The organism is Flavobacterium adhaerens, assembly GCF_040045115.1.
Taxonomy (GTDB): domain Bacteria; phylum Bacteroidota; class Bacteroidia; order Flavobacteriales; family Flavobacteriaceae; genus Flavobacterium; species Flavobacterium adhaerens.
The window spans coordinates 477179-534849 of the sequence record NZ_JBDLZX010000001.1 but is presented as its reverse complement, the minus strand read 5'-3'; the positions used below and the strand labels follow the sequence as shown (position 1 = coordinate 534849).

55 protein-coding genes, 1 other RNA gene and 1 pseudogene (2 of these 57 running past the window's edge) are annotated in these 57671 nt (G+C 32.1%); 27 read left to right on the top strand and 30 right to left on the bottom strand.

What is annotated here, in order from left to right; translation table 11 throughout:
* Together pulA and holA are read right to left on the bottom strand one after the other, a co-directional pair.
* On the bottom strand, positions 1-1186 hold the 5' portion of the coding sequence (gene pulA / locus ABEB18_RS02285; RefSeq protein ID WP_348797395.1) for a type I pullulanase. It extends 836 nt beyond the left edge of the window; only the first 1186 of its 2022 coding nucleotides appear in the window; the start codon lies at positions 1184-1186; its stop codon lies off the left edge, out of view.
* Positions 1187-1198: 12 nt separating this feature from the next.
* Positions 1199-2203 carry a DNA polymerase III subunit delta gene (gene holA / locus ABEB18_RS02280; RefSeq protein ID WP_348797394.1) on the bottom strand — a complete coding sequence of 335 codons (1005 nt, stop codon included), beginning with the start codon at positions 2201-2203 and terminating at the stop codon, positions 1199-1201.
* An 87-nt stretch (positions 2204-2290) separates the two neighbouring features.
* Here holA and ABEB18_RS02275 point away from each other — a divergent pair, with 87 nt between their 5' ends.
* The 3 genes from ABEB18_RS02275 to ABEB18_RS02265 all read left to right on the top strand — a co-directional run bounded on the left by ABEB18_RS02275 (position 2291) and on the right by ABEB18_RS02265 (position 4707).
* Positions 2291-2740 carry a type I restriction enzyme HsdR N-terminal domain-containing protein gene (locus ABEB18_RS02275; RefSeq protein WP_348797393.1) on the top strand — a complete coding sequence of 150 codons (450 nt, stop codon included), beginning with the start codon at positions 2291-2293 and terminating at the stop codon, positions 2738-2740.
* A 43-nt stretch (positions 2741-2783) separates the two neighbouring features.
* Positions 2784-3779, top strand: coding sequence for a glycosyltransferase family 2 protein (locus ABEB18_RS02270; protein ID WP_348797392.1), 996 nt, complete (start codon positions 2784-2786; stop codon positions 3777-3779).
* Between the two features lie 70 nt (positions 3780-3849).
* On the top strand, positions 3850-4707 hold the full coding sequence (locus ABEB18_RS02265; RefSeq protein WP_348797391.1) for an OmpA/MotB family protein: 858 nt from the start codon (positions 3850-3852) through the stop codon (positions 4705-4707).
* Between the two features lie 162 nt (positions 4708-4869).
* Here the strand turns inward: ABEB18_RS02265 and ABEB18_RS02260 are convergent, their stop codons facing one another.
* The 4 genes from ABEB18_RS02260 to clpB form a co-directional block, all read right to left on the bottom strand.
* Entirely contained in the window at positions 4870-5106 is a 237-nt protein-coding gene (locus ABEB18_RS02260; RefSeq protein WP_348797390.1) for a hypothetical protein, read from the bottom strand.
* A 199-nt stretch (positions 5107-5305) separates the two neighbouring features.
* Positions 5306-6184, bottom strand: a complete 879-nt coding sequence (locus ABEB18_RS02255) for a DUF808 domain-containing protein (protein WP_348797388.1) — start codon at positions 6182-6184, stop codon at positions 5306-5308.
* A gap of 182 nt (positions 6185-6366) precedes the next feature.
* Entirely contained in the window at positions 6367-6966 is a 600-nt protein-coding gene (locus ABEB18_RS02250; protein ID WP_348797386.1) for a nitroreductase family protein, read from the bottom strand.
* A gap of 107 nt (positions 6967-7073) precedes the next feature.
* Positions 7074-9677, bottom strand: coding sequence for an ATP-dependent chaperone ClpB (clpB, locus tag ABEB18_RS02245; protein ID WP_348797385.1), 2604 nt, complete (start codon positions 9675-9677; stop codon positions 7074-7076).
* 151 nt (positions 9678-9828) lie between these two features.
* On the opposite strand from clpB, the gene ytxJ reads away from it, so the two are divergent.
* Positions 9829-10209 carry a bacillithiol system redox-active protein YtxJ gene (gene ytxJ, locus ABEB18_RS02240; RefSeq protein WP_348797384.1) on the top strand — a complete coding sequence of 127 codons (381 nt, stop codon included), beginning with the start codon at positions 9829-9831 and terminating at the stop codon, positions 10207-10209.
* Positions 10210-10294: 85 nt separating this feature from the next.
* On the opposite strand, the gene ABEB18_RS02235 is transcribed toward ytxJ, so the two are convergent.
* Complete coding sequence (locus tag ABEB18_RS02235; RefSeq protein ID WP_348797382.1) at positions 10295-11488, bottom strand: hypothetical protein; 1194 nt, start codon at positions 11486-11488, stop codon at positions 10295-10297.
* Positions 11472-12470 carry a DUF2157 domain-containing protein gene (locus tag ABEB18_RS02230; RefSeq protein ID WP_348797380.1) on the bottom strand — a complete coding sequence of 333 codons (999 nt, stop codon included), beginning with the start codon at positions 12468-12470 and terminating at the stop codon, positions 11472-11474. The genes ABEB18_RS02235 and ABEB18_RS02230 overlap by 17 nt, the downstream gene beginning before the upstream one ends.
* Before the next feature lie 161 nt (positions 12471-12631).
* Here ABEB18_RS02230 and ABEB18_RS02225 point away from each other — a divergent pair, with 161 nt between their 5' ends.
* Positions 12632-13261 carry a hypothetical protein gene (locus tag ABEB18_RS02225; protein WP_348797379.1) on the top strand — a complete coding sequence of 210 codons (630 nt, stop codon included), beginning with the start codon at positions 12632-12634 and terminating at the stop codon, positions 13259-13261.
* Positions 13262-13278: 17 nt separating this feature from the next.
* Here ABEB18_RS02225 and ABEB18_RS02220 read toward each other — a convergent pair whose 3' ends face one another.
* Positions 13279-13575, bottom strand: a complete 297-nt coding sequence (locus ABEB18_RS02220; RefSeq protein WP_348797378.1) for a hypothetical protein — start codon at positions 13573-13575, stop codon at positions 13279-13281.
* Between the two features lie 119 nt (positions 13576-13694).
* Between ABEB18_RS02220 and rnpB the strand changes: the two genes are divergently transcribed.
* An RNA gene (rnpB, locus tag ABEB18_RS02215) (RNase P RNA component class A) lies at positions 13695-14025 on the top strand.
* A 25-nt stretch (positions 14026-14050) separates the two neighbouring features.
* The gene (locus ABEB18_RS02210) at positions 14051-14923 is read left to right on the top strand and encodes a cupin-like domain-containing protein (protein WP_348797376.1); all 873 of its coding nucleotides are present in this window, start codon (positions 14051-14053) and stop codon (positions 14921-14923) included.
* A gap of 99 nt (positions 14924-15022) precedes the next feature.
* On the opposite strand, the gene ABEB18_RS02205 is transcribed toward ABEB18_RS02210, so the two are convergent.
* The gene (locus tag ABEB18_RS02205) at positions 15023-15625 is read right to left on the bottom strand and encodes an RsmD family RNA methyltransferase (RefSeq protein WP_348797375.1); all 603 of its coding nucleotides are present in this window, start codon (positions 15623-15625) and stop codon (positions 15023-15025) included.
* A complete protein-coding gene (locus ABEB18_RS02200; RefSeq protein ID WP_348797373.1) occupies positions 15622-16434 on the bottom strand; it encodes a DUF3822 family protein in 813 nt (270 codons plus the stop codon). Before ABEB18_RS02200 ends, ABEB18_RS02205 begins: the two co-directional genes overlap by 4 nt.
* Positions 16435-16668: 234 nt before the next feature.
* On the opposite strand from ABEB18_RS02200, the gene ABEB18_RS02195 reads away from it, so the two are divergent.
* Positions 16669-18093: an ATP-dependent DNA helicase gene (locus ABEB18_RS02195; RefSeq protein WP_348797371.1), complete on the top strand. Its 1425-nt coding sequence runs from the start codon at positions 16669-16671 to the stop codon at positions 18091-18093.
* On the opposite strand, the gene ABEB18_RS02190 is transcribed toward ABEB18_RS02195, so the two are convergent.
* A complete protein-coding gene (locus tag ABEB18_RS02190) occupies positions 18090-18455 on the bottom strand; it encodes a winged helix-turn-helix transcriptional regulator (protein ID WP_348797369.1) in 366 nt (121 codons plus the stop codon). The genes ABEB18_RS02195 and ABEB18_RS02190 overlap by 4 nt on opposite strands.
* Positions 18456-18575: 120 nt before the next feature.
* On the opposite strand from ABEB18_RS02190, the gene ABEB18_RS02185 reads away from it, so the two are divergent.
* The 3 genes from ABEB18_RS02185 to kdsB all read left to right on the top strand — a co-directional run bounded on the left by ABEB18_RS02185 (position 18576) and on the right by kdsB (position 21214).
* On the top strand, positions 18576-19454 hold the full coding sequence (locus ABEB18_RS02185; protein ID WP_348797368.1) for an SDR family oxidoreductase: 879 nt from the start codon (positions 18576-18578) through the stop codon (positions 19452-19454).
* A gap of 92 nt (positions 19455-19546) precedes the next feature.
* Complete coding sequence (ygiD, locus tag ABEB18_RS02180) at positions 19547-20377, top strand: 4,5-DOPA-extradiol-dioxygenase (RefSeq protein WP_348797367.1); 831 nt, start codon at positions 19547-19549, stop codon at positions 20375-20377.
* Positions 20378-20485: 108 nt separating this feature from the next.
* On the top strand, positions 20486-21214 hold the full coding sequence (gene kdsB / locus ABEB18_RS02175; RefSeq protein WP_348797365.1) for a 3-deoxy-manno-octulosonate cytidylyltransferase: 729 nt from the start codon (positions 20486-20488) through the stop codon (positions 21212-21214).
* A 67-nt stretch (positions 21215-21281) separates the two neighbouring features.
* Here the strand turns inward: kdsB and ABEB18_RS02170 are convergent, their stop codons facing one another.
* Positions 21282-21947, bottom strand: a complete 666-nt coding sequence (locus tag ABEB18_RS02170; RefSeq protein ID WP_348797363.1) for a spermidine synthase — start codon at positions 21945-21947, stop codon at positions 21282-21284.
* 62 nt (positions 21948-22009) lie between these two features.
* Here ABEB18_RS02170 and ABEB18_RS02165 point away from each other — a divergent pair, with 62 nt between their 5' ends.
* Positions 22010-22564, top strand: coding sequence for a 1-acyl-sn-glycerol-3-phosphate acyltransferase (locus ABEB18_RS02165; protein WP_348797362.1), 555 nt, complete (start codon positions 22010-22012; stop codon positions 22562-22564).
* Positions 22565-22594: 30 nt separating this feature from the next.
* Here the strand turns inward: ABEB18_RS02165 and ABEB18_RS02160 are convergent, their stop codons facing one another.
* The 6 genes from ABEB18_RS02160 to recG all read right to left on the bottom strand — a co-directional run bounded on the left by ABEB18_RS02160 (position 22595) and on the right by recG (position 31394).
* Positions 22595-23458: a bestrophin family protein gene (locus ABEB18_RS02160; RefSeq protein WP_348797361.1), complete on the bottom strand. Its 864-nt coding sequence runs from the start codon at positions 23456-23458 to the stop codon at positions 22595-22597.
* A 26-nt stretch (positions 23459-23484) separates the two neighbouring features.
* A complete protein-coding gene (locus ABEB18_RS02155) occupies positions 23485-24207 on the bottom strand; it encodes a TolC family protein (RefSeq protein WP_348797360.1) in 723 nt (240 codons plus the stop codon).
* 6 nt (positions 24208-24213) lie between these two features.
* Complete coding sequence (locus ABEB18_RS02150; RefSeq protein ID WP_348797359.1) at positions 24214-24795, bottom strand: TolC family protein; 582 nt, start codon at positions 24793-24795, stop codon at positions 24214-24216.
* A gap of 60 nt (positions 24796-24855) precedes the next feature.
* Positions 24856-27954 carry an efflux RND transporter permease subunit gene (locus ABEB18_RS02145; RefSeq protein WP_348797358.1) on the bottom strand — a complete coding sequence of 1033 codons (3099 nt, stop codon included), beginning with the start codon at positions 27952-27954 and terminating at the stop codon, positions 24856-24858.
* Between the two features lie 85 nt (positions 27955-28039).
* Complete coding sequence (locus ABEB18_RS02140; protein WP_348797357.1) at positions 28040-29098, bottom strand: efflux RND transporter periplasmic adaptor subunit; 1059 nt, start codon at positions 29096-29098, stop codon at positions 28040-28042.
* 187 nt (positions 29099-29285) lie between these two features.
* Entirely contained in the window at positions 29286-31394 is a 2109-nt protein-coding gene (gene recG, locus ABEB18_RS02135) for an ATP-dependent DNA helicase RecG (protein ID WP_348797356.1), read from the bottom strand.
* A 142-nt stretch (positions 31395-31536) separates the two neighbouring features.
* Between recG and ABEB18_RS02130 the strand changes: the two genes are divergently transcribed.
* Both ABEB18_RS02130 and ABEB18_RS02125 read left to right on the top strand, forming a co-directional pair.
* Positions 31537-32082, top strand: coding sequence for a DUF1697 domain-containing protein (locus ABEB18_RS02130; protein ID WP_348797355.1), 546 nt, complete (start codon positions 31537-31539; stop codon positions 32080-32082).
* A gap of 78 nt (positions 32083-32160) precedes the next feature.
* On the top strand, positions 32161-32604 hold the full coding sequence (locus ABEB18_RS02125) for a hypothetical protein (protein WP_348797354.1): 444 nt from the start codon (positions 32161-32163) through the stop codon (positions 32602-32604).
* Between the two features lie 40 nt (positions 32605-32644).
* Here ABEB18_RS02125 and ABEB18_RS02120 read toward each other — a convergent pair whose 3' ends face one another.
* The gene (locus ABEB18_RS02120; protein ID WP_348797353.1) at positions 32645-33382 is read right to left on the bottom strand and encodes a Dph6-related ATP pyrophosphatase; all 738 of its coding nucleotides are present in this window, start codon (positions 33380-33382) and stop codon (positions 32645-32647) included.
* Positions 33383-33483: 101 nt separating this feature from the next.
* Between ABEB18_RS02120 and ABEB18_RS02115 the strand changes: the two genes are divergently transcribed.
* Both ABEB18_RS02115 and ABEB18_RS02110 read left to right on the top strand, forming a co-directional pair.
* Positions 33484-35547, top strand: coding sequence for a M1 family metallopeptidase (locus ABEB18_RS02115; RefSeq protein ID WP_348797352.1), 2064 nt, complete (start codon positions 33484-33486; stop codon positions 35545-35547).
* A gap of 51 nt (positions 35548-35598) precedes the next feature.
* Positions 35599-36249 carry an HAD family hydrolase gene (locus tag ABEB18_RS02110; RefSeq protein WP_348797351.1) on the top strand — a complete coding sequence of 217 codons (651 nt, stop codon included), beginning with the start codon at positions 35599-35601 and terminating at the stop codon, positions 36247-36249.
* Positions 36250-36331: 82 nt separating this feature from the next.
* Here ABEB18_RS02110 and ABEB18_RS02105 read toward each other — a convergent pair whose 3' ends face one another.
* On the bottom strand, positions 36332-36853 hold the full coding sequence (locus ABEB18_RS02105) for a DUF7935 family protein (protein ID WP_348797350.1): 522 nt from the start codon (positions 36851-36853) through the stop codon (positions 36332-36334).
* A gap of 168 nt (positions 36854-37021) precedes the next feature.
* Between ABEB18_RS02105 and ABEB18_RS02100 the strand changes: the two genes are divergently transcribed.
* The 3 genes from ABEB18_RS02100 (at position 37022) to ABEB18_RS02090 (ending at position 38111) form a co-directional block, all read left to right on the top strand.
* Entirely contained in the window at positions 37022-37387 is a 366-nt protein-coding gene (locus tag ABEB18_RS02100; RefSeq protein ID WP_348797349.1) for a VOC family protein, read from the top strand.
* Between the two features lie 83 nt (positions 37388-37470).
* Positions 37471-37809: a type II toxin-antitoxin system RelE/ParE family toxin gene (locus ABEB18_RS02095; RefSeq protein WP_348797348.1), complete on the top strand. Its 339-nt coding sequence runs from the start codon at positions 37471-37473 to the stop codon at positions 37807-37809.
* Between the two features lie 2 nt (positions 37810-37811).
* Entirely contained in the window at positions 37812-38111 is a 300-nt protein-coding gene (locus ABEB18_RS02090) for a helix-turn-helix domain-containing protein (protein ID WP_348797347.1), read from the top strand.
* Positions 38112-38347: 236 nt separating this feature from the next.
* Here the strand turns inward: ABEB18_RS02090 and ABEB18_RS02085 are convergent, their stop codons facing one another.
* Complete coding sequence (locus tag ABEB18_RS02085; RefSeq protein WP_348797346.1) at positions 38348-38821, bottom strand: hypothetical protein; 474 nt, start codon at positions 38819-38821, stop codon at positions 38348-38350.
* A 393-nt stretch (positions 38822-39214) separates the two neighbouring features.
* Between ABEB18_RS02085 and ABEB18_RS02080 the strand changes: the two genes are divergently transcribed.
* From ABEB18_RS02080 to ABEB18_RS02060, 5 genes are all read left to right on the top strand, one after another.
* Positions 39215-41551: an ATP-dependent helicase gene (locus tag ABEB18_RS02080; protein ID WP_348797345.1), complete on the top strand. Its 2337-nt coding sequence runs from the start codon at positions 39215-39217 to the stop codon at positions 41549-41551.
* A 67-nt stretch (positions 41552-41618) separates the two neighbouring features.
* Complete coding sequence (locus tag ABEB18_RS02075) at positions 41619-42239, top strand: L-threonylcarbamoyladenylate synthase (protein WP_348797344.1); 621 nt, start codon at positions 41619-41621, stop codon at positions 42237-42239.
* A gap of 269 nt (positions 42240-42508) precedes the next feature.
* A complete protein-coding gene (locus tag ABEB18_RS02070) occupies positions 42509-43345 on the top strand; it encodes a universal stress protein (RefSeq protein ID WP_348797343.1) in 837 nt (278 codons plus the stop codon).
* Between the two features lie 83 nt (positions 43346-43428).
* The gene (locus ABEB18_RS02065; RefSeq protein WP_348797342.1) at positions 43429-45201 is read left to right on the top strand and encodes a MutS-related protein; all 1773 of its coding nucleotides are present in this window, start codon (positions 43429-43431) and stop codon (positions 45199-45201) included.
* Positions 45202-45400: 199 nt separating this feature from the next.
* Positions 45401-46627 (top strand): TMEM143 family protein, encoded by a 1227-nt coding sequence (locus tag ABEB18_RS02060; protein ID WP_348797341.1) that lies wholly within the window; start codon positions 45401-45403, stop codon positions 46625-46627.
* 112 nt (positions 46628-46739) lie between these two features.
* Here the strand turns inward: ABEB18_RS02060 and dnaN are convergent, their stop codons facing one another.
* From dnaN to ABEB18_RS02040, 4 genes are all read right to left on the bottom strand, one after another.
* Positions 46740-47858 carry a DNA polymerase III subunit beta gene (gene dnaN, locus ABEB18_RS02055; protein ID WP_348797340.1) on the bottom strand — a complete coding sequence of 373 codons (1119 nt, stop codon included), beginning with the start codon at positions 47856-47858 and terminating at the stop codon, positions 46740-46742.
* A gap of 103 nt (positions 47859-47961) precedes the next feature.
* The gene (gene gldG, locus ABEB18_RS02050) at positions 47962-49650 is read right to left on the bottom strand and encodes a gliding motility-associated ABC transporter substrate-binding protein GldG (RefSeq protein WP_348797339.1); all 1689 of its coding nucleotides are present in this window, start codon (positions 49648-49650) and stop codon (positions 47962-47964) included.
* The gene (gldF, locus tag ABEB18_RS02045; protein ID WP_348797338.1) at positions 49650-50375 is read right to left on the bottom strand and encodes a gliding motility-associated ABC transporter permease subunit GldF; all 726 of its coding nucleotides are present in this window, start codon (positions 50373-50375) and stop codon (positions 49650-49652) included. Before gldF ends, gldG begins: the two co-directional genes overlap by 1 nt.
* 302 nt (positions 50376-50677) lie before the next feature.
* Positions 50678-51505 (bottom strand): SAM hydrolase/SAM-dependent halogenase family protein, encoded by an 828-nt coding sequence (locus ABEB18_RS02040; protein WP_348797337.1) that lies wholly within the window; start codon positions 51503-51505, stop codon positions 50678-50680.
* 127 nt (positions 51506-51632) lie between these two features.
* On the opposite strand from ABEB18_RS02040, the gene ABEB18_RS02035 reads away from it, so the two are divergent.
* Both ABEB18_RS02035 and ABEB18_RS02030 read left to right on the top strand, forming a co-directional pair.
* On the top strand, positions 51633-51890 hold the full coding sequence (locus tag ABEB18_RS02035; RefSeq protein ID WP_348797336.1) for a hypothetical protein: 258 nt from the start codon (positions 51633-51635) through the stop codon (positions 51888-51890).
* A 146-nt stretch (positions 51891-52036) separates the two neighbouring features.
* The gene (locus tag ABEB18_RS02030; protein ID WP_348797335.1) at positions 52037-52990 is read left to right on the top strand and encodes a PhoH family protein; all 954 of its coding nucleotides are present in this window, start codon (positions 52037-52039) and stop codon (positions 52988-52990) included.
* Between the two features lie 242 nt (positions 52991-53232).
* Here the strand turns inward: ABEB18_RS02030 and ABEB18_RS02025 are convergent, their stop codons facing one another.
* From ABEB18_RS02025 to ABEB18_RS02010, 4 genes and pseudogenes are all read right to left on the bottom strand, one after another.
* On the bottom strand, positions 53233-53931 hold the full coding sequence (locus ABEB18_RS02025; RefSeq protein ID WP_348797334.1) for a DUF1826 domain-containing protein: 699 nt from the start codon (positions 53929-53931) through the stop codon (positions 53233-53235).
* Positions 53932-54237: 306 nt separating this feature from the next.
* Positions 54238-54522, bottom strand: a pseudogene (locus tag ABEB18_RS02020) (DUF4372 domain-containing protein); the annotation flags it as partial.
* A 49-nt stretch (positions 54523-54571) separates the two neighbouring features.
* The gene (locus tag ABEB18_RS02015) at positions 54572-56773 is read right to left on the bottom strand and encodes an arylsulfatase (RefSeq protein WP_348797333.1); all 2202 of its coding nucleotides are present in this window, start codon (positions 56771-56773) and stop codon (positions 54572-54574) included.
* Positions 56767-56958 (bottom strand): hypothetical protein, encoded by a 192-nt coding sequence (locus ABEB18_RS02010; RefSeq protein WP_348797332.1) that lies wholly within the window; start codon positions 56956-56958, stop codon positions 56767-56769. Before ABEB18_RS02010 ends, ABEB18_RS02015 begins: the two co-directional genes overlap by 7 nt.
* Positions 56959-57358: 400 nt before the next feature.
* On the opposite strand from ABEB18_RS02010, the gene ABEB18_RS02005 reads away from it, so the two are divergent.
* Positions 57359-57671, top strand: partial view of an outer membrane beta-barrel protein gene (locus ABEB18_RS02005; RefSeq protein ID WP_348797331.1) — the beginning only. The gene runs 389 nt beyond the window's last position; the window shows 313 of its 702 coding nt (coding positions 1-313); the start codon lies at positions 57359-57361; its stop codon lies beyond the right edge, outside the window.

Here is a 57671-nt window from a genome sequence, read left to right as displayed (position 1 = left end):
TCGGTAACGGAGAATCTCCTGCTGTCCAACCTTCACCATAAAGAAAAATGGTAGGGTCAATTTTTTTAAGTTCTGCCGAAATGATATTCATGGTTTCGATATCATGTATTCCCATTAAATCAAACCGAAATCCATCAATATGGTATTCTTTAACCCAATATTTTAGGGATTCAAGCATAAATTGTCTAGCCATAATTCGGTCAGAGGCAAATTCATTTCCGCAGGCTGATGCATCTGAACGTTTTCCGTCGGGCCAAGCTCTATAATAATAGCCTGGTACCAATTGATCAAAAATATCGGTTGTGCTAGTATGGTTGTAAACCACATCCATAACCAGACGAATGTTGGCTTTGTGTAAGGCTAAAATCATTTCTTTATATTCGATCATTCGTACCAAACCATCGTAAGGATTTGTTGAATAGGAACCTTCTAAAGCATTGTAATTCTGAGGATCGTATCCCCAGTTATATTGATTTTTGTCTAGAGTGGATTCGTCAATTGTTTTATAATCAAAAACAGGAAGTAAGTGTAGATGAGTTATACCTAATTCTTTTAAATGGTCTAATCCAGTGGTTTCTCCAAAAGTATTTTTGGTGTTTTCCTCTGTAAATCCAAGAAATTTTCCTTTATTCTTTATCCCAGAAGATGCATCTATTGAAAAATCTCGAATATGAGCTTCATATACTACAATGTCTGAAATCGATTTTAGTTCAGGTTGTTGATCTGTACTCCAATTTTTAGGGTTGGTTAGATTTGGGTCAAAAATCAAACCACGATTTCCATTTACACCCACTCCTTTTGCATAGGGATCTGGCATTTCTTTAGACCATTTTCCATCAAAATATTTTACCTGAAGGCTGTAATAAGTATTGTGGTAATTCCCTTTAAGAATAATTTTCCAAACTCCAGTTTTAGTATCGTAATCTAGGTTTTCTTCGAATATTGATTTTCCTCCATTTCCTTTTGCATAAAGATGTATTTTGGCTTCCTGTACATTAGGACTCCATAATTTTAAAACAGTTTTATCTTTAGAATATGAAATTCCCAAATCATCCTTCAAATAAACTGGATAAGCATCAAAAGAGCTGTATTGTATTGTGTTTATTTTAGGATTTTGTGCCATGGCAAAATGTAGGATAAACAGTAGTGCAATCGAAAAATTTCGTTTGTTAGAAAGATAAAACATTTTAAAAATATTTTAGTTAAAAATTTTATAGAGCATTTCGCGTAACAAATCAGCCTGAGACAAATTATTTGCGCCAACTCCTTTGCTTTTTATATCGGTGTCTCTTAATGCGCTAACAATTTGACTTACTTTTCGCATCGGATAATTTTTGATAGCCACATCATAATCTTTCATAAAGTAAGGATTTACACCTAATACTGCAGCTGCGTTTTTGGGATTTTTGTCTTTTAGTCCGTGATATTTCAGGAGTTGCACAAAAAAACCAAAAACCAAACCTGTAGTCATAACCAATGGATTATCTTTTGGATTATGGGCAAAGTTTTCTGCTATTTTATAAGCTTTTAGCTGATCGCGTTCTCCTATTGCTTTTCGCAATTCGAATACATTATAATCTTTACTAAAACCAATATTTTCTTCAATATCTTTGGCTGAAATTGTACTGCCTGTTGGTAAAATGATTTGCAGTTTTTCTAATTCGTTATTGATTTTGCTTAAATCAGTTCCTAGAAATTCAACCAGCATTGCCGAAGCTTTGGGCTCAATAGCATATTTCTTTCCCGATAATACTCGTTTGATCCAATCACCAACTTGATTTTCGTATAATTTTTTACTTTCAAAAACAATTCCGTTTTTAGCTAAGAGTTTGGTTGTTTTTTTTCGTTTATCAAGTGTTTTATATTTGTAGCAAAAAACCAAAACAGTTGTTGGCATTGGGTTTTCTGCATAATTTTCAATCTTGTCTATAGTTCTGGAGAGTTCTTGAGCTTCTTTTATAATTACAACTTGTCGATCTGCCATCATAGGATAACGTTTGGCTGTTGAAACAACATCTTCGATAGTTATATCTCTTCCGTATAAAACAGTTTGATTGAAACCTTTTTCTTCTTCAGATAAAACATTGGCTTCAATATATTCGGAAAGTTTATCAATGTAATAAGGTTCTTCGCCCATCAAAAAATAAATAGGTTTGATGTTTCCTCCTTTAATATCATTTACAATTTTTATTACTTCGTCCATTTTTTATGATTCCGATTTAAAAAATTAAAGTTCTAAGCAGGAAACTTGAAGCTTTAAACTTCAAACTAAATTATCTATTTTCGCATAATGCAAAAACTTAACTTTTCTCCTTATACTTTCCGTTTCAAAAATAGCGAAAATAAAATATCTATTTTTGATACTATTCGTAAAAAATTCATCATCCTTACCCCAGAAGAATGGGTTCGCCAACATGTAGTGCAATTTTTATTAGAGGAAAAAAAATATCCTAAATCATTAATTAATGTTGAAAAAGTTCTTCATGTCAACGGATTGAGAAAACGTTACGATATTGTGGTTTTTAATTCAGATGGTTCTATATTTATTTTGATTGAATGTAAAGCGCCTGAGGTTAAAATATCACAAGCAACTTTTGATCAAATTGCACAATACAATATGACCCTCAAAGCTCAATATTTGATGGTTACCAATGGGCTAAATCATTATTTTTGCCAAATGGATTTTGAAAACGAAAGATATGATTTTTTACGTGAGTTGCCTGATTATTCTAACGAGTAGAAAGTCCTAAATAAGTTGATTTTGAATTTTTAAATAATTTTCCTTGAAAAAAATAGCTGTAGTAATATTAAATTGGAATGGTGAGAAATTGTTAGAGCAGTTTTTGCCTTCTGTAGTTCAATTTTCACCAGAAGCAACTGTTTATATAGCGGATAATGCTTCAACAGACGACTCAATTTCGTTTGTGAAAGAAAATTATCCGACTATAAAAATTGTGCAAAATGATACTAACAGTGGTTTTGCTGGGGGCTATAATGAAGCCTTGCAATATATTGATGCAGATATTTATGCACTTGTAAACTCGGACATCGAAGTTACTGAAAATTGGTTAAGTCCAATTATTGCTACTTTTGATAATGAGCCTGATACTGCTATAATTCAGCCCAAGATTTTAGATTTTAAGAAAAAAGAATATTTTGAATATGCAGGAGCAGCTGGCGGTTTTATTGATAAATATGGGTATCCATTTTGTAGAGGACGTATTTTTGATACTTTAGAAAAAGATAACGGTCAATATAATGATCGTACCGAAATTTTTTGGGCTTCTGGAGCTTGTTTTTTTATAAGAAGTAAAGTATATAAAGAATTGAAAGGTTTTGACGAAGATTTTTTTGCTCATCAGGAAGAGATTGATTTGTGTTGGAGAGTTCTTAATAGAGGGTATAAAATAAAATACAATTCTAATTCAGTCGTTTATCATGTTGGGGGAGCAACATTGCAACAATCTAATCCACAAAAAACATTTTTAAATTTTCGAAATTCTTTATTAATGTTAACCAAAAATTTACCACAAAATAAACTTTTCTCCGTTATTTTTATACGTTTAGTTTTGGATGGTATCGCCGGATTGAAATTTGTGTTCTCAAGTCAATTTGCTCATTGTTGGGTTATTGTACGAGCACATTTTTCTTTTTATCGATTATTTTTTAAAAATTATAAAAAAAGAGAAAAAAATCAGGTAAAAACATACTTTAAAACCAAAAGCATCGTTTATGGTTATTATGTTAAAAGTGGCACAGTTTTTGGTAACTACATTTAACAATTATTAACAGTTAAAATTAACTTTAAAAACTAACTTTGTAAAACACGTTTAATTTAAATTACAATCTATGAAAAAAATAATGGTAACTCTAGCGGCTTTAGCGCTTCTTACTTCATGTGTATCGAAAAAACAATATGCGGCACTAGAAGCTAAAAATAAAGAAACACAAGATTTATTAAATACTTGTACAGTAAAATTAAATTCTTGCTTAGAAGAAAAAGCTGGTCTTAAAGCTACTGTAGATGGATTGAAAGAAACAAATCAACACTTGATTTCTACTTCAAAAGATATGACAATACTTTCTACAAAAGGAGCAGAAAATATTGAAAAAGCTTTAGAGTCTATTAAAGAAAAAGATTTGAAAATTAGTAGAATGCAAGACGCTCTGACTAAAAAAGACAGTGTTACTCTTGCTGTGGTTACAAGTTTGAAATCTGTTGTAGGAATGGATGATCAAGACATCGAAATCAACGTTGATAAAGGTGTTGTTTTTATCTCTATTTCTGATAAAATGTTATTCAAAAGCGGTAGCTATGAGGTAAGCGATAAAGCTAAAGGAGTTTTGGCTAAAGTTGCTAAAGTTGTAAATGACAAACCTGATTTTGAATGTATGGTTGAAGGGCATACCGATACAGATTTATTAAAAGGAAATTCTTGTTTAGTTGATAACTGGGATTTGAGTGTAAAACGTTCTACATCTATTATCCGTATTTTATCTAAAGATTTAGGTGTAAATCCAGCACAATTAATCGCAGCAGGTAGAAGTTCTTATGTGCCTTTGGTTGCAAATGACACGCCAGAAAATAAGGCTAAAAACAGAAGAACACGTATCTATGTAATGCCAAAAATCGATCAATTCTACGATATGGTTGAAAAAGAAATGAAAAAACCTGGATCAACTACTTCAGCACCAGTTCAAAAATAATCAGATTTGAACCTGTACAAAAAAGCGCTTCGGTTATCGAAGCGCTTTTTTTATGCTGTATTCTGAAATTTAGATTTGATTACAATTCTTAATTGATTCTAAAAGTCCTTTTTGTTAGTGGCCACTTTGTATTTCAACTTCTTAATTAGTGAAATACTATTATTAATGTAAGTTGAAAGGGTTTTGATTGTTGATTTTTACAGTTTCTTTTGCGGCAATAGTAAAGTCATTCTGGCTTTTGGCTTCGAAAGTAAAAAACCATTTTATGTATTCTCCTAAAAAGATAATAAAATCATAAACAGCATCATAAAGCGATGCAAAGAAAACAATAACAAAATCATACAGAGAAGCAAAAAAATCAATAAAGATGTTTACTAGAGATGTTTTTTTATTTTTCATAGATAATTTATTTTCTTGTTAATATTAGGTTTAAACTTTAAAAGTCAATTGTAATTATTTTTTACTCTAATTGAGTTCTGTTAAATATAGTTAAAATATACCATTAAATCGGCAAAACATATAAAAAATATTTTTACGTAAGAAATTTAAATCATTTTATATTTTCTTTTTTATCTATGATTTTCTGTTTTTTTTAATGTTAATGAGTGTTATTTTTTCTAAAAACTTTTTTGAAAATAGTGACAACTACTAAAACAATAGATCCAATTATAAGCCCGATAATAAAGTCTTTGATAAATGATGGAATTTGTGGGAACAAATGATGTAAAAAATCGATATTATGTACAAATATCCCCCCAGCAACAAGTAATAAAGCAATAGTACCAATAACGGCTAAACTTTTAATAACTTTTGGAAGTGCTTGTACCAATAAAGTTCCAATTGTTTTCAAAAGACTATTTTCTTTTTTGCTATACTTAATTAATTTGTAACCAGCTTCGTCCATTCTGACAATAATAGCAACAATTCCGTAAACTCCTATAGTTGCCAATAAAGCAATTATAGATACTACAGCTATTTGTGATGAAAGAGGTTTTCCTATTACAGTACCTAGTGCTATAATTACAATTTCTACAGATAATATAAAATCGGTTATGATTGCAGATTTTATTTTGTCTTTTTCAAGAGCTAGTATTTCTTCTTCAGTATATTCTTTAAAATCGGTTTTGGTTTCGGAATGTTCGTGAGGAAAAAAATACTCGAATATTTTTTCAGCTCCTTCATAAGCTAAAAATAGTCCTCCAAGTACCAAAATTATTTTGACAGCCAAAGGCGAAAACGCACTTAATAAAAAGGCAATTGGCAAGATAATTATTTTATTGATTAGTGACCCTTTGCCAATAGCCCATAATACAGGAAGTTCTCTAGAAGAGGCGAAGCCTGAAGCTTTTTCGGCATTTACAGCCAAATCGTCCCCTAAAATTCCTGCAGTTTTTTTTGCTGCCACTTTACTCATTACTGCCACATCATCCATTAATGCTGCGATATCGTCTAATAGTACGAAGAAACCTGATGCCATTATAATTGTTTTAGAACTCTATTGTATTGATGTTATTCAATATTTTGTGAGTTTGTTAGTTAATGTTATGATTGCTAATCTACGCTTTTTGAATTGATTATATGAAGCTCAAAACCTCAAAAAGTCATTTATTTTGCTCTGGAACTCAAAATTATTTTTCTTGTTTTTGTAAGTTGTTGGTCTCAAATGGTTTCGATGATATTTTCAAGTAATCTTCTTGATTTTGGCGTTGCTTCAATTCGGTTAAAATCGTCTTTAGAACCATAACCAACAGCTATTGCAAATAAGGGTTGGTAAGCGGAAAGGTTTAGAATCGATTTGTATTTGTCAGTTTCTATGCCTTCCATTGGAGTTGAATCTAATTCTAATGCTGCACAAGCTGTTAAGCCTACTCCTAAGGCTATGTAAAGTTGTTTTGATAGCCATGTTTTTAAATCTGATTCGGGCATACTCGCTCTAATTTTATTGAACCAATCTCTACGGGCTTGTGGTAATTCGGTATTGACTACTTCTTGAAAAGCATCTAAATCATCAGCAACGCTAAATACAATTAACAATGGTGCTTGATTTACTTTTTCTTCATTGTGCATAGAAACCGAAGCTAATTGTGTTTTGATTTTAGGATTTTGTACAAACGTAAATTTCCAAGGTTGGATATTGATTGAAGAAGGAGTGAGGCGCAAAATTTCTTTGAGTTGGTCTATTTTTTCCTGAGGAATTCCCTTATTGGGGTCGTATTGTTTTGCGGTATATCGGTTTTGTATTAATTCAAGAATATTCATTTTTTTATTTTTAAGATTGATTCGAAAATTCAAAGTTAAGTTAATAATTTAGGTAAAAAAAAACACCAGTCGTTTGACTGGTGTTTTTGTGTGATTTTGAATTGAAATTAATTAGTACTCTCCGTTTGGTTTCTGAATACCAATTCTCCATCAAATGAATCCAATAAAATTATACTATCTGTTTTGATATTTCCAGCTAGAATTTCTTTAGAAAGTTTATTTAGAACTTCTCTTTGGATAACTCTTTTTACAGGTCTAGCTCCAAATTGAGGATCATAGCCTTTATCAGATAAATATGTTATGGCTTCTGGAGTTGCATCCATTGTAATACCTTGTTGACCAAGCATCTTAGTAACCGATTTCAATTGTAAGCCTACAATTTGTTCAATATTAGCGTTTGTTAATGGCGTAAACATTACAATTTCGTCAATACGATTGATGAATTCAGGTCTAACAGTTTGTTTTAATAATCCTAAAACTTCAACTTTAGCTGCTTCAGTAGCAGCTTCAATTCCGCCTTTAAGATTCTCGAATTTCTCCTGAATAATATGACTTCCCATATTTGAGGTCATGATGATAATGGTGTTTTTGAAATCAGCCAAACGTCCTTTGTTGTCTGTTAAACGTCCTTCGTCTAATACTTGTAATAAAATATTGAACGTATCGGGATGTGCTTTTTCAATTTCGTCTAACAGAATAACAGAATACGGCTTTCTACGTACAGCTTCGGTCAATTGACCGCTTTCGTCATAACCCACATAACCAGGAGGTGCACCAACCAATCTGCTTACGCTGTGGCGTTCTTGGTATTCACTCATGTCGATTCGAGTCATAGCATTTTCGTCATCAAATAGGTATTCGGCTAATGCTTTTGCCAATTCGGTTTTACCTACACCTGTAGTTCCTAAAAATAGGAATGAACCAACTGGTTTTCGCATGTCTTGTAATCCGGCACGACTTCTGCGAACCGCATCACTCACGGCTTCAATTGCCTCTTCTTGACCAACGACTCTTCGGTGCAATTCTTCTTCAAGATGCAAGAGTTTTTCTCTTTCACCTTGTAGCATTTTGGTAACAGGAATTCCAGTCCATTTTGCAACTACTTCGGCAATATCTTCACGAGTAACTTCTTCTTTTATCAAAGAGCTTTTAGATTGATTTTCGGCCAATTGTTTTTGGAATGCGTCTAATCGTTCTTGAGCTTCTTTTGTTTTTCCGTAACGGATTTCAGCCACTTTACCATAATCACCTTCACGCTCGGCACGTTCGGCTTCGTGTTTGAGGTTCTCAATCTCGATTTTAACCGCTTGAATGTTATCAACTACATCTTTTTCCGATTTCCATTTGCTAAAAATATCATTTCGCTCTTCTTTCAAATTAGCCAAATCCATTCCTAGAATTTTAATCTTACTTTCGTCTTTTTCACGTTTGATGGCTTCTATCTCAATTTCTAATTGCATGATTTTTCGATCCAAAACATCTAATTCTTCAGGTTTTGAATTGATTTCCATACGGATTTTTGAAGCGGCTTCATCCATCAAATCGATAGCTTTATCTGGAAGAAAGCGATTCGTGATATAGCGTTGCGATAATTCTACCGAAGCAATAATGGCGTCATCTTTGATTTGCACTTTATGATGTGTTTCATATTTTTCCTTAATTCCACGAAGAATAGAAATCGCACTTTCGGTGTCTGGTTCGTCAATTAGTACTTTTTGGAAACGACGCTCTAAGGCTTTGTCTTTTTCAAAATATTTTTGATATTCATCTAATGTGGTAGCACCAATGGCACGCAATTCACCACGAGCCAATGCAGGTTTTAGGATATTAGCAGCATCCATTGCGCCCTCTCCACCACCAGCACCAACGAGTGTGTGAATTTCATCAATAAAAAGTACAATGTCTCCATCGGCGGTAGTAACTTCTTTAACAACTGCTTTTAGACGTTCTTCAAATTCTCCTTTGTATTTGGCACCTGCAATCAAGGCTCCCATATCTAATGAAAAAACGATTTTATCTTTTAGGTTTTCGGGAACGTCGCCATCTACGATTCGGTGTGCTAAACCTTCGGCGATGGCGGTTTTACCAACACCAGGTTCACCCACCAACATCGGGTTGTTTTTGGTTCTACGAGTTAGAATTTGTAAAACTCTTCTAATTTCGTCATCACGTCCGATAACAGGATCTAATTTTCCGGTTCGAGCTAATTCGTTTAAATTTTTAGCATATTTATTTAATGAATTATAAGTTTCTTCGGCAGATGCAGAGGTAACTCGCTCACCTTTGCGTAACTCTTCGATTGCGGCTTTAAGTCCTTTTCCTGTTACACCTTGATCTTTTAATATTTGTGCAACTTTGCTTTTGGAGTCAAATATTGCTAATATTAAATGTTCGATAGAGACGTATTCATCGTTCATTTTTTTGGCAATAATTTCGGCTTCGTTCAAAGCTGTATTTGCCGTTCTGGAAAGTTGAATATCGCCTCCAGTTACTTTAGGGAAGCTTTGAATTGTTGCGTCTAGAATTTGGCGAAATAAAGGTATATTGACATTGAGTTTTTTTAGGATAAATGGAGCTACATTTTCGTCAATTTCAAGTATTGCTTTGAAAATATGCTCGTTTTCTATTTGTTGTTGCCCCAAACTCTGAACCAATTGCTGAGAAAGCTGAATGGCTTCCTGGGATTTAATTGTAAATTTATTTATGTTCATGATTAAAGGTTTTATGTTTTTTTAAATGGTTTAATAACTAACTTTGCATGAGAATAACAAATCGTATTCCATTATAAAAATACAGACTTTTTGGCGTTATTTTTTTAATTTTCAAAAAGATAAATGACAAATTGACATAAAAACAGACAAAATGAGTATATTTAGTACTATTTTTGGAAATTCTAATTCCAATAAAACAAACGAAACTACTAATTGGTTACCATTATCTTATTTGGGACAATTGGATGAAATTGTAGCATATTCTAATCAAAAACCTGTTGTGATTTTTAAACACAGTACACGTTGTAGTATAAGTCGTTTTGCATTAAAGCAGTTCGAAAGAGAATTTGATTTTGGGGTAGATACTTATTTTCTAGATTTATTAGAACATAGAGATATTTCAAATGAAATCGCAACACGTTTTAAGGTTCAGCATCAGTCACCTCAAATAATATTGATTAAAGACGGGAAATCAGTTTATGATGCTTCTCATAGTGACATTAATGCTGCAGTATTGATGAGTAAGATTTAATACGCTTTTATTTATAGTAATCAAATTCGCAGATTTTAGTTTGTTTTTACTAATGATCTGCGAATTTGTGATAAGTTTTAATAGATTAAAAATCTCCTGACGAACCCCCACCGCTAAAACCTCCACCACCAAATTTTATTGGAGAATCTTCTACAGGTACTTCAGGTTTTAATCCAAATTGAGTTGCTGTTACCAGAACTTGTAGGTTAGCAAAAGCATTGGGGTCAGTAAGTTTATCGGCTTTAAAAGTAATGCCAGTTTCGTTGTGTTTGGTTTTTTTGATAGCCACATACGTAAATGCAAAAAGTGCTAATCCTCCAAGGGTTAGGGCAAATTCAGCTGGTAATACATGATAGTAGTTTCTGAAACTGAAAAATGAAAAAGAAAGACAAAGAAAACCAATCCAAAGCATCATCCTATCTTTGTTTTTTACAGAAAAGACTAAATAAAGTACAGGAATAATAAAAGTAAATCCCCAAAATAGTAATGAAAACGGAATTTCTTTGCTTTCAACTTCTCCCGAAAGAGAAGCATTCAATTCTCTTACTACATAATAATTTCCTGCAAGATACGAGAGGATTAGAAAGTAACCTTTGGCAAGTTTTAATCCCCTGAAATAATAAGGTAAATTTAAATTTTCTAATTTTTTACTGCAAAGAAAATAGCTCACAAAAGCAAATAGCATCAGTACAAATGGCAGAATGGATTGCCCAATTATAAGATTTTCAAATACGAAAAATGCTATACTTGCCGTAAGGCCAATGCATGCTAGTAATGCCAGTATCAAGTTGAGATAACGCAGGTATGTTATTGTTGAAACGATTGCCATTACTATGAAAATTAGCAAATAATTAGTTTCATTATTGTGTTCGAATGAGATTCCAATATTGGTTAGAAGAAGTCCAATAGCTCCCAGAATAAATGCATCATCTACACCAAAGCCAAAATAACCCATTTTTGAAGCCATTATTTCCTTGATTGCAAATCCAATTAGGGCTAATAGAAAAAGAAAGTGAATGTATTGATTGTAGTCTAATCCTATTTCTTCCAGAATAACAACTCCAAAAAAAGACAAAAAGCTATTGATAGAAGTATATAATATAGTGCCAAGTATAAAAAAACCAATTCGGAAAAAGATATTGTCTTGCGTTTTTAGTTTTGGTAATTGGTAGTCCAAAAGTTTGTATTGTTCTAAACTAATAAATCCAGATTTTTTTAATTTATGTGCGGTTTTGTATATATAGGTATTATCTAAAAGCGTTTTATCGTATGCTATCATCGTTAATTTTTTGGTTGAAATTTTTAGTCAATTTTATAAATCCCAATATGGAAAAAATAAAGTAAAATGGTGTCACAAAGATTAATAGTTCGAAAAAATCAAAAATTCCGATGAAAGTTAACAGCCTGACCGAAAATATATTCATTCCGATATAGCCATACAAAATTGTAAAAATGAATAAGAAAACGGAACGTGTTTGAAAACTTAAATTATAAAAATAATAGGTTGCAGCTGCTAGAATCAAACCAAAAGGAAACCAATAATATTCGCATAGATTAACTAAACAAGCCATTCCTATCAAGTGTACTGAAAACATGAGAAAAACTAAATTGAAATGTTTCTTTAAGTTGATTTTGTTGCTATATAAAGACCATATTAATAATGCTACACCAAAACCTAGACCAATGTAGCTTAAAGTAGTGTTGTAGAATATTTCGTTTTCAAAATAATGTTTTGGATCTACCGAAAGCCCTAAATAACCAGCCATTCCGGTTATTCCAATTGATAAAACACTTTTGTTATCAAAATAATAAGCACAAAAAAGACTAATTAGAGTAGGGATTAATGTAGCTAAACCATAATGAGTTCCGAAAGTTTGATATTGAAATTGCAAATAAGCTACAAATGTGCAACTTAATATAACGGCTGTAATTACCAAATTATCGTGTAAAGGATTTTCAAATGAAACCAATTCTTTGTTGAAGCCTTTGTGTTTTTTAAAACTAAAATAGAAACAACTAACAATCATAAGGAATAACAATCCCAACAGTATGGTATGTCCAATTGTATCGATGTTTTGATAAATTAAAATTCCGACACCAGTTGTAAACATTACTATTGATAAGTACAATAAAAATTTTAATTCGTTATGTACCGAAAACAGATTCAGACTTCGATATGTACGAACAGTTTCATATTGTTCTTTTGTAATGTGATTTTTTTCAAAAAGCGTTTGAGTTGCTTTTTCGTCAAAATTTACCATGATTTGCAGGTTAGATATTTTTCAAATATATACAATTTTTAGTACTAAATTGTTATTTCATCTTTTGCTTGCGAAATTTTGAAAAATCTAATTAGAAAAATGATAATCACATTGTTTTAGCCAAAACAATACTGTAAATTGCAAGTTGTAAATTTTGCAAAATGAAAGATTTAAAAAAATATTCCAATAAAACAAAAGCTGCATTTGTGCTTGTGATAGTAATGGTTATTATTTTATTGAATAATTTCAATACGCTTAATAATTCCAAAAAAACAAATGAAAATATCAATGCTATATATAATGATCGATTGGTAGTTGAGCAATATATTTTTCAATATGCCAATGAACTTCATTCTATAAAAGTGAATGCCATTCAGTCACAAGCAACCAATAATCAAAAACACGACGAAATTTTAATTGCGTTAACGACTATTGAGAATTTGAACGAGTTGTATTTGAAGACGGTTTTAACTTCAAAAGAGAAACTTTATTTTGATTCGTTTATGTTGACTTGCAAAAGGGTTGAGGGTTTTAATAAATCTAATAATTGGAGTCAAATTGTAAAAAGTTGTAATGATGCTTTACAAATTTTAAAAAAATTATCACAACTTCAGATCTCGGAAGCAAAATCAAAATTGGATTATTCAAATGCGATATATTATGGGAATATCAGTATTGGAGAGCTTGAAATAGCCTTGTTGGTAGTGCTTTGCGGTATTACAACGTATTTGTTGATGGCTAAAAAAAATAAAATCAAAGTAAAGATTCCTGATCCACCAAGTATGAATTAATTTTTTGGACAACCAATTTAATCGTGGTTTTTTAGGGATAAATTTTCTAAAAACACAGCTGCTTTAGAGCTAGAATTGGCTGAAAATCCTGAAACAAAAACGCCATTATCACCAGAGATTGATTTAATTCCGTAAACGATTGCTTCTTCGTCTGGGTCAGAATCACCTTCGTATCGATATATATGAACGATGCTGTAGTTTTCGGGATTTGTAATTATTAATTCGTGGTGCTGATTGAAATCATGACTAAAACCATTTTTTTTCAAATCTGTTAAAGCTTCTAAAACTGTGGTGTAGTGATAAGTTGGTTTCATAATCTTTAGGTTTTTTATGAATTTTATAAAGGTAATTATTTTATTTTTAATCGTTTACGAAATGAGTGTTAAAGAAAATAACATCTCTTGTTAAGTAATGATTAAAATTGTAGATTTGCTCTGCAGACCGCCTTATCGCTGTTCGCTACGGCGGAGAGAGGAAAGTCCGGACACCATAGAGAAGCATAGCGGGTAACACCCGTCGGTTCCAGCCTGATAGTTATTAGGATTGGGATTAGGACAAGTGCAACAGAAAGTATGTACAGGTAATGCTGTAGTGAAACCAGGTAAACTCTATGCGGTGAAATATCAAGTATATCAGTATTTAAGGGTTTCTCGTCCGTTGCTGAAGGGTAGATAGCTTGAGTCTTGGAGTAATTCAAGATCTAGATAAATGATAAGGCTCCGATTTATCGGAGACAGAATCCGGCTTATAGGTCTGCTTTTTTATTTTCAAATTTATTCTGTCAAAAAAATGAAATTGAATTTAGTTGAGATCCCCCGTGTTGAAACCATTACCAAGCAAGATTTTTACAACAATTATGTAAAAAGGCAAAAACCAGTCGTTATTGAGAAACTTACAACAGATTGGCCTGCTTATGAAAAATGGAATTTAGAGTACATCAAACAAGTAGCAGGTGATAAGGTTGTGCCTCTCTACGATGACAGACCTGTTTCGCATAAAGATGGTTTTAATGAAGCTCATGCTAAAATGAAAATGAGTGATTACATCGATTTGCTGCAAAAGAAACCCACAAATTATCGTATTTTTTTATACAATTTGATGAACGAAGTGGCTGTGCTTCAAAATGATTTCAAATGGCCTAAAATTGGGCTTCGATTAGTCAAACAATTGCCGATGCTTTTTTTTGGCGGCGAAAACTCAAAGGTTTTTATGCATTTTGATATTGATTATTCTAATATTTTGCATTTTCATTTTCATGGGAAAAAACAATGTGTTTTGTTCCCGCCATCCGAAACACCTTATTTGTATAAAGTTCCTCATTCGTTAATTTCTAGAGAAGATATAGATTTTGATAATCCTGATTTCGAAAAATGGCCTGCTTTAAAAAACGCCAAAGGAATGATTTGTAATTTAAATCACGGCGAAATGTTATACATGCCCGAAGGGTATTGGCATTATATGAAATATGAAACTCCAGGATTTTCTATGAGCCTACGAGCATTTCCTAGAAAGATCAATAATTTAGGAAAAGCTTTTTTTAATGTGTTTGTTATGAGACATTACGATGTTATGATGCGCAAATGGAAAGGACAGGATTGGATTGATTATAAAAATGAAAGAGCTATAATTGATACTCATAAAAAGATGAAGGAAATGATATAGTATGAGTTTGAAAACAAAAATTAAAGCTATACTGTTGAGTTAAAAAAAAGTAGAATGAGATTTTAAATTCTTCATTCTGCTTTTTTTTCACCGATTTAATTATTCTTCTGGATTGTCTATTTTTCCAATTGCTTCATCACCTAATTCTTCATCATCATCAGTCGATTCTAATTCGAAAAAGCTGAAATAAGAACCGCCGTAACTTTTTTGGAATGAAAAATTACTTAAATGATCTAGTTTGGTGTATTTAGAATGCTCAATAATCATCATGCCTTCTTCATCAAGTAAGCCTTTTTCAAAGACTGTCAAAATTATTCTTTCGAATGTTTTTTGGTCTAATCCATAAGGAGGATCGGCAAAAATAATATCATAGCTCGTTTTGCATTTGTCTAAAAAAGAAAAAACCTCGCTTTTGGTTGCTGCTATATCAAAATCAAATTCAGCAGCAGTTTGTTTGATGAATTTCACACATCCAAAATCAGCATCAACTGAAGTGATTGGTGAACATCCGCGAGAAGCAAATTCGTAACTTATATTTCCAGTTCCGGCAAATAAATCTAATACTTTTAGATCTTCGAAATTGAAATTGTTATTCAAAACATTAAACAAGGCTTCTTTGCTCATGTCTGTTGTAGGTCGCACCGGTAGTCCTTTTGGAGGCGAAATACGTCTTCCTTTGTATTTTCCAGATATGATTCTCATGAGTTAAAAAGTATAAAATGTTGTTGGTTTTGTGCCGTAGTAAATGAATTGCTTTTTTGTAATTCTGTTACATCAAAAAAGGATATGTTGCGAATATAAGTATAGGCAATTTTATAAAATGCGTCTTCTTCAGAAATAGACCCTAATAGTTCTAGTTTGAAACTTTCGGGATTCATATTGAGTTGTTCAGCAGTAAAAAGCAAATAGTATATAAAATCTTCTGGCGTTTTGTAATCGAATGAATTGAATAAAAGCAATTTTTGGTTTTGAATGACTATGATTTCAAAATGTCCTGGATTAAAATGAACAATCATTTTCTTAGTGTCGTTATTTTTGGAAGCATCCAAAAGTTTCGAAACCAAAATGGTGTTAGCGTGTTTGTAATCAAATGAACCAAATTGATCAATAAAAAAATTGTTGATGTTTACATACGGAATATAAACCGCATTCATTTGATAGTTTGTGATTTCATCAAAAGCAAAAAAGTCGGTCTCAAAAACCTTTGTGTTGTATTGTAAATAGCTTCCCAGAAAATTTTCGTCAAATAGAGCAGTAGGTACAAATGTTGAAAGGTTATTGTTGTGAATCACTTGAATTTCGTCATAACGATCGTTCAACTCTGGATAATTTCGGAAAGCATCAGAAAATAATTCCTCAATTTTTGTTGATTTATGAAAAGTATCAAAATGAATTTCATTTATAGACAAAACTCTGTTGTGCAAGGTATCGAAACAACAAAAAGAAAGTCCCGTTAATGAAACTTGAATGGATAGTTTTTTATATTTTTTATCAGCTATATTGATGTTCATGGGATTATTTTTCAACAATACAAACTTACAAATTTATAAAGCAATAGCAATTACAATATCAAAAATCAATTGCAATGATAATGACAAAATTCAAAGTTGAATATCAATCGTAATTATTTTTCATTTTTTTAAAATTAAATTTCACATTGGTTTATGAAATTATTTTTTTGTAATTGCTATTGATTTTTGAAATTGCCATTGAAAAGGCCTTACTTTGCAATCAAAATATACCCAATGAATTCCTCGCAGTTTTATAGCCTTTTACAGAAAAAATTTCCTTATCAACCAACTCTTAAGCAGGATATATTTTTTCAAAAAATCGCTATTTTCCTGACGGATAGTTATAATGAAACTATTTTTGTATTAAAAGGATATGCTGGTACAGGAAAAACAACTGTAATTTCGACTATTGTCAACAATTTAGGGGAGATTAATAAAAAATATGTTTTATTGGCACCAACCGGTAGAGCAGCCAAAGTAATTGCTAATTATTCGGAAAAACCCGCTTTTACCATTCATAAAAAAATATATTTCCCGAAGAAGAATTCTGGTGGGGGAGTGTCGTTTACTTTACAACAAAACAAACACAAAAATACGGTTTTCATTGTCGATGAAGCCTCGATGATTTCAGATTCGGATTCTGATTCCAAATTGTATGCTAACGGTTCTTTGCTTGACGATTTAATTTCGTATGTGTATTCGGGAACCAATTGCAAAATGATTTTGTTGGGAGATACTGCTCAGTTGCCTCCAGTGAATTTGGATATAAGTCCAGCTCTTGATATAGATACCTTGAGTTTGCATTACAATAAAGATGTGGAGCATATCGAACTCGACGAGGTTATGCGTCAGGAAGAAAGTTCGGGGATTTTGCATAACGCAACCCAACTCAGGGAATTATTAAAGGATTCTTTTGTTACTGATTTTCAATTTAATTTGAAGAGATTTAAAGATATTGTACGTTTGGTTGATGGCTACGATATTCAGGATGCTATCAATTCGGCTTACAGTAATTATAGCATCGAGGACACGGCTTTCATTGTTCGTTCTAACAAAAGAGCCAATCAATACAATGAACAAATTCGTGCTAAAATCCTAGATAAGGAAAGCGAACTTTCTACTGGAGATTTTTTGATGGTAGTCAAGAATAATTATTTCTGGTTGAAGGATTCAGATGAAGCTGATTTTATTGCTAATGGTGATATTATTGAAGTTTTGGAGATTTTTAAAATTATTGAATTATATGGTTTTCGATTTGCTAAGGTAAAAATCCGTATGATTGATTACCCTAATCAGAAACCTTTTGAGACTGTTTTATTGTTAGATACTATTAAAAGTGAATCGCCTTCTTTGACTTTTGAAGAATCAAATAGATTGTATCAAGAAGTGATGAAAGATTATGAAAATGAAACAGCCAAATACAAAAAGTTCCAAAAAGTAAAGGAAAATGAATATTTTAATGCTTTGCAAGTCAAGTTTTCCTATGCAATCACTTGTCATAAATCGCAAGGAGGGCAGTGGAATACCGTATTTATAGAACAGTCGTATTTACCAAATGGTATCGACAAAGATTATATTCGCTGGTTATATACTGCAATGACTCGTGCCAAAAACAAACTCTATTTGATAGGATTTAAGGATGATAGTTTTGTGGATTAATTTGAGTTCGAAAGCACAGCTTCTCTATGCTGTATTCCCCATTCTAACATTTTATCTAAAACATCTCCTAGGGATTTTGCCGATTCGGTTAATTCATATTCAACTGTAATAGGAGTTGTACTATATACGGTACGGGTTATCATACCATTCATTTCTAAATCCTTCAATTCTTTTGATAACATTCTGGGTGTTATCTTAGGTATGTTTTTTTGAATGTCAGTAAACCTTTTTTTTTCGAATAGGAGAGACCCTATGATTGGTAATTTCCATTTTCCGTTAATAACATTTAAAGTGTCGTTTACAGCCAAAACAAATTGAATAGGACAAGATTTGGCTTCTCTAAAACTAGGTGTGGTTTTCATAATTATTGATTTACATGCTACTATACTAAAGTATATCAGTATATTTTAGTACTTAACTATATTATGTATAGCAAATGTACTTAACTTTGTGGAATATTAATTATAAAAGACATTAAAAAAATGGATACAACAATTTTAATAACTGGAGCAACTGGACATTTTGGTAAATCAACTATAAATTTTTTATTGCATAAAGGAGTAAATCCAGATACGATTTTTGCTTTAGTAAGAGATGAAACAAAAGCATTAGATTTAAAAGAAAAAGGAATACATTTAAAAATAGGAGATTATAATAATTACGAGTCTTTAAAGGTTGCTTTCAAAGGTATTGATAAGCTATTATTGGTTTCAGGAACCGATTTGGCTAATCGTAGTGAGCAACAACTAAATGTAGTTAAGGCAGCTAAAGAAGCTGGAGTGAAACATATTTTATATACAAGCTTTGAACGAAAAAATGAAAATGAATCTACTCCATTGTCATTTTTAGCAAAATCTCACATAGATACCGATAACGCAATTAAAGCAAGTGGTTTGAATTATACAATTTTTAAAAATAATTTGTATTTTGAAGCTTTACCGATGTTTTTAGGTGAACACGTTTTGGATTCAGGAATTTATTTTGCATCTGGAAAAGGCAAAGGAGCGTTTGTGTCTCGTACAGATTTAGCCGAAGCTGCTGCAAATGTTTTGATCACAAATGGCCATGAAAACAAAGATTATGCGACTAGTAATGTTGAGAATTATACGATGGAAAATATTGCTACCTATCTGAGTGAAATTGCTAAAAAAGAAGTTTCGTATTTCAGTCCAGAAATAAATGATTTTGAAGAATCACTAAAAAATGCGGGAGTTCCAAGTGAATACATAGGAATGTTTATTGGTTTTGCAAGTGCAATAGAACAAGGAGAATTTGAAGTTGAAAATTCGGATTTAGAAAAATTATTGGGAAGAAAACCAACTTCGTTATTCGATTTTTTGACACAAACATATTCTAAATAATAGTTTTAGAGAATAGAATAGGTATTATTCATTAATTTAAATAATCAATATTTTTGTTTTTTAAATTAAATATCCAAGTAAAATAAATAACTATGAACAATTTGAATGATATACACAAAATATCCAGTTCATTTTCGGATACTAAAAAAATGCCTGTTCTGTTTTTAGGACATGGTAGCCCAATGAATGCTATTGAAGAAAATCAATTTGTTACAGGTTTTCGAAATTTAGCAAAAACATTGCCACAACCTAATGCAATTTTATGTATTTCTGCACATTGGTTTACCAAGGGAACAAAAGTCACAGCAATGCAAATGCCAAGAACTATTCATGATTTTGGTGGTTTTCCTAGAGAATTGTTCGAGGTGCAATATCCGGCCAAAGGAAGTCCAGAATTAGCCATTGCTACACAAGAACTATTATTACCAACAGAAGTTGAACTCGACCATGAATGGGGACTGGATCATGGAGCCTGGAGTGTTATTAAGCATTTATATCCTGATGCCAATATTCCTGTGATTCAAATGAGTATAGATTATTCAAAATCTGCTGAGTATCATTTTGATTTAGCCACACAATTGAGGGCTTTACGATATAAAGGAATCTTAATTGTTGGTAGTGGAAATATAGTTCATAATTTGCGTTTGGTTGATTTTTACAATTTAGATAAAGATAATTATGGGTACGATTGGGCAATCGAAGCCAGGGAAAAAACCAATGATTTTTTGTTGAATGGCGATTTTAAATCATTAATAGACTTTGAAAAACAAGGAAAAGCATTGCAATTGGCGATTCCTACACCAGAACATTATTTGCCATTAATTTACACTTTAGGGCTCAAGGAAAAACAAGAAGAGTTGAGTTTGTTTAATGATAAATTAGTTGGGGGATCTTTGAGTATGACTTCGGTAAAGATTGCTTAATTTTTGATTAAATGATAAAAAACAAAATCCAATAAACATCAAATCTCTTCAAAATAAATGTAGCAACTTTGTATCTTAGCCCTTTAAAACTTAGCAATCAATATTAAAATGAAAATTATAGCAGTCATTCCCGCACGTTACGCATCAACAAGATTTCCAGCAAAATTAATGCAAGATTTAGGTGGAAAAGCTGTCATTCTAAGGACGTATGAAGCAGCAATCAATACTAAATTATTTGATGATGTTTTTGTGGTTACAGACTCTGATTTGATTTATGATGAAATTATAAGCAATGGGGGTAAAGCGATAATGAGTGTTAAAGAACATGAATCGGGGAGTGATAGAATTGCTGAAGCTGTTGAAAATATTGATGTAGATATTGTAATCAATGTGCAAGGAGATGAACCTTTTATAAATGCTGAACCTTTGCGAGAAGTGATTGAAGTTTTTAAAAACGATACAGCAAAACAAGTTGATTTGGCTTCGTTGATGCGTGAAATAAAAGAAGAGGATGAAATCAATAATCCGAATAATGTAAAAGTGGTTGTCGATCAAAATCAATTTGCATTGTATTTTTCTCGATCTGTAATTCCGTTTCCTAGAGAGAAAAACGTTGGAGTTCGCTATATGCAACACATAGGAATTTATGCTTTTAGAAAACAAGCCTTGTTGGATTTTTACAGTTTGCCTATGAAGTCACTCGAAGCTTCTGAAAAACTAGAACAACTTCGCTATTTAGAATTTGGAAAACGTATTAAAATGGTCGAAACCACTCATGTAGGAATCGGAATCGATACCGCCGAGGATTTAGAAAAAGCTAGAAAATTATTACTATAAAATAATTTCTATTATTGAAAAATAGAAAGGGTTTCTAAAATTGAAAAATAATTTTAGAAACTTTTTTTTAAGTTAATTTTTCGATGATTATGAGTTCATTATGTATTTCTACTCTTGGGATGGTTTGGATTTTAAAATTAGGATTATCAAAATCTTTAATGAAATTTTGATTTCTAAAATTATCTTTGGCAGTTAAACACATGGTGTTAAAAAGGATGCGACCATTACTATTGAGTAAAAAACAAATACGGTCTATAAAAAACTTTTCAAACAAAAAATTAGGCATAGTCGTATCCTGAAAAATATCGATGATAATCAAATCATATCGATCTTTAGTTTTCAGTACAAATTCAAAAGCATCATCAATAACGATATTTAGGTTTTTGATTTCGTTTAGTTGAAAATATTTGTTAGCAATTGCTATAATTTCTGGATCAATATCTACGCCTGTAATTTTTCCAGAAAATTTTATTTCATCTACCAAAGTTTTGATTACACTTCCGCCCGCAACTCCCAAAATTAAAATATGATTCATTTTGGCAATTTTTTTAAAGCCAAAATATTTTAGACCTCTTCTTAAAATTCGTTGCAAACTTCCATAGGAATAATTTGTGTTTTTGGAATCTAAGACTAATTCACCATTTGCCCAAGTAACTTCGATTGTTTTGCTTAAAGTTGATTTTGTTTTGAATATTTTTATTGGAATTAAATAACTCAATAATTTCTGTAACATTAAAAATAGGTTTTTATCAAAAGTAAGATTTTAATTGTTTTATTTGCCCAAAAAAAGCATAAATGAATAAACAATTCTACAAATGGATTTTTTGCAATTTGATGGGATGGAAGATTGAAGGTTGTTTTGATGACCAAATAAAAAAATGTGTCTTGATGGTTATGCCTCATACGAGTTGGCATGATTTTTATGTCGCTATTATTTGTCGTGGAGCGATTGGCGGCGGAATCAATTGGGTGGGAAAAAAAGAGTTATTTCGTTTTCCGTTTCAGTATTTTTTCAAATCACTAGGAGGTGTGCCGCTTGATAGATCAGGAGGATTAAACAAAGTAGAACTAATAGCAGCCATTTTTGAAACCAAAGAAATATTTAGACTAGGATTGTCACCCGAAGGAACACGCAAGAAAGTTGATGTGCTCAAAACAGGGTTTTATTATATTGCGCTCAAAGCCAATGTGCCAATTATACCAGTTTCTTTAAATTTTGAGAAAAAAATAGTTGATTTTGGACAACCGTTTTTACCTACAGGAGTTATAACAGACGATTTAATTATTTTGAATAAACATTTTGTTGATGCTAAAGGTAAAATTCCTAAAAACGGATTTTCAGTAACCTAAGTGCATATCTGAAGAAATTACGGTTTGTTTTTACAGAATTTCCTCAACGTGTTTTTTTATGTTTTGACTAATTTTTTCGATAGGTAAATCATTGTCATCTTTTCCAAAAGGCTCTTCTATTTCTTCAGAAATTAATTCGATACTGGCTAATACATAAAAGATAAACGAGACTACAGGGATTACATAGTATCCTAGTGTAAAAGTGTAAGCAAAAGGTAAAGTCAAAACAAAAAAGAAAATGAATTTTTTAATAAATGTGCTATACGAATAGGGGATAGGAGTGTTTTTGATACGTTCACAACCTCCACAAATATCGGTAAACGATTGTATTTCACTATTTAAAATAATCAACTGATCACCAGATATTTTGTTAGAATTATACAGATCATTAATCTTTTGAAACATCATTTTTGCGATTTGATTAGGCCTGTGCTTGTGATGATTTATGGCCAAATCCACATCATCATACAATAGCATACTGGTTTCTTCATCTTTCAAATGCTTATTAAGCATAGATGCATAACTTGGAATAAGTTTTCTAAAAAAAGATAAATCTTTTTCATCCTTTAAAATTACTGAAAGTTTGATAGCAAGATTACGGCTGTTATTGACCAAACCTCCCCATAATTTACGTCCTTCCCACCAACGATCATAGGCAGAATTGATTCGGTATGCCAATAATAATGAAATTACAAATCCTAATGTTGTGTGTATAACGGTAAGATTCTTGATGTGATTTGTTTCACTTAGCTTAAAATATTCTATTTCTAAATACGAAATAATTCCAGAGTAAATAGCGATTATGAGAATCCAAGGTAACAGCTCTCTAAAGGTGTCCGATCTATGAAAACTAAAAATATAGGCAAACCAAATTTTAGGATTGTAGGGTATCATTTTTTTCTTTTTTGAAACAAAAATACTTAAAAATTAAGATTACCAGCTAGTTCACGCAAAGTAATTTCAGACAATTTTGCTTGATATTGAGCGCTAGTTAAACGAATTTTTGAATTGATAAAATTCAGTTGCGCAGCTCTAAATTCTACCGATGTAATCGTTCCAATTCTAAATTTTTCGGCAGTAATTTCAATATTTTGTTTTGCTATTGCAGTGTTATTTTCTTCTAAATCAATCAAATCTAAATTGGTTAAATATACTTGATAGGCTAGCATTAGGTTACTTCTTAATTGAATTAATTGCTGATCTATGGCTAATTTAGAATTGTCAATTTGCATTTTGGCAATTTTTTCGTTTCTATTTTGTGCATTCCCATCAAAAAGATTTAATGAGGCCGAAAAGCCATAATTTAGACCGCGAGAAGAGTTTTGACTTGTAAAACCAAGACTCGATTGGGAATCGCTAAAATTATAACCAGTATTTAACGAAATAGTAGGGTAACGCTCTCCTTTGATTTGTTTTAAATCCAATTCAGCAATTTTATTATTAATGATCTGCATTACTAATTCTGGATTTTGTTTTTCGGCAAGAATCATTAACTCATCGAGTTGCATCTTTCTATCAACATTTATATCGTCAATCACTTTGAAATCGGTCTTTAAATCTCTGGCTAAAATCTGATTCAACAATGTTTTAGCATTAGCATATGCTTGTTTTTCTTTTACTAAATTTCCAAGGTCAGTATTCAAATCGACTTAGGCATTTAATACATCCAATTTTGAGTTTTTCCCGATTGAATAACGATTCTTAGTAAACTCCAATCTTTTTTGAGAAATAACAATGGTTGAATCTAAGTCTGCTAGTTTTTGTTGTTCTTGAATTAAATCATAATAAACATTATTTACATTGCTTATTTTATTGATAATCGTCAATTTCATTTGAGCATCACTCATGTTCTGAAATTCTTTTAATTGATCGTATTTGGCAAACATTTTTAATCCATCAAAAATTGTCCAACCTAGATTAACTCCATAAGTTAGACTATTATTTTTAGCATTATCTAATGAAGTTGTGGTACCATCCTGACGTGTTTGCGAAGAATTCATTACACTATTATTATCTGTTACAGAAGCTGTTACAGTAGGAAGCATTCCAGCATTACCGATAGAAACATTGGTTTCACTAATTTTTAAATTATTTTTAGAGATTTTTATTTCAAAATTATTCTCTAAGGCTATTTTAATAGCTTCCTCAAGAGTTAATACTTCTTGAGCGCTAGTTTTTGCGATGCAAAACAAAAATAGAATTAGACTTTTTAATATGTTTTTAGTTTTCATGTCGATGAATTATTGACTACAATATTGATTGTAGTTTGTATTTGTTTCAAAAAAAATGCCTTACGATTTACTTTCTCTTTCATACTCATCAATATGATCAAATTCGGGATAATGTTTTCTCGCTTTTGACCACATTAAATAAATCGCAGGAATTACAAAAAGAGTAAGCGCCAAAGAGAAGATGGTTCCTCCAACAATCACAACTCCCATACCAATTCTACTGGTTGATGCTGCTCCTAATGACATTGCAATAGGTAAGGCTCCTAAGGCAATGGCTAAACTCGTCATCAAAATTGGACGCAAACGTGCTTCCGAAGCTTCCATGATTGCTTCGTATTTTGGCATTCCTTGTTCTCTTAATTGATTAGCAAATTCTACTATCAAAATACCATTTTTGGTAACCAAACCAATAAGCATTACAGTTCCAATCTGGCTAAAGATATTCCATGTTTGATTGAATAGCCATAATGAGAATAGCGCTCCAGCTACCGCCATAGGTACTGTCAAAATGATGATTAACGGATCAATAAAACTTTCAAATTGAGCGGCTAATATCAAAAAGATTAGTAATAAAGCCAATCCGAAAGCAAATGAAGTATTAGAACTACTTTCTACAAAATCTCTTGATTCTCCACCCAAATCTGTGGTAAATGTATCATCCAAAACTTTGGCTTTAATTTGATTCATCGTTTCGATTCCGTCGCTGATGCTTTTTCCAGGAGCCAATCCAGCAGAAACCGTAGCCGACATGTATCTATTGTTGTGATACAATTGTGGTGGATTGCTTTGCTCTTCGATGCTGACAACATTGTCCATCTGGATCAGTTCTCCTTTGTTGCTCTTTACAAACATAGAAGTCAAATCCAATGGTTTAGAACGGTCTTTTTGATCAAATTGTCCAATTACCTGGTATTGTTTTCCATTTTTTATGAAATAGCCAAAACGTTGACCACTCAATGATAACTGCAAAGTTTGTGCAATATCGATAATCGAAATTCCCAAGCTTTCTGCTTTGGCACGATCTATACTCACATTGATTTCGGGTTTGTTGAATTTTAAATTCACGTCAGTTACAGAGAAAACATCACTTTTATTGACTTCTTCCATAAAAAGAGGAATTTTTTCTCTCAATTTTTCAAAAGTAGGAGCTTGAATAATGTATTGAATTGGCAAACCTCCACGTCTGTTTACAGCAATTGTAGGTTGTTGCAGAACCGAAATTTTAGCATCTGGATATTGTTTAGTCCAATCGGAAAGTTGACCAGCAATCTCTTTTTGAGATTTCTTTCTTTCGTTTGGTTCTTTTAATGAAAGTCGCACAAAACCAGTATTCGTTGCCGAAGACCCAAATCCAGGAGCAGTAATCACTAAACTCACTTTTTTCTCTGGAATAGAATCGTCAACCAGTTTTGAGATTTCTTGCATGAAACGATCTGTGTATTCGTATGATGAACCTTCTGGTGTTGTCATACGCATCGTTACAGAGCTTCTATCATCAACCGGAGCAGTTTCCTTTGGAAGTATTGTAAAAAACAAATAAATCAGTCCAAAGCAAACGATTAGAATAGGGAAACTCAACCATTTTTTGTTCATGAAATTTTTCAAAGATTCCGCATAACCACTGTTTAATTTTTCGAAAAATGGTTCTGTTGCAACATAAAACTTTGATTTTTTTTGTTCTCCACCTTTCATTAAATAGGCATTCAACATTGGAGTTAAAGTCAATGATACAAAGGCTGAAATCAATACAGCAGCTCCAATTACTACTCCAAATTCTCGGAAAAGCCGTCCAACAAAACCTTCTAGAAATATTACTGGCAAAAATACAGCTGCTAAGGTTACCGAAATCGAAATTACCGCGTAGAAAATTTCATTAGAACCTTTGATTGCCGCTTCAATTGGCGACATGCCTTCTTCAACTTTTTTGAAAATATTTTCGGTTACCACAATTCCGTCATCTACAACCAAACCTGTAGCCAAAACAATTGCCAACAAGGTCAACACATTTATCGAAAACCCAAATAACCACATGATAAAAAAAGTTGCTATTAAGGAAACTGGAATGTCTATTAACGGTCTGAAAGCAATTGCCCAATCTCTAAAAAATAAATAGATAATGATGATTACCAGAATAATAGAAATCCCTAAAGTTTCGGCAACTTCAAGAACAGATTTTTTTACAAAAATGGTATTGTCTAAAGCGATATTTAGTTTGATGTCTTTTGGTAAATCTTTTTGTAAAGCTTCGTATTTTTTATAAAATTCTTTCGAAATATCCAGATAATTAGCTCCGGGCATCGGTACAATTGCCAAACCAATCATTGGTAAACCAGATTGTGTTAGCTGTGTTTCTATGTTTTCAGGACCTAATGTAGCAGTACCAACATCACTAAAACGCACAATTTTATCGCCATCCGTACGAATGATAATATTGTTAAATTCTTCTGATTTGGATAAATTTCCAACTGTTTTTACCGTAAGTTCCGTGTTATTTCCGGTTAATTTTCCAGATGGTAATTCTACATTTTGGGCGTTCAATGCATTTCGGACATCAGCAACAGTACAACCGTAAGCAGTAAGCTTTACGGGATCAATCCACAAACGCATAGCGTATTTTTTTTGCCCCCAAATTTGTACGGCACTTACACCTGGAATGGTTTCTAATCGTTGTGAAATTACATTTTCGGCATAATCACTTAATTCTAATGAATTTCGAGAATCACTTTGAACAGTCATCGAAATAATAGATTCGCTATCAGCATCCGCTTTGGACACTACAGGAGGAGCATCTATGTCTTCGGGTAAATCACGAATGGCTCTCGAAACCTTATCACGAACATCATTTGCTGCTTCTTCAAGGTCTTTATCTAAGTTAAATTCGATTGTAATATTACTACTTCCTTGATTACTGGAAGAGGTAATGTTTCGGATACCATCAATAGCATTTACGGCTTTTTCTAAAGGCTCAGTAATTTGAGATTCAATAATGTCAGCATTGGCACCTGTATAATTGGTTCTGATTGAAACTTGAGCCGGGTCTATAGATGGAAATTCTCGAACACCCAAAAAGGTAAAACCTAGGAAACCAAATAATATAATTAAGAGGTTTAAAACTATGGTTAAAACAGGTCTTCTTATGCTTGTAGTTGATAAACTCATTTAGATTGTAAATTTTAGATTTTAGATTTGTGATTTTAGATTTTTTCTTAATACTTAATACTTGAATCTTTATAATTTTTAAAATCTATTTTGTTTTAACTTTTATAGGTGCCCCATCCTTTAATGACATCACACCACTAGTAATTAAAGTATCACCTGTTTTTAGTCCTGAAAGAATTAAAATAGAAGAATCTGTTCTTGTTGTTGCTTCTACCTTAACTTCTTTTGCTTTTCCAAAGTTGGCGATATATACTTTCTTTCCATCTTGTACAGGAATAATAGCTTCCGTTGGGACTACAATAGCATCTTTGATGATATCCAAAGGTAATTTTACATCGGCAAAAGTTCCAGGGAAAAGTTTTCCATCAATATTATCGGCTATTGCGCGAACTTGTAAAGTACGTGTAGTAACTTCAACTTCTGGTTGAATAGCATAAATTTTTGCAGTATATTTTTTTGTTGAACCAGAAATAGAAAAGTCAATAGTTGTTCCAGATTTTACTTGTGCTGCATATTTTTCTGGAATCGAAAATGTAATTTTTACTTTTCCAGTATTAACCAATTTTGCTACCAAAATTGCTGGTGTTATATAGGTTCCTGGCGAAATAGAACGCAAACCAATTTTACCAGAAAAAGGAGCACGAACGGATGTTTTAGAAATTTGAGCTTTGATTAATTGTGTCTGAGCTTGAGCAGATTTATAATCGGTTTTTGTAATATCATATTCTTCTTGGCTAATAGCTTCTTTTTGTAAAAGAAGTTTGGCTCTTCTTTCATTTTCAGCAGCTAAACCCTCTTTAGTACTTGCCTGAGCTAATTGAGCTCTTAATTCTATATCATTCACTTTAAATAATATTTGTCCTTTAGAAACAGTACTACCTTCCTGAAAATAAATGCCCTCAACAATTCCTGAAACTTCAGAGTGAATTTCGATTTGTTCATTTGCTTCTATAGAACCGGAAAGAGACAAATTATTGTCAAAAGTTTGAGGACGAATCACAATTCCTGTAACTGTTGTAGGTTGATCTTTTCTGTCTTTGCCTTTAGAATCATTTTTTTTTGCATTATTTGAGCTTATTCTGTAGCCAATAAATCCCAAAAAAGTCAATATTAATAAGGCATAAACAATGTTCTTTATTTTCATGTGTTATAGTATATGAGGTTTAGTAATATTTTATTAGTAAATAGGAAAACAAATTTAGTTTTTAGAATTGTTAAATGTAAAATTGTTAATTTTAATTTAACGCTTGTACATACAAGTATTGTTTTTTTTATCAAATAAAGAATTTAAGACTTTTAAAAAGTAGAAAGGTTTAATGGTAGAGGAAATATTAACTAATATAATTCCAAATATTCTTTTTTTTAGTCAATTCTAAATAGACTGCATGTAAAATAGCATTTTTAGGTTTTTGCAAAGGAGCATCATCTTTAAGGACTTTGATGGCATAGTTTCTGGCCAATGTCAAAATTTCTCTATCCCGGACAATATCGGCTATTTGCAGGTTGAGTACGCCACTTTGTTGAGTTCCCATCAAATCACCTGGACCTCTAAGTTTTAGATCAACTTCTGCTATTTCAAAGCCATCGTTAGTGCGAACCATCGTTTCCATTCGGGTTTTGCTATCACTGGATAACTTATATGATGTCATCAAGATACAATAACTTTGATCTGCACCACGACCTACACGGCCTCGTAGTTGATGTAATTGTGATAATCCAAAACGTTCGGCACTTTCTATAATCATTACACTTGCATTTGGAACATTTACACCAACTTCAATAACTGTTGTAGCCACCATTATATTGGTTTTTCCTTCGGAGAAGCGCTTCATTTCGGCGTCTTTTTCGTCAGGCTTCATTTTACCGTGAAGAATCGAAATTGCATATTGTGGTAAAGGAAAGTCTCTAGAGATACTTTCGTAACCATCCATCAAATCTTTATAATCCATTTTTTCAGATTCCTGAATCAATGGATATACGATGTAAATCTGGCGCCCTTTGGCAATTTCATCCTTAATGAATTTCCAAACTTTTAATCTATTTGAATCAAATCGATGAACAGTTTGGATTGGTTTTCTTCCTGGAGGTAATTCGTCTATCACCGAAATATCTAAATCTCCATACAAACTCATTGCTAATGTTCGCGGAATTGGAGTAGCAGTCATTACCAAAATATGAGGAGGGACATTGTTTTTTTTCCATAATTTAGAACGTTGTTCTACACCAAAACGATGTTGTTCGTCAATGATTGCCAAACCTAAATTTTGAAATTTTACTTTATCTTCCAATAAAGCGTGGGTACCGATTAGGATTTGAAGCGTTCCATTTTCTAATTCTTCGTGGATGATTCTTCGCGTTGCAATTTTGGTTGATCCAGTAAGTATCTTTATGTTGATATTTAATGATTTCGCTAATTCTGATAAACCTATAAAATGCTGATTAGCCAAAATTTCGGTCGGAGCCATTAAACAAGCCTGAAAACCATTATCAAGAGCAAGTAACATACTCATAAAGGCAACAATGGTTTTTCCAGAACCCACATCACCTTGCAATAATCGGTTCATTTGAGCATTGCTTCCCATATCGGTTCGGATTTCTTTTATTACTCTTTTTTGGGCATTTGTTAAGGCAAAAGGCAAATGATTTTGATAGAATTCATTGAAAAGAACTCCGACTTTGGTAAACGGAAAGCCTTGTATTTTGTGTTTTCGAATCAAATTCTTGGTTATCAATTGTAATTGGATATAGAACAATTCCTCAAACTTTAATCGGAATTGAGCTTTCGCTAAAATTTCTGCACTTTTTGGAAAATGAATATTGAATAGCGCAGCGTTTTTGGGAATCAACTTCAATTCATCAATTAAATACTTAGGCAAAGTTTCACTAAAAAGAGCTTGAGTTTCCAAAAACAGTTGTTGCATCATTTTATTAACAACCCGGTTTGTAATTCCCTTATTAGCCAAAGATTCGGTCGAAGGATAAACAGGTTGCATCGCCGAGCGTAAACTTTGTTGGTGTTCGCTTAACAATTCAATTTCGGGATGAGCCATACTGAAATTGCTCCCGTATTGGGCGCATTTCCCAAAAATAACACAGGATTCATTGATTTTCAAACTTTCTCTGATCCACTTTAGTCCCTGAAACCAGTTAAGTTCCATTTGTCCTGTATCATCCACAAAAGTAGCCACCAACCGTTTTTGGTTTTTCCCAAATTCAACAGTTTTGATATTGATGATTTTGCCAATAATCTGAACTTCGGCAATGTTATTTCCTAATTCATTGATTTTGTAGTATCGAGTACGGTCTATATAACGATTTGGAAAAAAATTGACTAAATCTCCATATTTATGAATTCCCAATTCCTTACGCAACAGCGCGCCCCGAGTAGGACCAACACCTTTGAGGTATTCTATGGGAGTTTCTAGGAGATTATTGGACATGTTAGATTTAGATTTTTTAGAAAACAGATTTAAGGAGTATTTTCTCTATTTTCTATTTTCTTTTCTCTTTTAAGAAAGCGAAGATAGATTTTAATTGGTAATTTTAAAAATAGGTATATTTGAAAATTAAAACTCATTAAGTATGACAACTCACCTCGTTCTCCTTCGCGGAGTCAATGTTTCTGGCCACAACATGATAAAAATGGACGCTCTGAAAACTACTTTGGAAGCTATCGGTTTTCAAAATGTACAGACTTATATTCAATCCGGAAATGTTTTTGTGGATACCGATGAAGCAAATCCTGCTGCTGTGGGTTTCAAAATAAAACAGGAAATTTTCAGAGTTTTTGGTCACGAAGTCCCAACAGTTGTTATTGGAAAATCAGATTTAGAAGCTTGTTTTGGTAATAATCCTTTTTTGAATGAGAAAGATATTGATACAAAAAAATTATATGTAGCTTTTGTGTCAATGGAATTAAAAAAAGAAAGTATTAATGATTTAAAAATGAGTCAGGTAAAACCTGATGTAGCCAGTATCGATGGGAGCAGAATCTATATTAAATACGCTGTAGGTGCTGGTAAAACTAGATTTGATCAAAAATACATCGAAAAAAAATTGAATGTTACGGCTACAATTAGAAATTGGAATACAGTAACGCAATTGTTAAAAATGTATCAAGAGAAATAGTTTATTATTTTGTAATTTTTACGCAACCATTTTTGATGTTCAGCGTCTATTTAATTATAACTCTAAAATACTTAACAAATGAAATATTTCTCATTATTATTTCTATTAGTAGGCTTATTGACTTCTTGTTCTAAAGATGAAGATGATACGCTAAAACCTGAAATGAGTTTGTATGGTAAGTGGACTTTGGTCAAAATTACGGGTTCAATGCCTAGTTATGAACTTACCGAAAGTAGTTTGGATCGATATGAATCCTATAATTTTAATGAAGATGGTACTTTTACTAAAATCCGAGTTAAAGATAATGTTTCAACTAATGCTTCTGGCACTTTTCTGGCCAAAGTAAATGATGGTGTAACTTACTTGGAATTGACTTATACTAGCGAAAGTGATTTGATTGGAAGTTGCTACGGTAATTTGAAAGAAGAATTGTATTTATCTGATGATAAAATAACCTTGTCAAGTACATGGAAACATTGTGATGGTCCAGGATTAGACTATCAAAAAATTATAATTTATTAATCTTTTTATGATTGATGTAATATCCAAAAAAGGATGTCTCTTATTTGGGTATTAAATCACAATACCAAAATCCATAATCAAAAGCATCAGAAGATGATGTATTGCAAGCAGTATTGGTTGAGTTTTGTTCTTTAGGTTTTTCGTATTTACGATAAACAACTTCACCAACTTCAAATGAAATGGGTTTTGAAAAAATTGGTCCATCAAAACAAAACGTATGAAATTCTCCATTTTCCCCACAAACATCTACATTTTCAGGTAAATCTTTAATGAATTTCTCATCAATGATTCTCCCTACAAAACTTTTATCCAAAAATTGTTCATTGACACAAACGACAATAGTTTTGAATCCCAATGCAATAAATTCACGAATTAAATCTGGAGTTGGTATTTTCCAAAGCGGAAAAACACCTTCAAAATCCATTTCGGTAAGTTTATCTTCTCTGTATTTTCTTAAATCTTCCAAGAAAATATCACCAAAAATAGAGTGAGTTACTCCTTTTTCCTTTAATTTCAAAAGCGTTTTTCGGACAGCGTCTTCGTACACTTCCATTGTTGGCATTTCGGGAATTTGCATTATTTCCAATGGTAAGCCAATACTTTGAGCCTGATGTTCCAATAATTCAACACGAACACCGTGCATCGAAATGCGTTTAAATTGTTGATTGACACTGGTTAATAAACAACTGATTTCGTATTCGTTATTTTGTAATGTTTTGTATAATGCTAAAGCAGAATCTTTTCCGCTACTCCAATTAAACAGGGCTTTCTTTTTCAATTTATAATGCAAATTTAATTTGGTCGTAAACATACAAATTATGTTCGATTTGTATCCAAACCTTTGTAACTTTGAATTTCTGGTGATAATTTTTAATTTAAATGAAGTATTTTTTCCTATTTCTGTCAGCATTTGTATTTGGACAACAAACCAAATCGGTTGACTTTAAAACTGCTAATAGCGATATTACAATTAATCCTGTAAACAAAAGTATTTCTGGAAATGTTACTTATACTTTTGAAGTTTTAAGACCAATTGATACCATAAAAATAGATGCTCAAAATATGACATTTAAAGGCTTGGAATTGAACAAAAAGGAGATCAATTTTATAGCTACCAATAAAGAGTTACTCTTAATTCATCCATTTCAGAAAGGGAAATATTCCATACAGTTCTCTTACCAAGCAACACCCAAACAAACGATGTATTTTGTGGGATCTGAAGCGACTGATAATTTACAAATTTGGACACAAGGACAAGGCAAGTATACCAGTCATTGGTTTCCGAGTTTTGATGATGTAAATGAAAAAGTGATTTTTGATATGAATGTCACTTTTGATTCGAAATATCAGGTGGTTTCTAATGGTGTTTTAAAAGGAAAAGAAAAAATTAAAAACAAGACGCTTTGGAGTTATCAAATGAAAAAGCCAATGAGTTCTTATTTATTGATGCTTGCAATTGGCGAATTTGAAAGTGATACTCGAAAATCCAAGTCGGGTATTCCTATGGAAATGTTTATAAATCCAAAAGACATTTCCAAAAAAGAGCCAACTTATCGCTATTCTAAAGAAATATTTGATTTTTTAGAAAAAGAAATAGGAGTGAAGTATCCTTGGAAAATCTATCGCCAAGTTCCTGTTTCTGAATTTTTGTATGCGGGAATGGAAAATACCAGTTCGACTATTTTTGCAACCCGTTATGTGGTTGACTCTATAGGCTTTGAAGATAGAAATTACACTAATGTCAATGCGCACGAACTGGCTCATCAATGGTTTGGAGATTTGGTAACGGCTCAAAGTGGTAAAGATCATTGGCTTCAGGAAGGTTTTGCAACCTATTATGCATTACTAGCTGAAAGAGCAATTTATGGGGAGGATTATTTTTATTCCAAATTGTATGAATCGTCTATGCAAATTAAGCAAGCATCCAAGACAGATACAATCCCTGTTTTGAATGCCAAAGCGAGTTCATTGTCTTTCTATCAAAAAGGAGCTTGGGCATTGCATGTTTTACACGAAGGAATTGGTGATAAAGCCTTTAAAAAAGCAGTGAAAAGTTATCTTCAAAAATATTCTTATCAAAACGTTACTACTCAGGATTTTTTTGATGAGATAAAAAAAGTTTCCAATTATGATTTGGAAAATTTTAGTAAAGTATGGCTAGAAACACCCGGTTTTAATACTGATATTGCTAATGAGTTATTATCAAAAAATGATGCAATGAAAATTCAGTTAGAAGTGGCGAAGCTTAGAAGCAAGCCTTTGCTAGAAAAACGGGATTTTTTTGAAAAAACCTTGCAATCTAATGTTTATTCATCGGTCAAAGCTTCTATCGTAGGTCAGGTTTTTAGAGATAAATTCGAAGACAAAAAAGGATTATTGCACCTAGCATTGCAAACACAAAATCTACAAGTTCGTCAGGCTGTAGCTAGCACATTGCAAAAGATACCTGAAGATTTTAGAACAGAATACGAAACTTTACTCGACGATAAGTCCTATCAAACCCAAGAATTTGCACTATATAATCTATGGAATAATTTTCCGAGTAAGAGAACTGATTATTTAGAAAAGTCTAAAAAATGGATCGGTTTTAATGATTATAATTTGAGGATTTTGTGGTTGTCTTTGGCGGTTTCAACTCCAGAATACATAAGTGATAAAGATGCTTGTTTGCAAGAGTTAATAGGGTATTCTTCAGGTAAATATGAAGCAATAACACGACAAAATGCTTTAGAATATTTGTTAGGTTTTAAGATTATCAACGAAACCGTGTTGAGAAATTTGGTCAATGCGACAACGCATCATATGTGGCAATTTTCAAAATTTGGTAGAGATAACATTCGTATTTTAATAAAAGATCCCGCAATCAGAACTATCTTTGAAACTATTTTGCCAACTTTGAATGAAAAGGAGCAATTTCAACTAGAAAGGTTACTCAAAGAGTGATTTTTTAAATATTTTTGTAAAATTGTATTACAAACTTACTATTGCAACAGAATGAAATATAAAGCCATAATTTTTGACTTAGACGGAACCTTAATAAATTCACTAGAAGATATAGCAGATGCGATGAATAAAGTACTTGATGAAAATAAGTATCCAACGCATGATTACAAAAGTTATAATTTTTTTATTGGCAATGGAATCCGAAAGTTGGTTTCTAGGGCTTTACCAGAAGACAAAAGAAATGAAACAGAGATCGATCGCTGTTATGAAGCTATGATGGATTATTATGGTGAAAATTGTATCCGAAAAACAAAACCGTACCAAGGAATTCAAGCTCTTTTAAATGAATTAAATTCGAAAAATATTCCGATTAGTGTTTTGTCGAATAAATCGGATTCTCTGACCAAAAAAATCACACATTCTATTTTTCCAGAATATTTCGAACCTGTGGTTGGGTTAACTTCCGAAGCATTAAAAAAGCCAAATCCTTCTACAGCGATTCAAATAAGTGAAAAATTAAATTGCAATCCATCCGAAGTTGTTTTTGTTGGTGATAGCGGTATCGATATGCAAACTGCTACGCAAGCAGGAATGTATGCTGTAGGGGTGTCTTGGGGATATCGTACTAAAGAAGAGTTGTTTTTGGAGGGGGCAAAACTTTTTTTGGAAGAACCTTCCGATTTGATGGCTCTTTTTAATTAAATCAAATGGGTCAAAAAAAAAATCCAAAGTTTCAGAATTTGTTTTCAGAAACTTTGGATTTTGATTTTTTAGGTTTTATAAACTACCACATTTGGCTAACTTCATTTTTTACATAAGCTAAAGCCGCACTACTTGGAGATTGTTTTTCAAGGGAACTACTAAGTAAAATCTCTCTTAACTGATCTGCATTTTTGGTTTCATCGTTTAAAACTGCTTTTCGGATAATTTGAATTGTAGCATTTTTAGCAGTTGCAATAAGTGACCAACACTCGTCCGAAACATAAATTTGTTGTGCAATATTATGTTCAAATTCCTGATCTATTTGTGCAATAACAAAATTAGCATAATCGTTTTTGTCATTCGAAATTGGCGAAATGCGAATCAATAAATTAGAAAGACTAATGCGCTCTAGAAACAAAGCCATGCGTTCGTATGCTTGTAAACGCAATGGTAAAATGTCTTTTCTGTTGTCTTTTTGTATCAACCAACGTCTTGTGTTTTGTTGGTCTTTGAAATAAGATTTGAATAAATAATAGGCAACTAATCCAGTGACAATTGCTGGTAAAGTAAAACTCGCTAATTCGATTATTTTCGATGAATCCATTTATTATATTTTTTTACTGGAGCAAAAATAAACTTTTTACAACTAAAACAAAGTTTTAAAAAAAAGGAATAAATTTATTTAGATTTTTTTTGAATGTTACAGATGTTTTGATTTGTTTGGGTTGTAATTTTTTTGAACACAAAATTTTAAAAAGGAAATAAATAAAAAATGGAAGCAATAATTAAATCAATTCGGCCATTTCTTGGAGCAAAAAATTTTGAACTTTCAAGAAAATTTTATGTGAATTTGGGTTTTGTAGAAACCGTTTTAAATTCTAAGTTGTCGGTTTTTAAAATGGGAGATTTTGCTTTTTATCTGCAAGATGCTTATGTGAAAGATTGGGTAGATAATAGTATGGTTTTTCTTGAAGTAAGTAATGTTAATGAGTTTTGGAATAGTATTTTACAATTAAATCTTACTGAAAAATATAGAGATGTTCGATTGATTCCTATTCAAGAATATGATTGGGGAAGAGAGTTTTTTATTCACGACACATCAGGTGTTTTGTGGCATATTGGAGAGTTTGTTAAATAGTTAGGTGCTATAATACCAAACGCAACTGCAAAAAAGAACTTCAAAAATTTGCTTCTTGTTAACTTTTAAGATAACTTTGCTGAATGAGTAGAGAAATAATATTTTACGAAAATCACTTTATTGAATTTTACCAACAGCAAGATGAAAAGGTAAAAGAGAAAATTAAATACGTCCTTGAATTAATAAAACAGGTTGAAAAAGTTCCTGAAAAATTTCTAAAACATTTAACTGGAACAAATGGGCTTTATGAAATTCGAATTGAATATCAGTCAAATATTTACCGAATATTTTGCTGTTTTGACAAAGGAAAGTTGGTCGTTCTTTTTAATGGTTTTCAAAAAAAGACACAAAAAACTCCAAAAAACGAATTGGAAAAAGCTTTAGGTATAATGAATGAATATTTTCAACAGAAAAACAAATAATTATGAAAGAATATAAAAACATAAAAACATTTGACCAACTTATAGAAGTTGAGCACGGAAAAATTGGAACCGAAAGTAGAAACACTTACGAAGAAAAAACTCAAATGTTTATAATCAGTGAAATGTTAAAAGAAGCAAGAAAAGAAGCGAAAATTACACAAGAAGAACTTGCTCAAAAAACTGGCACAAAGAAAAGTTACATTTCAAGAATTGAAAACGCAAAAGGAAATATTCAACTTTCTACATTAATTAGAATTTTTGAAGTTGGACTGAATAAAAGAATCGGATTAACTTTCTTATAAAAATTACAGCACCTAACAGCCGTTACACGAGATTTGGGCATTAGGTTGAATTTAAAGATGATTTTGTACTTGGAAAATTTGTGTTTAACCGAAAAAACTCGAATCTTTAATCCCAAACCTCGTGTAGCGCCAGAACGTTAGGTATAGAGAGGAATAACTTTGTTTTTTAGTAAATTAGATTAGTTTTATTTTTTAGATTTTCAAAATTTATTTCTCTCTATATTTTATTGAGACTATTATTTACTCTCGCATTCAACTGTTGAGAATTTGTATTTTACTTTTTCAAATTCGATTGGGGTTTCTTTATCAAAATAAGATTTCCCTAAATAAGTTAAAATTTTGCCACTTCCTAAATTAAGGCTATCTCCTTTTTTTAGAAAAGCCATAGGGTTTTTGAAAGTTCTGTTTTTGTTAGTTCCTTGAATAAAAGAGTAATCTATAAATAGTGTGTCGCCTCGAAATTCGCCAGCAACGGTTCCTGTTTTTTCAGGCATATTTTCTAATTTCATAACCATTTCGCCAGTTATCTTTCCGTTTTTTAGTGTATTGAGAGTTAGATTCACAGTATCACTTTCATACAATGATTTGTAACAAATGGTGCTTACAGGGCTTAGATCTTGTTTTTCGGGAGCCTCAATCGGTTTTTCTTTTTTGCAACTTTGAAGTCCGATGCATGCGAAGAATAAACAAAATAAACTTAGATTTTTCATGGGAATATATTTTAGTTAATAATTTAAATGAATGGTGTAGCTAATTTACCAATAATATGTTTGATTGAGGCTAGTTTTTGTGCTTTATATTTGGTGTTTTTTTATAAAATCGAATTGTTCTAAATTTACGTAATGCTGCGTGAGGGATAGAAGCAAATTACCGAAGTAATGCGGATAGCCCGACCACAATAGTACAAGGGGCGATTAGCCGTTCCTAGAAATAGCCCCTTATACTATTGTGGACACGCCCAAATTATTTTGATTAGAATTAAAAAAATATAGATAGAAAGTCGAGAATTAAAATTGCGAATTAAAATCTAAAAACTGAATTAGGGTTACACTCGTTTATTCGTTCTTAAATTCTTAATTTTGCGACAAACAGTGTTTTTTTTCATGCAAAAATATATAGAACAACTTAACGAGGCTCAACGTGAACCAGTACTGCAAAAAGACGGGCCGATGATTATTATTGCTGGCGCAGGATCTGGAAAAACCCGTGTACTGACTATTAGAATTGCTTATTTAATGCACCAAGGGATTGATGCTTTTAATATTTTGGCGTTGACTTTTACCAATAAAGCTGCGAGGGAAATGAAGAAGCGTATTTCGGATATAGTAGGTACTAGTGAGGCTAAGAATTTATGGATGGGGACTTTTCACTCGGTATTTGCTAGGATTTTGCGAGCTGAGGCTGATAAATTAGGTTACCCATCTAACTTTACGATTTATGATTCTCAGGATTCTTTGCGAGCCATTTCGGGGATTATCAAAGAAATGCAACTCGATCGCGATATCTATAAACCGAAACAGGTTTTGGGTAGGATTTCTACTTTTAAAAACAGTTTGATTACTGTTAAAGCTTATTTCAACAATCCCGAATTACAAGAGGTCGATGCGATGAGCAAAAAGCCAAGAATGGGTGAAATTTATCAAAATTATGTAGATCGTTGCTTTAAATCGGGAGCTATGGATTTTGATGATTTATTACTGAAAACCAATGAATTATTGACTCGTTTTCCGGATGTTTTGGCTAAATATCAAAACCGTTTTAGATATTTATTAGTAGATGAGTATCAGGATACTAACCATTCTCAGTATTTGATTGTTAGGGCTTTATCGGATAAATTTCAAAATATTTGTGTGGTTGGGGATGATGCGCAAAGTATTTACGCATTTCGTGGTGCGAACATCAACAATATTTTAAATTTTCAAAAAGATTATGATGGTGTAAAGACCTTTAGATTAGAGCAAAATTATCGTTCCACTAGAAATATTGTAGAAGCAGCCAATACTATTATTGATAAAAATAAAGTAAAGCTTGATAAAGTGGTTTGGACAGCCAATGATTTTGGTCCTAAAATAAAAGTGCATCGCAGTATTACTGATAATGAAGAAGGCCGCTTTGTTGCCAGTACTATTTGGGAGCAAAAAATGAATCATCAGTTGCCCAATAGAGCTTTTGCCATTTTGTATAGAACCAATGCACAGTCTAAAGCCATGGAAGATGCTCTAAGGAAGAGAGATATTCCGTATCGAATTTATGGAGGACTATCTTTTTACCAACGAAAAGAAATTAAAGATGCCCTGTGTTATTTGCGATTGGTAATTAACCCGAAAGACGAGGAAGCTTTGGTGCGAGTAATCAATTATCCAGCGAGAGGTATTGGAAACACCACAATCGAGAAATTGACTATTGCAGCCAATCATTATAAACGTTCGATTTTTGAAGTAATGCAAAATATTGAGCGAATTGATCTGAAACTCAATACAGGAACCAAACAGAAACTATTGGATTTTGTAACGATGATTCAGAGTTTCCAAGTAATCAATGAGAATCAAGATGCTTTTTATGTTGTAGAACATGTAGCCAAAAAAACAGGTCTGATCCAGGAACTAAAAAAAGATGCTACTCCAGAAGGAATGGCGAGAATTGAAAATATCGAGCAATTGCTTAATGGTGTTAAGGATTTTATCGAAGGTCAGAAAGAAGTTGATGGTGCACGTGGTTCTTTGGCCGAATTTATGGAGGATGTTGCGCTTGCGACTGATTTAGATAATGATACTAGCGATGAAGATCGAGTGGCATTGATGACGATACATTTGGCGAAAGGGCTTGAATTTCCTCATGTTTTTGCCGTGGGTATGGAAGAAGATTTATTCCCAAGTGCAATGAGTATGAACTCTAGAAGCGAATTGGAAGAAGAACGACGTTTGTTTTATGTGGCACTAACTCGTGCAGAGCATCAGGCTTATTTGACCTATGCGCAGTCTCGTTATCGTTGGGGAAAACTTACCGATAGTGAGCCTTCTCGTTTTATTGAAGAAATTGATAGTCAATATTTAGATTATATTACACCCCCTGAAAGTAATTATCGTTTCAAACCTATGATTGATAGTGATATTTTTGGCGATGTTGATAAATCTAAATTGCGTTTAAGCAAACCTGTTGGAAGTGTTCCGCCAAAGCCTACATCGGATAATCAGTCAAAATCGGAAATTACAATTCGAAAACTTAAGCCTGTGAATGGTGCTAAAGCTTCGGTTGGTGGAGCTAATTTGTTTGATAATACTTTGACTCTTGGGAATATAGTAATGCATGAGCGTTTTGGAAAAGGACAAGTGATTAATCTTGAAGGTGTTGGTGCCGATAAAAAAGCTGAAATTAAGTTTGAAGTAGGAGGAATCAAGAAATTGTTATTGCGTTTTGCAAAATTGGATATAATTGGATAACAAATTTGTTTAAAGATTAAAGTTGTTTAACCAGAACTTTAAACAATAAAATTTTAAACTTTTAAAAATGGCAGAATTTATTAAAATATATGAAGACAAGCCAAGTGAAGTGGCTATTGCTAAAGTTGTGAAAGTTTTAAAAGATGGTGGTATTGTCATTTATCCTACTGATACGGTTTATGGTTTAGGATGTGATATTACAAATTCTAGAGCTTTAGAACGAATAGCAAAAATTAAAGGGGTTAAGTTAGATAAAGCAAAATTTTCATTTGTTTGTCATGATTTGAGCAATTTATCAGATTATGTAAAGCAAATAGATACTGCTACTTTCAAGATTTTAAAAAGAGCTTTACCTGGGCCTTACACATTTATTTTACCTGGTAATAACAATTTGCCAAAAGAATTTAAAAAGAAAACAACCGTTGGGATTCGTGTTCCAGAAAACAATATTACTTTAGAAATAGTTCGACAACTCGGAAATCCAATTGTTACAACCTCAATTCGCGACGAAGACGATGTTGTTGAATATACTACGGATCCTGAACTTATTTTTGAAAAATGGCAAAATCTTGTTGATATGGTCATTGATGGAGGTTATGGGGATAATGTCGCTTCTACTATTATTGATTTGTCAGGATATGAACCTGTTGTAGTGAGAGAGGGCAAAGGGAGTATCGATATTATTTAAAAGTATCGCTTTAATTGGTTCTTTTTTGCTGTTTTTTATGATTTTAAAAGGGTTTCACATTTTTTTAAGCAAAAATTATTTTTTATAAATTAACTTTATAAGTAATCAATTTAGTAATAAATAATTAATCTTTTAGACAATTCTATTGGAGATAAAAATTGTTTATTTCTTACTGATTAAATTAAAGTATGTTTTGATTTTTTTCTAGCCATAAGTGCTATTTATGGCTTTCTAATAGTCCGCCCGATAAACATTAATTCAAAAAAATAATGAAAAAGATTTTATTTCCAACCGATTTCTCTGAAGTAGCCAATAATGCATTTATTCATGCTTTAGAATTTGCAAAAATTATTAAGGGTGAAATTGTTTTATTGCACACCTTTGAACTGCCTGTTATAGAAAATCAATTTACTCCTGACATGTATTTTTCGCTTTACGATTCTATGCAGTTGGCACAATTTGACATGTTCAAAAGCCATATTCCAAAGCTTCGGGAATTAGCTGAAAAGCAACATTTAGAAAATATCAAATTGAGTCATAAACTTACAGAAGGCGATTTGATTTTTAGTATTAAACGTGCTATTAAAGATGAGAAAATTGATTTTGTAATTATGGGTACATCTGGGACTACAGGATGGGAGGCTTTTTTTATAGGATCAAATACTGGTGCTGTTGTTTCGGCTGTTGATGTTCCTGTACTAAGTGTTCCTGTTGAAGCCAAATTTAGTAAAATTACGACTATAGGATTTACAACTCGTTTTAGAGAAAAAGATAAAGCAGCTTTGAAACAAGTTATAAAAATTGCCAAAAAAGCTCAAGCTGATGTTAAATGTTTGTATGTAAAAACAACTAAATCGGATGTGAGTGATGATACTATAAATCAATGGAAAGAAGAGTTTGTAAACGACAACGTCAAATTCTCTATTGTAAAAAGTGATCTTGTCAAAGAAAATATAATGGATTTTATTTCGCATAAAAATATAGATGTCTTGGCAATGGTAACTCATAAAAGAAATTTCTTTTCTGAACTGTTTAATCCTAGTTTGACCAAAGAATTTTCAAATATTTCAACAACTCCTATTTTGGCGATGCACGAAGAAGATTAATGTTAAATTACACATTAAAACTGATTCTTCAAATAGATATTACTATTGTCTTTGCCTACATTTGTATAGCATTACAATAAAATATGGAAATTTATAAAGGCAACTGTCAAAGGTATTCTCAGGAATTAAAAAAAATCAATACAAAGTACAATGGCATTAGTTTTCTAAGGCTGATTAGTATCTTACTTTTTTTAGCAAGTATTTTTTATTATATAAAAACTAGTCAATCAGTTTTTGTCCTATTTGCGATAATTCTGTTTGCTAGTTTTGTTGTTTTGATGCGGATTCATACTAAACTGTCATTCCAAAAAAAGATCAAAAACGCTCTGATTACCATTAATCAAAATGAAATTAGCTATTTAGAGCGAAAATCAATTCCGTTTGAAGATGGTGTTGAGTTCAATGATTTTCATCATTTATACGCTTATGATCTTGATATTTTTGGACAACATTCTTTATTTCAAAATCTTAATAGAACAGCCACTTTTATTGGAAAAAAAACAATGGCGAAACAGTTATTGACGTTATCCGATAACGAGACAATTTTGCAAAATCACGAAGCAGTAAAGGAATTAAAAGAAAAATTAGAATGGCGACAAGAATTTTTGGCTTTTGCCAAAATTGGACAAGATAGTGAAGTAATTTATAAGACTTTGTTGCAATGGAGTGTGTTCAATAGCAAACCTTTGTCCAAGTTAACGATTGTAGTTTCATACCTTTCTCCTGTGTTATTTGTTGGCTTGTTGCTGGTTTATTTTGCTACTTCAAAGGCTATTTTATTAAATCTTCTTTCGTTTTTATTTGTATTTAATTTAATTATACTAGGTAATTTTTTGAAGAGAATTCAAATCGAAATTGCCCAATCAGACAATATAAATACCACTATAAGTCAGTATGGATTGTTGGTTCAAAAAATCGAAAATGAATCATTTGAATCTAAAAAACTAATCACTTTACAACAAAAATTGCTTTTTAAAAATCAGAAAGCGAGTGTACATCTCCAAAAATTGGCTGAGTTGTTTTCTAAAATGGAGAGCGTTGGGAATTTTGTAACTTCATTATTGTTTAATGGAACATTTCTTTTTAATATCCATGTTTTGAAATCGATGATCAACTGGAAAAAAGAACATGCAGTGGTTTTAGAAGAATGGTTAGAAGTTATTGGCGAATTTGAAATGTTAAATAGCTTGGCCAATTTTGCTTACAATAATCCTGATTTTGTTTATCCAAGTCTGAATGCTAATTACGAAATTAGTTTTACAAATCTTAGTCATCCGTTATTGAATCCTGCAACTCGAAAAGGAAACGATGTACACTTTCAGCCGGAATCATTCATGATTTTAACGGGTTCCAATATGTCAGGCAAGAGTACATTTTTAAGAAGCTTAGGTGTGAATATGGTTTTGGCCGGAATGGGATCTCCTGTTTGCGCAAATAATGCAAATGTTCATCCATTACCTGTTTTGGTTTCAATGCGACTTTCAGATTCGTTATCAGATAGCGAATCTTATTTCTTTGCTGAAATCAAAAGATTGAAACAAATAATGGACGAATTAGCAGAGAAACCTGCTTTTGTATTGTTAGATGAAATTTTGAGAGGAACAAACTCAGATGATAAACGTAATGGAACAATTGAAGTAGTTAAAAAAGTAATTAGTAAAAATGCTATTGGAGCCATCGCAACTCATGATATAGAGGTTTGTTTGACTACTAATGAATATCCAAAAATATTAACTAATAAATGTTTTGAAGTCGAAATACATAATAATGAGTTGTGTTTTGATTACAAATTGCGAGAGGGTATTTGTCAAAATAAAAGTGCTACTTTTTTAATGAAGAAAATTGGAGTCATCTAATGCATGATGTAGAAAGTTTTTGATTTGAGATTTTTGAATTTCTTTTGTAGCATATCACTCAGTCAAAATTTAGTAAATCTTTAAGGTAGAACATTTAATAATTTAGATTGTGAACTATAATTTTGTACACTGTATTTCGTTTATAATTTAAATCACTTACCGATTTTAGTAATCCGTCTATAAAACCCCAAATTTTACTATGACACGAGAACATTATATTCCTTTCAACAAGGAATTTTTACTCGAACACCAATTGTCTTTTTTTGCTGATAATACCAAAATAGTCGATGATTTCAAGAAACTTTTCGAGATTATTGAGCATTATTATCATTATGAAACCTTCAATTTAAATAGAAATTTAAAACAGAATTATGCCTTGTTTGATCCTGATTTAGACAAGAGCGAGAAAAATAGTTTTGTTGGGAAAAGTGATTTTACAGTATTCAAAGAAACGCTTTCGAAAGTATTGGAACGTGGAAATTACAGACGTATTGATAGAGAAACCTTAGATTCAGCACTTAAAAATTCGGATTTAATTGGTTTGAAATTAGCGATTGATTTTAATGCTTTCAAAGATTACGAGCTTTATGTACGCGGACATCATACAGCCAAAGAAAAAGTGACTAAATTCTTTTTTTGGAAGAAAGAAGTTGAAATAGAGTACTACGATCGAGTAATGATCTATCTGAATTATAATGAAGCAGATTATTTGAAATTAAACAAAGTCAAATTCAAAAAAATCCCTATTGAACCAGGTTCTATTGCGTTAAAAATTTTCAAAAGAGTTCCGAAAAATGACTTAGAAACAATTTTTCCTAATGCAATACCCATGATGTCCAATTCCGACAAACTCCTCTTGTGGGTTCCGGCAATATTTGGTGGTGTTTCTTTATTAACCGCCAAAGTGATTCCAGCCTTGATCGGGATGTACGCTGCATATCAAACAGGAGAAGCAGTTGATTTATTAAATAGTAAAACCTCTTTAAATCAAGGATTAATAGCCTTGGGGATATTATCAGCCTATTTATTTCGTCAGTATAATAATTTTGTGAATAAGAAGATTAGGTATTCAAAAATGCTGTCGGATAGTTTGTATTTTAAAAATTTAGGAAACAATAGTGGAGCTTTCTATTCGTTATTAAATTCTTCTGAAGAAGAAATGTTTAAAGAAACTATTTTGGCATATTTGTTTTTAATTAAGAGTAAAACAGCATTAACAGCTGATGAATTAGATTGTCAAATTGAGTCTTGGTTTCTATCAGAATTAAAAGTAGATATTGATTTTGATGTAAAAGAAGCTTTGTTGAAATTGCAAAATATTGGTCTTGGGGTGGAGACAAATGGAAAATGGGAAGTTCTTTCGTTAGAGAAAGCACTAGTTCAGATTGATACTTTATGGGATGGGGTTTTTGATTACAATAATTGAGGTATTAACCAATTTTAGTTAAGTGTAATAAAAAAAAACCAAAACTCTGGTTAGTGAGTTTTGGTTTTTCGAATATAAAAATGGTTTTGGTTAGTTTAGTATTTTGAGGTAACTAGCTGTTAAGCATAACTGGCATTACAAGCATTGTTACGGTTTCGCCTTCTTCTAAACCATCAATAGGAGTAAGAATTCCGGCTCTGTTAGGTAATGACATTTCAAGCATTATCATATCCGATTGTAAGTTGTTTAGCATTTCGGTCAAGAAACGTGAGTTAAAACCAATTTGCATATCATCACCTTGATAATCACAAGTTAATCTTTCTTCGGCTTTGTTAGAATAGTCAATATCTTCAGCAGAAATATTCAATTCTGCACCAGCTACTTTTAAACGAATTTGGTGTGTAGTTTTGTTAGAGAAAATAGCAACACGACGTACAGAACTCAAAAATTGAGAACGATCCATCATCAATTTATTAGGATTTTCTTTAGGGATAACTGCTTCGTAGTTTGGGTATTTACCATCAATCAAACGACATAATAAAATGTAGTTATCAAAAGAAAAAGTTGCATTCGAATCGTTATATTCTATTTTTACTTCAGCATCAGATGTACTTAAAATACTTTTTAAAATATTTAATGGTTTTTTTGGCATAATAAACTCAGCAACTTGTGATGCTTTTACATCGGAGCGAGCATATTTTACTAATTTGTGAGCATCTGTTGCTACGAAAATTAAACCTTCTGGAGAAAATTGAAAGAAAACACCAGACATTACAGGACGTAAATCGTCATTACCAGCGGCAAAAATGGTTTTGCTTACTGCTGTCGCCAAAACATCGGCTGGAACTAATGTTACCGAAGGTTCTTCTAAATTTACTGATTTTGGAAATTCGTCTCCTGGAGCATACGCTAAGGCATACTTACCAGAATTAGAACTGATTTCTATAGTATTGTTTTCTTCGACTGTAAAGGTTAGAGGTTGTTCTGGAAAAGTTTTTAGAATTTCTAACAATAATTTAGCAGGTACTGCAACACTACCTTTACTAGTAGAATCAATAGTTAATGTTGCAGACATTGTAGTCTCTAAATCTGAAGCCGAAACAGTTAATTCGTTATTATTTAATTCAAACAAGAAATTGTCTAAAATAGGCAAGGTGTTGTTACTGTTAATAACACTTCCTAGAACTTGTAATTGCTTTAATAAGTACGAACTCGATACTATAAATTTCATCTGTTTTGTTTTGTTTTTTTAATGGTGTACTTTTTAATAATTGGTGATACACTTTACAAATATATTGTAAACTATTCTAGTATTACAATTTTTTTATTAACATCTATCTACTATATATTTTTTTTCTCAAGAAAGTAAATCCAATACCGAATACTAATAAAATCAGGAATGGAACCCCAATGGTTAAGAACTGTGTGAAAGTATAGTTTTCATATACTTTTTCCCGATCCAATAATGGTAAATCCAGATCCTTGCTTCTGATGTTAATAAGTCCAGTGTCATCTAATAGATAATTAACACAATTCATCATAAAATCTTTATTGTCGTATAAGTTTCCTGATCGCTGGTCATAACCTAACTCGACTGGTTGCCCTGTTTTATCCATTTGGTTTTTTATAAGATCACCGTCCGAGATGACAATCATTTTATTTGGTTTTCCAGTATTCGAGAATGAGGCATCATCAAATGGTAAAACTCTATTAGAAAACATCGACTGGAATGAACCTTCTAGCAATACTGCCATTGGAATATTTCCTTTATTTTGATAATCTGCAGGGGAAGTCTGCTCAGAAACAATATTTAAATTAATCTCAACCGGTGTTCCAATTTTTTTAGAATAGGGTGAAGATTGTAGTAAAACGGTTTTTTTGATTCCGTTTTTCAAAGTATCTATTGCATTGGCAAAATCAAATTTGATTCCACCAAGGTTTTTTACAATTGGGTGTACACTAATTGGATATACTTGTGGAGCAAATTTCCAATTGAAATCTTGATAAGTTGTAGCGCTCCCTTGTTCGCCACTTGCAAGTTTTATAGGACTTCCTTGTTCGTCTTTGACTAAATCTGGATTGATACGAATTCCGTATTTGAAAAACAAATCATTTAAATTTAAGTCTTTCGGAAAAGCTAAAGTTGCTCCTGTTGGATTGTACAAACTATCCATTTCGGCATTTACTTGGTCTATCAGCCACAAGGTTTTTCCTCCTTTGATAATGAATTGGTCTAAAACCATTTTTTCTTCATCCGTAAAAGCTTCGGTTGGCTTTGCAATAACTGCTAAATCATAATTTTGAAGTGATTTTAGAGCTCCCGTTGGATTTTTGGCAACCGAATCTAACGTGAATGGACCAATAAAATAGCTTTCACGAACTTGTAATAAAAATTTAGCTATATAGCGCTCTTCTAACTCACCGTTTCCTTTAATGATGGCAACTTTTTTCTGTTTCCCCTTAGAAATTTTATTAATTCCATCCGAGATTGAGTATTCTAAATGCTGAATAGAACCAATAACTTTTTCGGTAGTATTGGTTCCCATAATATTTTTTAAAAGAGGGATATTGACCTCTTTGTTATTGTAAACAGCAATTGCCCAAGGGAAAACCATCGATTGGGATTGTTTTCCTTTATCATCAACGGTTATGTTTATTGGAGTAAGCCCTTTTTGGTATAAGGTTTTAATCTTATCCATGTTTTCTTCTTTGTTTTCTAAAGGATCAATATACTCGATGATAATATTCGAATTATAGGCTTGAAATTCTTCCAAGAGCTGTTTAGATTCTAATTGTAAACGTCTAAATTCGGCTGGAAGATCATTTCCTTGTAAATAAACTTTTATCGATAAAGGATTTTTAATCTCTTTGATAATGCTTAAAGTAGTAGGAGATAAGGTGTATCGATGATCTTTTGTTAGATCGAATCGACGAAAAAAGTAATTACTGGCAATATTTATCAGTAATACAACTGCAATAGTAATCAATAATGATTTGGTGTTTTTTATTGTAAATGCCTTCATTATGATTTGGTAGATTTTAAATTATAAACGGTAAAAGATAAAAATAGCACTGCTATACTAATAAAATAGATTACATCTCTTGTATCGATAACACCTCGACTCATACTTTTGTAATGATCTTGCATTCCAAAATAGGAAATAAAAGAAGATAAATTTTGGGAAATGGCTGCTAAGCCTTCAAATCCAAAATAGAATAAGAAACACAAGAAAACGGCAACAATAAAGGAAATAATTTGATTTTCGGAAATGGAAGAGGTAAAAATACCAATGGCAGAGTAGGCTCCGATTAAAAACAATAGTCCAAAATAGGAACCCATAGTGCTTCCCATGTCGATATTTCCTTCGGGTGAACCAAGACTCCAAATAACTTCTACATATATAAAGGTTGGAAGAATGGCTATTATAATCAATAGAAAGGCTCCTAAAAATTTACCATTTACAATTTCCCAAAGGCTGATTGGCTTTGTGAGTAATAATTCTAGAGTTCCTTGTTTTTTTTCGTCAGAGAAACTACGCATAGTAACTGCGGGAATGAGAAAAATTAATATCCAAGGAGCCAGTGTAAAAAATGGGGTCAAATCGGCAAAACCTGAATTTAAGATGTTGTAGTCATTTTCAAAAACCCATAAGAATAGACCATTTCCAATCAAGAAAAGGGCAATTACCAAATATCCAATGGGCGAACCAAAAAAGGACTTAATTTCACGAAATACTATTGACTTCATAGTGTGTTTCTATTTATTTTAAAAAATTTGTTGTTAAATAAAAAAAATGTACAGCTATAATTCAAGAAAACGATTACTTGTACTATTTTATTTTTTTGTTTTAATCAATTAAAAGTTTTCTAAAAAGAGACAATCTTTTCTTTATGAAAACTCATTTTCTTTATTAGCAAAAGCTTTATGAAGCTTTAGATTTTAAACTGCAAATTTTAAACTTTTGTATGTATAAACCGAATGTTTTTTTTAATTTAATTTAAAATACTTAAGTCGCTTTTTATTAGTAGTTTAAATGTTTTTTGGAAGTTTTAAATAAATTTTATTGTCACGACATCTCTGTAATTTAGCCCTAGTAATGTACTTGCCGAGCCAACCGTAAGTGGATTGCTTCTAAAAATGGCAATTTCCAAAAAGCCAGCTTCGTTAAAAATGGCCAATTTTTGCCCTTCGTAATTTTTTACGGTGTATTTATCAGAATCGGCAATAGCCGAGTAATAAGGCAAAATGTTTTTTATTTTCTGATTTTTAAAAACAATTTCATAATTTCTTCCTCTTACTGTTTCTAAAAATTGTTTTTTTGAAATATTGGTTACGACATTTCCAAAATGGTCAATATAAATAACATTTCCTTTAAGTTGATTTCCGTCTTCGGACAAAATTACTTGAAGATCTGTTACTTGTTTTAGGTTACTAATTTCTTTGCCAACAACACTTAAAGCACCTCCTTTGGCAATATGGCAAGCTACTTTTACAAAAACGTCAAGATCTGTTGCTTCAGAATGTAAGCGATCATGAATAGTTATTGTAACAATTTTTTGCGGAATAATTTTTTGTGTCAGCATGCTCAATATTCCGTTATCAGCAGCAATAAAATAATGATCGTTCCATTGCATGACTACATGTTGGTTTTCTTTGTTGGCCTCAGAGTCAACTCCAATTATATGAACTGTTCCTTTTGGAAAACTATCGTAAGAGGCTGAAAGAATATAGGAAGCTTCTGTTATGTTAAATGGATCTATGTGATGGGATATATCGACAATTGCAGCTTCAGAAAACTCTGAAAAAATTTTTCCCTTCAATGCGCCAACAAAGTGGTCTTTCAATCCGTAATCGGTAGTAAGGGTAATTATTGACATAAAATTGTTTATAACTATTGAGTTTTGAAGCGACCGAAACTTTTTTTTTCTTAAATTTGAAAAGTACAAAGCTAAAGTATTTTATACTTTAATGAAAACAGAATTTCCTCGAATTAAAACAAAATCTATGTCTAAGTTTATTTTTATTTTATTTCTTTTCTTGTGTAGTTTAAATTCATTTGCTCAAAAGCATTCTTTAAAAAAGAAAACGATTAAATCTGTTATCACTAACAAATTACTAGACAACAAGACTATTGAAAAAGATGATTATAATGAAACAGAAATTGAGTTGCTTTTAAATAATAATCTTTGTGAAATTTTATCAATCAGACCTTCTGATTTATTAAACGAAGAAATGTTAAAAAAATTAAGGGCGAACGTGTAATTTAAAGCTAAAATTTCTAAAAGTTTTAGTAAAGATGTTTTTTAGAGTTATTTTCCGATTTAGAAATTAAAAACTACAATTAGATAGTTGTAGCACAAAGGTTGAATTAATTTAATCTTATTTAATTAACTTAAAAACTTCTTATTTTGAACGAAAGAACTATTGAGCTCATCGACATTGCTCCTAAAGAATTTTGGGGTACACATGACTCCCATTTAGAGTCGATTAAGAAACTTTATCCAAAATTAAAAATTGTTGCTAGAGGCACAATCCTTAAAGCTTTTGGCGAGAAAGATGTTTTAGACGAATTCGAAACTCGTTTTCAACGTTTGATGTTGCATTTTACCCGATACAATACGATTGATGATAATGTAATCGAAAGAGTGATTTCTAGCGATTCTAATGAAGAAACTAGAATATTTGGTCACGATAAAATTTTGGTTCATGGGGTAGGAGGCAAAATCATTAAGGCCATGACCCCTAATCAGCAATTGTTAGTTGATACCATGGAAAAAAACGATATGGTTTTTGCAGTTGGTCCAGCAGGTACAGGAAAAACATATACTGGTGTTGCAATGGCTGTAAAAGCTTTAAAGGAAAAACAAGTTAAACGAATTGTTTTGACAAGACCAGCTGTAGAAGCAGGTGAAAATCTTGGTTTTCTTCCTGGAGATATGAAAGAAAAACTAGATCCTTATATGCAGCCTTTGTATGATGCCTTGAGGGATATGTTGCCAAACGAAAAATTAGAAGATTTCATTCTTAAAGGGATCATTCAGATTGCTCCTTTAGCCTTTATGAGAGGAAGAACTCTTGATAATGCTTTTGTGATTCTTGATGAAGCACAAAATACTACTCATTCGCAAATGAAAATGTTTTTAACCCGTATGGGGAAAAATGCAAAGTTTATGATTACTGGAGATCCTGGTCAAGTAGATTTGCCAAGAAGAACAATTTCGGGTCTTAAAGAGGCTTTATTGGTTTTGAAAGACATTGAAGGAATAGGTATTATTTACTTAGATGACAAAGATGTTGTTCGTCATAGATTAGTGAAAAAAGTGATCGATGCTTATAAACAAATTGAAAATAATGACTACTAATTAAGTTAAATTGGTAATTCTAACTAAAAGAGAAATTCAACTTCTGAGTTTCTCTTTTATTTTTTTAGACCATCGCCTACTAGCAGAACATCATGAAGCAATTAGAATAAATTCACCAATAGAATTTACATTTTACAGGATGGTTGTATTTTTCAATCTACTAAGTTTTGAGAGGTTACAAAAGCCAATAATCTTATACATCAGTTTAGAGAAATTTAGAAAAAAATAGTTCTTAGTTTTATCTAACAAATCAATAGTAATCGGTATTCATCATCGTTTTCTTTTGGAGCTCTATGTACGCAGGGTAAAACTTTTTGTTGCGGATGATCTACTGCCAATCGCCAAAGATTACCTAATCCTAAATTTACAGGCTTGGCATTTGGTTTCGCTTGATAATGTAAATCGAAAAAGCAGTCTTCTAAAAAGTTTTCAAATTCAGTTTCAGATCCGTCGTGTAGCGTTTTTAATTTTTCTCGAATTTCAGGAATCAAGATTTTTTGTATCGCCTGATCGTTAGGCAAAATATCACTAGCTGCTCCATAATATGTACATAAAAAAGTATCAGTTGCAATAGGAGAGCGATCAACATGATACGAATACACATCGGTTGAAAAAAAATCGAACTCTTCGTCTCGTTCGTAATGTTGTAACAAATTTAACGAAGGTAATGCTCCAAAATCTTTTAGTAATTGCAAATCATTCAGGATAATTTCTCTCGCCATTTGCCCTTCATCTGAAAGTGATAAAGCTAATAAGTCATCGGGAGAGACCTCAGTAATGTTGTCTTTTAACCGCAATTTTTCAACAATTTCTTTAAAATTGCCCATCAATTTTCTACTCCAACAAATAGCATTCAAATCGTTTTGAAATTCAGTGTTTACAAGATCATTAAAATTATCAATAATCTTAATTTGTTTGTTTTTAGGAATGGCTCGGTTCATAATTTGGTATTCGTAGATTTCTACGCAAAAATAGTGAACAAATCACAGCTATCCGAAAGTTTTACATAATGGTGTGGGGGGGCTGTAGCCCTTGTGGGCGGGGTACGACATATAAATTATTCCTGAAAATAAGTCCGAATTGAATTGTAATTTTGGTTCTGGACTTTTTTTTGTACCATCGCCAACTTGATTGCAGACATAATTCAAACTCAAGTATTAAGTTAAACATATCCTGATTTTTTCAACTAAAGAAGAGAATGATTTTGTCTTTTTTGCTATTGTTCTATTTATCAAAGCAAGCAATAGATTACCATCACTCATTGTGGTTCGCGCCGGACTTTGCAATAATCCTAAATCCCCTATAAATGTCTCATTAACACCGATTCCGGTAGAAATATCGTTCAAGGTATAGCATTTATTAAACTGTCCGTAAGTTAAGGCCACAAAATGATCGTAAGTCTCGTATTTACTACAACCTTTGTCGCTTTTGTGTTGTTTGGCACAAGATTCAATCATCCAAAGTGGTGCTAAATCTATTATTTGTCTAATAAGTGGCTTTTTGTTATTTTTGATTCGCCTGAAAAGTCCTATAATTATTATTTTTTAGTCAAATCAAAAATAAGGGATTCTCAGGCATTTTTTATTTTAGACTTTCGGCAAGTAGTGATAAATTCTTAAAAAAGAAGTACCTAAAAAATGAAATATACTTTTGTTTAAGATCAAACTCTACAGTCTGAATTTCGCCTGTGTATGCAAATGGTGTTTTATATGCTTCATTTACTGTAGAACCCAAGTCCTTACCAATATCCATTGTTTCGGTAGCTGAGTAACGAGAAGGTACTACTTTGTCCACTTTTCCACTGCCCACTTCTTTGCCGTTTACAAAAAGTTTGGTACTTCCACCACCTTCTAATTCTTTAGATTCTTGGGTGTAAATCATTTCTATTTTTAAATTTCCCTCAGGTAAAGGTGTAGAGGTAATAGTATAATGATTAAGATGGAAGAAATTATAAAAGTAAACCAGTTTGTTTTCTTTTATATACAAACTATATCCTGCAGAACCTCCACCATTAGCTACAATTACACCTTCATTTTTTTCCGAATGGTTAATTTTGGCTGTTATTGTATGGGTTCTTGCATACACTGGTGGTGCGCTACCTTCGGGGATTCTTTCTGTTCCTGCAAGATAAGTAAATTGGTTTTTCCCTTTGACTACCGAAGGACGGTTTGGGTTAATAGCTCTTTCTACGAAACGATCGTCTAATGGATATACATTATATTTTTTTGCCTCTTGGTCAAATACATTCTTTAATTCGTCTAATTTTTTTGGGTTCTTTTTTGCAAGATCAATTGACTCCGAAAAATCATCATCAATATTGTAAAGTTCCCAAACATTGTTTTTAAAACCAACTGAACCACTTAATTGCCATGGAATTCCATGAAAGGAAGCGGCTACCCATCCATTGTTATAAATGGCACGATGACCACCAGTTTCAAAATATTGTGTTGTACGGGTACCTGTTGCACTAGCGTTAATAAATGTGTAATTCATAGGTACACCAGCAATAGGTGTTTGTTTTACTCCATTTAATTCGGTTGGAAAAGTAATACCTGAAGCAGAATATATGGTTGGAGCTATATCAATCACATGGTGAAATTGTGTTCTGATTTCATTTTTTGATTTAATTCCCGCAGGCCATGATATAATCATACCATTTCGGGTACCTCCAAAATGAGATGGAACACGCTTCATCCACTGAAAAGGTGTAGAACCAGCCCATGACCAAGGAACTGCAAAATGGTTTTCATGTTTAGGTCCCCCTAATTCATCCATAACTTTTAGCTGACGTTCTACATTATCAGGGAATCCATTTTGTGTCATCATATTATTTAAAGTTCCAGACATACTACCTTCGGCACTTGATCCGTTATCTCCAATTATATAAATAATCATAGTATTATCTCCTCCAGGCAAATCACGAACGGCTTTTATAAGTTTACCTGTCCAATAATCGGTATGAGCCAAGAAACCAGCAAAAACTTCCATCTGTCTAGCAAAAAGTTTCTTTTCATCGGCACTAAGAGAATTCCAAGCTGGTATAGCATCTGGTCTAGCTGTGAGTTTGGTATTTTGAGGTACAATACCTAATTTTTTCTGGCGTGCAAGAGTATGTTCTCTCATAGCATCCCAACCTTCATCAAATTGACCTTTAAATTTTTCAATCCATTCTTTTGGGGCATGTAAGGGTGCGTGCATGGCACCAGTTGCAAAATATGCAAAATAAGGTTTGTCTGGATTAATAGATTTTTGCTGACGAATCCATTTGATAGCATCATCGGTTAAATCTTCTGTTAAATGATAACCATCCTCAGGTGATTTTGGGGGTTCTACAGGGGATGTGTTTTTAAAAAGTTGTGGGTAATATTGATGGGTTTCGCCACCTTGAAATCCGTAGAAGTATTCAAATCCGAGACCTGTTGGCCATTGGGTAAAGGGACCAATTGGATTTGTTTCCCAGTCAGGTGTATTGTGCCATTTTCCCCATGCTGCTGTACTGTAACCATTTTGTTTTAATACTTCGGCAATAGTTCCTACGTCTTTTCCCCATATGCTGTTGTAACCAGGGTAACCAGTTGAGAGTTCTGAAATTGTTCCGAATCCAACCTGATGATGATTTCTTCCTGTTAAAAGTGCCGCTCTGGTTGGACTACAGATTCCGGTTGTGTGAAATCGGGTATAAGTAAGTCCATCAGCTGCCAACTGATTCATGTTGGGTGTTGGTATTGGTCCTCCCATTATTCCTGCTTGTCCAAAACCAGTATCATCTAGCAGAATTAACAAAACATTTGGAGCTCCATTTGGAGCTTTAAAAGGTTGAGGTAATCTTCTTTCGAATCTTCAAAGGAGACACCAATTTTTCCTTTAAATTCTTGTTTAGGATAAGGTAAAGCCTCACCTGATTTTGTTTGTTGCCCAGTTGCTATCAAAACAAACAAAGAACAAAATAAAGTGATGACTTTCTTCATGTTTTTAAGTTTTAAGGTTTAAAGGGTTGATTATTATTGTTTTATGTTAAAGTTAGGATTTATTATTGATTTATTTAAATTATTTTGCGAAATCAGTAATGGTTTTATTACAAAGTTGATTTTTAATGTTTTAATGACACAGATTTATCTTGGTCAAGAATTTTAATTTCTCATTGTATAAATCATTATGTGTTGATTTTTAAATGAAATGTTGACACAAGACAGTCTCCCCAAGACCTATATAAATTCGACTTATTTCTTGTTGTTTAGTTTTTATACACGAATTGCTAATTGTAGTAAAATAATGCACTTTTTTATTTTGTAATATTTTTCTAATTTTTTGTTATTTTTTTGTAAGGTTGAATGTTAAATAGTAAGTATATTCGCAAAAAAATATAGAATGAAAATAAAACAAAACTGGTTAATTTTTATTAGTTTTTTTACTCAATGTCTTTTTGCCCAAAACGAAACCAACATTACCTACGGACTAAAATTCGGTGTTTTGTATTCGCGTATTAGCAATTTACCCGAGAGTATCAAAGGGCGTGACAACACCTTTGATAATAGTGAGATGAAAAGCAATGGCGTGTATGGATTGGAGGGAGGGTTTTTCCTAAACTGCAAATTATATGATACTCGTGTTGCCATACAACCCGAAATATTGTTTCGTCAAGCAGGAGAAAATGTCACTTACAAAGATGTTACTGGTAAAG

Bases quoted from the DNA above. Each gene is read 5' to 3' on its own strand.
- holA (WP_348797394.1), bottom strand. From the start codon at position 2,203: ATGGACGAAGTAATAAAAATTGTAAATGATATTAAAGGAGGAAACATC.
- ABEB18_RS02275 (WP_348797393.1), top strand. From the start codon at position 2,291: ATGCAAAAACTTAACTTTTCTCCTTATACTTTCCGTTTCAAAAATAGC.
- ABEB18_RS02265 (WP_348797391.1), top strand. From the start codon at position 3,850: ATGAAAAAAATAATGGTAACTCTAGCGGCTTTAGCGCTTCTTACTTCA.
- ABEB18_RS02260 (WP_348797390.1), bottom strand. From the start codon at position 5,106: ATGAAAAATAAAAAAACATCTCTAGTAAACATCTTTATTGATTTTTTT.
- ABEB18_RS02255 (WP_348797388.1), bottom strand. From the start codon at position 6,184: ATGGCATCAGGTTTCTTCGTACTATTAGACGATATCGCAGCATTAATG.
- ABEB18_RS02250 (WP_348797386.1), bottom strand. From the start codon at position 6,966: ATGAATATTCTTGAATTAATACAAAACCGATATACCGCAAAACAATAC.
- clpB (WP_348797385.1), bottom strand. From the start codon at position 9,677: ATGAACATAAATAAATTTACAATTAAATCCCAGGAAGCCATTCAGCTT.
- ytxJ (WP_348797384.1), top strand. From the start codon at position 9,829: ATGAGTATATTTAGTACTATTTTTGGAAATTCTAATTCCAATAAAACA.
- ABEB18_RS02235 (WP_348797382.1), bottom strand. From the start codon at position 11,488: ATGATAGCATACGATAAAACGCTTTTAGATAATACCTATATATACAAA.
- ABEB18_RS02230 (WP_348797380.1), bottom strand. From the start codon at position 12,470: ATGGTAAATTTTGACGAAAAAGCAACTCAAACGCTTTTTGAAAAAAAT.
- ABEB18_RS02225 (WP_348797379.1), top strand. From the start codon at position 12,632: ATGAAAGATTTAAAAAAATATTCCAATAAAACAAAAGCTGCATTTGTG.
- ABEB18_RS02220 (WP_348797378.1), bottom strand. From the start codon at position 13,575: ATGAAACCAACTTATCACTACACCACAGTTTTAGAAGCTTTAACAGAT.
- ABEB18_RS02210 (WP_348797376.1), top strand. From the start codon at position 14,051: ATGAAATTGAATTTAGTTGAGATCCCCCGTGTTGAAACCATTACCAAG.
- ABEB18_RS02205 (WP_348797375.1), bottom strand. From the start codon at position 15,625: ATGAGAATCATATCTGGAAAATACAAAGGAAGACGTATTTCGCCTCCA.
- ABEB18_RS02200 (WP_348797373.1), bottom strand. From the start codon at position 16,434: ATGAACATCAATATAGCTGATAAAAAATATAAAAAACTATCCATTCAA.
- ABEB18_RS02195 (WP_348797371.1), top strand. From the start codon at position 16,669: ATGAATTCCTCGCAGTTTTATAGCCTTTTACAGAAAAAATTTCCTTAT.
- ABEB18_RS02190 (WP_348797369.1), bottom strand. From the start codon at position 18,455: ATGAAAACCACACCTAGTTTTAGAGAAGCCAAATCTTGTCCTATTCAA.
- ABEB18_RS02185 (WP_348797368.1), top strand. From the start codon at position 18,576: ATGGATACAACAATTTTAATAACTGGAGCAACTGGACATTTTGGTAAA.
- ygiD (WP_348797367.1), top strand. From the start codon at position 19,547: ATGAACAATTTGAATGATATACACAAAATATCCAGTTCATTTTCGGAT.
- kdsB (WP_348797365.1), top strand. From the start codon at position 20,486: ATGAAAATTATAGCAGTCATTCCCGCACGTTACGCATCAACAAGATTT.
- ABEB18_RS02170 (WP_348797363.1), bottom strand. From the start codon at position 21,947: ATGTTACAGAAATTATTGAGTTATTTAATTCCAATAAAAATATTCAAA.
- ABEB18_RS02165 (WP_348797362.1), top strand. From the start codon at position 22,010: ATGAATAAACAATTCTACAAATGGATTTTTTGCAATTTGATGGGATGG.
- ABEB18_RS02160 (WP_348797361.1), bottom strand. From the start codon at position 23,458: ATGATACCCTACAATCCTAAAATTTGGTTTGCCTATATTTTTAGTTTT.
- ABEB18_RS02150 (WP_348797359.1), bottom strand. From the start codon at position 24,795: ATGAAAACTAAAAACATATTAAAAAGTCTAATTCTATTTTTGTTTTGC.
- ABEB18_RS02145 (WP_348797358.1), bottom strand. From the start codon at position 27,954: ATGAGTTTATCAACTACAAGCATAAGAAGACCTGTTTTAACCATAGTT.
- ABEB18_RS02140 (WP_348797357.1), bottom strand. From the start codon at position 29,098: ATGAAAATAAAGAACATTGTTTATGCCTTATTAATATTGACTTTTTTG.
- recG (WP_348797356.1), bottom strand. From the start codon at position 31,394: ATGTCCAATAATCTCCTAGAAACTCCCATAGAATACCTCAAAGGTGTT.
- ABEB18_RS02130 (WP_348797355.1), top strand. From the start codon at position 31,537: ATGACAACTCACCTCGTTCTCCTTCGCGGAGTCAATGTTTCTGGCCAC.
- ABEB18_RS02125 (WP_348797354.1), top strand. From the start codon at position 32,161: ATGAAATATTTCTCATTATTATTTCTATTAGTAGGCTTATTGACTTCT.
- ABEB18_RS02115 (WP_348797352.1), top strand. From the start codon at position 33,484: ATGAAGTATTTTTTCCTATTTCTGTCAGCATTTGTATTTGGACAACAA.
- ABEB18_RS02110 (WP_348797351.1), top strand. From the start codon at position 35,599: ATGAAATATAAAGCCATAATTTTTGACTTAGACGGAACCTTAATAAAT.
- ABEB18_RS02105 (WP_348797350.1), bottom strand. From the start codon at position 36,853: ATGGATTCATCGAAAATAATCGAATTAGCGAGTTTTACTTTACCAGCA.
- ABEB18_RS02100 (WP_348797349.1), top strand. From the start codon at position 37,022: ATGGAAGCAATAATTAAATCAATTCGGCCATTTCTTGGAGCAAAAAAT.
- ABEB18_RS02095 (WP_348797348.1), top strand. From the start codon at position 37,471: ATGAGTAGAGAAATAATATTTTACGAAAATCACTTTATTGAATTTTAC.
- ABEB18_RS02090 (WP_348797347.1), top strand. From the start codon at position 37,812: ATGAAAGAATATAAAAACATAAAAACATTTGACCAACTTATAGAAGTT.
- ABEB18_RS02085 (WP_348797346.1), bottom strand. From the start codon at position 38,821: ATGAAAAATCTAAGTTTATTTTGTTTATTCTTCGCATGCATCGGACTT.
- ABEB18_RS02080 (WP_348797345.1), top strand. From the start codon at position 39,215: ATGCAAAAATATATAGAACAACTTAACGAGGCTCAACGTGAACCAGTA.
- ABEB18_RS02075 (WP_348797344.1), top strand. From the start codon at position 41,619: ATGGCAGAATTTATTAAAATATATGAAGACAAGCCAAGTGAAGTGGCT.
- ABEB18_RS02070 (WP_348797343.1), top strand. From the start codon at position 42,509: ATGAAAAAGATTTTATTTCCAACCGATTTCTCTGAAGTAGCCAATAAT.
- ABEB18_RS02065 (WP_348797342.1), top strand. From the start codon at position 43,429: ATGGAAATTTATAAAGGCAACTGTCAAAGGTATTCTCAGGAATTAAAA.
- ABEB18_RS02060 (WP_348797341.1), top strand. From the start codon at position 45,401: ATGACACGAGAACATTATATTCCTTTCAACAAGGAATTTTTACTCGAA.
- dnaN (WP_348797340.1), bottom strand. From the start codon at position 47,858: ATGAAATTTATAGTATCGAGTTCGTACTTATTAAAGCAATTACAAGTT.
- gldG (WP_348797339.1), bottom strand. From the start codon at position 49,650: ATGAAGGCATTTACAATAAAAAACACCAAATCATTATTGATTACTATT.
- gldF (WP_348797338.1), bottom strand. From the start codon at position 50,375: ATGAAGTCAATAGTATTTCGTGAAATTAAGTCCTTTTTTGGTTCGCCC.
- ABEB18_RS02040 (WP_348797337.1), bottom strand. From the start codon at position 51,505: ATGTCAATAATTACCCTTACTACCGATTACGGATTGAAAGACCACTTT.
- ABEB18_RS02035 (WP_348797336.1), top strand. From the start codon at position 51,633: ATGTCTAAGTTTATTTTTATTTTATTTCTTTTCTTGTGTAGTTTAAAT.
- ABEB18_RS02025 (WP_348797334.1), bottom strand. From the start codon at position 53,931: ATGAACCGAGCCATTCCTAAAAACAAACAAATTAAGATTATTGATAAT.
- ABEB18_RS02010 (WP_348797332.1), bottom strand. From the start codon at position 56,958: ATGAAGAAAGTCATCACTTTATTTTGTTCTTTGTTTGTTTTGATAGCA.